This window comes from Hyphomonas sp. (assembly GCF_016125515.1).
GTDB lineage: Bacteria > Pseudomonadota > Alphaproteobacteria > Caulobacterales > Hyphomonadaceae > Hyphomonas.
In genome coordinates this window covers 55,764-112,702 of the sequence record NZ_WGLO01000006.1, presented here as the reverse complement: position 1 = coordinate 112,702, position 56,939 = coordinate 55,764, and the positions used below count along the sequence as shown (strand labels likewise).

The window sequence follows — 56,939 nt, the reverse complement described above, 5'->3', positions numbered from 1 at the left end:
CCGCAGTGATCTTCGGCGCGTTGCTGGCGCTGATCGCGCTGGCCTATTTCTTCTCATCAGCTAACCGTGTTGCGCTGTTCTGGGCAGCCTTCATCCTGACCCGCCCGCTTGGCGCGGTGGTGGGCGATTTCCTCGACAAACCTATGTCGCATGGCGGCCTCGAGCTGAGCCGCGTCTGGGCAACAGTCGTGCTTGGTTCCGCCATCGCCGGGTTGATCCTACTGCTCCGCCAAAGCGCTGAACCAGCCAAGACCCGGCTGGATGCTTAAGAAGAGTACGTCCGCCGTTTGTCCTCAGCGACGACACTCATGACGGCCGCCCTGTAGATTTGGTTTCACTACAATATTCCGACTCTTTTCGGCGACCAGTAAGAATGGGCCAGGTCGGCTCCGATCGTGTCTACCGCTGACTGGCAGGAGCCATCCAATCCTGCCGTTCCAATACCCGACATCCGCCAGGCCGAACTTCGCCGAAAGCTGCCAATCAGACGCCGATCATCAACCTCCTGGACAGGCTTTAGGTTAGACACCCGGGAAGGAGGCGGTCGGGACCCGCTCTGAATAAACTCTCAACAACACAAAAGGTTTGCGGCGCCGGGTCGTATGGTCAAAGGAGGTAAGATGCCTGACTTGTCATCTCCCACACCCATAGCTTCTGCCTTATCGTCACTGGTGTTCTTAGCCACCGTAGCAGCGATCTATGCAACTGTTTCCCTTTTGCGCGGAAACTCCAAACATAAGACGAAAAAGCCCGGCATGTTTGATGCTGCGATTGCGTCACTTCGCAAACTGGATGCAGGGCTCGTATATGGCTTTTCCTGGATAACGGGTACGCGCTACCGATGGCGTTACCAGCGACTTCCGATCCTGCTCGTCTTTTTTCTCTCCGTCACGGCCGCGGCCGTCTATCTGCCGTGGCCATTCAGCATGGTTGCTGTTGGGTTCGGCGTGTTTTCGATCTTCATTGTGTTCCGCCACTGGTCCCGGGACGAGGACGAGGCAATTGAAAATGTCCCTTTTGAACGCAAGGACATCCGCCTCAACGGAACGCTTGGCGCTGAAGTCCTGATCGCCTCCGGCTTCTTGTTCGTATTTGCACCGATCGCTTTTGCCCAGCTCCAGAACCATGGGCTGGGTTTCACTCTCAACGATGATGCCAAGCCCTTTGCGTTCCTACTCTACACCCTGATCGAGACCGTTAAAGCCGGGTCGCTCGTTGATTACTATGATCTCTATGCCGGAGGCATCGGGTTCGAAAAAATCGGTGCTCCGACAGATCCATCCAGATGGGCGAAGGTGGCCATCATCCTTTATCGCGTCTCGCTAAATCTTTTGCTACTGGCCGCGATCAAGCGCCTGATTGATGTGGCCAAGCGACGGGCAGAAGGCGCGGACCTGCGCGCCGTTGCAGAGGCGCTTCGCGCAACCGACTCCGAGAAGCAGGAGGCGGCAATCGGCACCCTTCGGGATTTTGCCTTGCGCGGGCGCGGCAACGCACGTGATCTTCTGGAAAAGGTCGCGGAGCCCCGTCAGTCTGAAGGTTGGCCGATACACGCAGACACACGATACCAGGCAGCGTCAGCCCTGCTTGACTATGGCACCCAGCGAGGTGGCGCGAGTGCTCTGTATTCGGCTGCTGACGGCTACCGCGCCTTGATGCGCGACGGATATGATCGCGAAGCTGACGCCAAGAAGTGGCGTGCGGCTGCGCACAATCTTGGCAACACACTGGTCCAGCTTGGCCAGCAAATTGGAGACCCGGAGCGCCTGCGTGAAGCGAAGGAGATCTATTCCGGAATCCTGGCTTCTGATGATGAGGCGTTCTCCCCAGCCTCCCGTCTCAACACACAGATCGTGCAGGCGAATGTCCTCGCCGATCTCGCAATGATGACAGGTGAGCGCGCAGACCTAGAAGAAGCCGTCGCCTCCTATCGCGCAGCAATTTCCGCTGCGGATCCGGAAGCCGACAAGCATGCGCTCTCACTGCTCCAGAGCAATCTCGGCGCCACGCTTGCCGACATTGCTGAAATAGACGGGGATACAGCCATTATCGAGGAAGCGATCGCGGCTTATAGGGTCGCGCTTGCAGATCTCTCTCCCAAGACCGCCCCGGAGGCCTGGTCGATGGCCCAGAACAATCTCGGCAATGCGCTCGCCGATCTTGGCAAATGGACCGGAGAATCGCCGCCGCTCGTTGAGGCGCTCCTTGCGCATGAGCAATCGCTCAATATCCGGACAAAGGCCTCGATGCCCCTGCTCTGGGCCATGTCGCAGAACAATCTCGCCAATGCCTTGAGCCGCCTGGCGAGACTGGAAAATGATACCAGCCGTCTTCAGGAGGCGATTGCCAACTATAAGGAAGCCCAAACAGTCTACCAACGGGAAGATTTTCCGACGGACTGGGCCTGGACAGAGTCCCTGCTTGCCTCGGCATTGATTGACCTGGCCAATATGTCGGGCGAAGCGAAGCATTTCGAAGCGGCCCTGGTATGTTGCGATGGCGCTGCAAGCAACCACAAAGCCGCGGGCATGCCAAACCGGTTGGCCTGGGTCAAAGGGCTCAAGGGAAATGCTTTTGTGGGCCTTAAGAGGTTCGAAGAAGCGGCCTCGTGCTATCGGGAAGCGCTTTCCTGGCAGACATTTGAAAATGCGGGAGACGATTGGGTTCTCTCGATCAACAACCTGGCAGCCTGCCTGAATGAGACAGGAAATGTGGCTGATGCGCATTCCGTACTTGCGGAAGCACTCGACCAGCTTCCGGATGATCCCCGACTGCTTGCGACGCAAGCTGCGATTGGGCTGGACGCCATCACCCGGGTGCAAAGTCTCGGAGATGAAACGCTAGAGGGCGCCCCTGTTGCTGTGCACGCGAACCAGCGCCATTTCAGGGTATCCGTTCAGCGCATGTGCGGCGAGTTTGTTATTGGCCGTGTCAGCAAGGCTTTCTACGCTTATTGGAAGGACCGGGACGATTTTGCCGACCAGGTCGGCATGATCGATGACCCCGATAATTTCGATGCCGAGTCCCCGTCACCATACGAAGATGGCGGAGATTGCGAAGGCTGGTATGCGATTGACGACGTCGCGCATGTGAACAACGCGATCTTCAATGGCAACCGCATCTATGTCGATGAAGTCGTTCCGGATGCAGACGACTCTGCCGGCTTCCGGCAGAAGCCAGATGGGTATTCTGAAGAATTCGACATCGATGATATCCTGCCTGGCATGCCCGAGGGTTTTTGCCAAATTACCCGGGAGTATGTCGTCGAGACGGATGTCGATAATCCCGAGACACCAGTCTTTGTCGGAAAGAGCATCGAAAAGGGCGCGCAGACGGATGTCATCGTATCGACAGAGGGAAATTTTGACCCCGCTATGCTTAGTTTTGAAATTTGGAACATCGACGGAGATCCAGTCATCGCTTCGATCAGCTATGCTGGGAAAGATCTGGAAATCATTGCGGACAGTTCAACAGGGAAGGCTTTTTACGCATATCTGGGCAGTCTCGAGTGAGAAAGCACGATCATGTGGAATGGCTGTGGTGACCGGCTGCCAAGGGCCAGGTCGGTTCCGATGATCGTTTTCGGTGTCAGGCAGGGGCGCCCCAGTCCTGTCATTCGGCTGTTTCACCGCCACCAGCCCGAACTTCGCCGGAATCAGCCATCGACCCAAATTTTCTGAATGACGGATTGTATACACTTTTGGGATTTTCGGTGCGTCTCGATCGACCCAGCATATTCAACGGCTAGACAGTATCGGCGTGTTGCGGCCAAGCTGTAGTGCGCTGGTAAACCGGATGGTGCTTGTTTGTTGCGAGTGAACGGACTTCCAAAAATGCCCGCAGCGCGGGATCTTGCCGCATATCTTGCGGTGAGCGGACTGATCTCTTTGGCCACCGCATGCACAATTCTGCGCCCGGCGGCGCACTATGACGTGGTGATCGAAGGCGGGCGGGTGATCGATCCTGAAACCGGGCTCGATGCCGTTCGCAATGTCGGCATCAGAGGCGACATGATTGTCCGGATCGCCGAGCGCCCACTGAAGGGCGCGACGGTCATCGACGCACATGGCTTAGTCGTTGCGCCCGGTTTCATCGACATCCATTCGCATGCTCTGACCACGCCGTCGATGCGCCAGCAGGCCTTGGACGGGGTGACCACCACATTGGAGCTGGAGCTTGGCAGCTTGCCGGTCGGCGAGGCTTATAGCTTGTTGGACCGCGAGGGCCGGCCCATCAATTACGGCTTCTCCGTTTCCTGGTCGCTCGCCCGCATGCAGGTCATGGACGGCCTTTCCATCGATGGCAGCACCGCGACCTATCAGAAGAATGTCGCAAAGCCCGGTTGGCGAGAGGCCGCCAGCCGCGAGCAGACGTCACAGATCCTCGCGCTTGTAGAGCAAGGCCTGGATCAAGGCGGCCTCGGTATCGGCGTGATGCTCGGCTATGCGCCGGCGACATCGCCGGAGGAATATGTTGCTGTCAATCAGCTCGCGGCGGCGCGCGGCGTCCCGACATTTACGCACGTCCGCTATGCGAACTTCGCGGCGCCCGGCAGCATTTTCGACGGGCTGGAAGAGTTCATCGACGTCGCGCGCCAGACCAACGCGCGCATGCACTTCTGCCACATCAATTCTTCCTCATGGCGCAATATCGAAAAGGTCAGGTCCCTGTTCGAAGCGGCCCAGGCCGAAGGCTTGAAAATTTCGACAGAAGCCTATCCCTATGGCGCGGGGTCTACAACGATAGGTGCGGCAAGGTACGCGCCGGAGACGTTGGATCGTGCCGGCATTCGCGCCGAAGACATCTACATGACCGACACAGGCGAATGGGTTCAGGATGTGGATGAACTGGCTGCCATTCGCGCCGAGCGGCCGTCCTCGATCGCGATCTTCCACTTCCTCAACGAGGCTGATGGCGCAGACCAGGCGCTATTGAAACATGCCTTGCTCACTCGGGACGCAGCGATTGCGTCCGATGGCATGCCGTATTCGGTGGATGGACAAGTGCTTGAAGGGAATATCTGGCCAATTCCGGAAAATGCAGACGCACATCCGCGAGTGGCCGGCACATTTGCCCGCGTCCTCGGAACCTGGGTGCGCGAACGGGGCGCCATGACATTGAATGAAGCAATCCGCCGGTCCACGCTGGTGCCTGCGCAAATCATGGAACCAGCTTCCCCGTCCTTCGCACGCAAAGGGCGTCTCCAGGAAGGCATGGATGCGGATATCGTCGTGTTCGACTTCGACAGGATTGCCGATCAGTCGACCTATGAAGCACCCTACCGCGGGTCTGAAGGTGTCCGCTACTTGCTGGTTACCGGCACGCCGTTGATATGGGATGGACAACTGGATCTATCGGTGCTGCCCGGCCGCCCTATCAGGCGACAGCCCGTTGATTAGAGCTCGTTCGGCGAGGCCCGTCAGTCGCTCGGACGATGCTGCAGCTGGAGCGATCGGGATCCTCCCCAATTTGCGCCCCGCCGCGTCTCTCGGATGAATAGGGGGTGATTGAGATGAAACCCGTCGGGAGCACCCTTTCCAAAGCAGTCGGAACTTTCGCCGGATTTGCGCCGAGATGATGACGATCCGGACCCGCCCGCCCTACTCCGCCTGCGGAATGATGCCGTTGGTGTTGGCGGTGCGGGAGCGGCCGGAGGCGCTGGCGAAGGCCTGGGACATGCCGCGATAGAAGGCGATTCGGTCTTCGGCGGCGGGATCCAGGACAAGAGCGGTGGCGGCGCCGAACAGAGGCTCAGGTTTCTGGCCCTCGTGGGCGATCTCCATGATGTCCGACCACAGATCAGCCGGCAGGCCCCCGCCTGTCACCTTGTGCATCGGACTGTCATCATCATTGCCGACCCAGACACCGCCGACATAGGCCGAGGTGAACCCGATGAACCAGGCATCGCGCCAGTCCTGGCTGGTGCCGGTCTTGCCCGCGACCGTCCAGTTCTTGATACGGGCGCGCCCGCCGGTGCCGATCGGTGCGTTCACAACGCGGGTGAGCATGGCGTTCATGTCAGCAGCATAGTCTTCCGCATACACACGTTCGCCTTGCGTACCCGGATGCTCGAACAGGACATTGCCGCGCGTGTCGGTCACCTTGCTGACGAGGAAGGGATCCATACGGCGCCCGCCGGATTCGAACACGCCATAGGCGCCGGTGATTTCCCAGAGCGTGACTTCCTGGCTGCCGAGCGCCACCGAGGGGTATGGCTCCATCTTGCTGGTGATGCCGAAGCGCTTGGCAAGATCGATGACGCGGGCGGGGTTGGACTCGTTGCCGAGCTCGGCGGCGATGGTGTTGGTCGACCGCGTCAGCGCTTCGCTGAGTGTCATCGGGCCGATGAATTCGCCATTGTAGTTCGTCGGCTGCCATTTGCCGATGCTGATCGGGCGGTCGTTGAACACGTCGTACGGCGAGTATCCGTCCTCGAGCGCGAGCGCGTAGACGAAGGGCTTGAAGCTGGAGCCGGGCTGGCGCTTCGCCTGGGTGACGTGGTTGAAGGGCGATGTCTTGAAATCCGTGCCGCCGACAAGGGCGGCGACGTGGCCATCCTTGCCGAGGATCAGCGCGCCGACCTGTGTGGCCTTGGAGGCGGCGCCATCTTTCTTCATCCGGTCGGTGATCTGCTTCTGCACGCGGGCCTGAAGCTTCGGATCAATCGTCAGCGTGACGACCGCATCGCCCGGCAGGCGCGGCAGCAGCGAGGCGAGGCGTTCATTCGCGACATCAAGGACGTAACCAAGCTCGGCATCATAGACCGGCGGCTTGATGATGTTGATCGGCGCTTCCTTGGCTTCCGCCTCTTCCGCCTTGGTGATGTAGCGCTCGGCGCGCATCTCGCGCAGCACGTATTGCTGGCGTTCCTGCGCACCGGCGAGGTTTTCGCGCAGGTTGAGCTTGGACGGCGCCTTGGGCAGCGCCGCAAGCAAGGCGGCCTCGGCGATGGTCATCTGTTCCGGCGGCTTGCCGAAATAATAACGCGACGCCGCATCGATGCCGTAGAGGCCCGAGCCGAAATAGACGCGGTTGAGGTAGAGCGAGAGGATCTCGTCCTTGGTCATGCGCTTTTCAAGCTGGCGGGCGAGCGTGATCTCCTGCGCCTTGCGCTGCATGGTCTGCCGGCTGTCGAGGATCAGGTTCTTGACCACCTGCTGGGTAATCGTGGAGGCGCCGGAGACGGTCTCGCCGGCGGTGGCATTGGAGATCGCCGCGCGGGCGATTGCGGTCTCGTCGGCGCCGTCATGTTCGTAGAAGCGCTTGTCCTCCGCGGCGAGGAAGGCCTGCGGAATGTGGCGCGGCAGCGTTTTCACATCGATGGCCCGGCCATAGCGGGGCCCCCGGACGGCCAGCGTGTTGCCGTCCTGGTCCACATATTCGATGGCCGGTTCGCGGTTCAGGTTCCACATTTCGGCGATATCGCCGGGAAGTTTGGGCATGCCGACATGCAGGCTGTGCCATTTCCAGGCTGCCCAGAGACCGCCTGCGAGCATCAGGACCAGGACCGTGACCAGGCCGTAACGCACCACAGGCCCCTGACGTTTCAGGAAATTCGGCGCGGGGATGCGGATGACGCGAGGCATTCTGGGGGGCGTGGGAAACTGGGTCATGAGCTGCGGGGTGTTCTCGGGGTATCTGGCTGAACCCACCGTGAAAGCGCCAGCCTAACTGGAAGAAGATTACGGCAGGGTGAAGGCGCCAGATTAAGCAAGTATCCCTAGCGGCGCCCTGATTGATATGTGCTAGGCTTCGGGATCTGATCAATCGGGAGGATGTTCGCATGCGCCATCTCATTTTCGCCATCGCGGCTGCAGGACTGGTGTCTGCGGCAGGCTGCACCAAAGCCGAAGACAAGCCGGTCGCTGTGGCGGTCGAGCCGGCGGCGCCGGCCGAACCCGCGCCGGATGCGGGGCCCGAACGGCTGGTGATCGACGCGGAAGCGCTCGGCATTCCGACCGACGCCGAGTCGATTGCCGACGGGCGTGAGATTGCCATGCACCAGTGCTCGAACTGCCACGGGCTGGACGCGGAGGACAACAAGCGCGCCGATGCCCCGCCGCTGCGGTATGTGCTGTCGATCTACGAGCCGGAATCTCTGGCGGAGAATTTCCGCGCCGGGATCCATGTCGGCCATGCCGATATGCCGGATTTCGTGTTTGGAGACCTCGGGATGGACGTGTTGCTGAGCTATCTGGTGTCGATCCAGGAAGTGCCGCCGGCGCAGCAATAGTCAGGCCATTCCTGGCCGCCAGGCGTCGCGCAGGTGGCTGGGCAGGTATCCCGGGGCAATGGCGATGATGTCATAGCGCCAGCCGCATTCATGGAAACGCGGACGCTGGGCCATCCAGGTTTCGGCGGCGCGCGAGATGCGGCGCCAGGCGGCGGGTGTGACCGCGCCGAGGGCCTCGTCGAGCGTGGCGCGCTCCTTCACCTCGATGAACGCGATGACGTCGCCCTTGCGGGCGATCAGGTCGATCTCGCCGACCGGCAGGCGCACCCGGCGCGACAGGATGGTGTACCCCTTCGCCCGCAGCCACCAGGCCGCAAGCGCTTCGGCCCGCCGGCCGCGCGCTTCGGCGGCCTCACGCCGGCCCATCGCCGGACTTGATCTGGAGCGCGCGCTGGTAGACGTCGCGCTTCGGCAGGCCGAGGGCGCCGGCCACGGCGGCGGCGGCGTCCTTGGTGGGCATTTCGGCCAGGGCCACGCGCAGGGCGGAGTCGAGATCGGCGGCGGTGGCGACGGCCTCAGTGGGCGGGCCGACCAGCAGGACAATCTCACCGCGCGGCGGGCCGGCGGTTTCGTAATGGGCGGCAAGATCGGCCAGGCTGCCGCGCCGGGTTTCCTCGAACAGCTTGGTAAGTTCGCGGGCGACGGCGCAGTCGCGCGGACCAAGCACGGCGGCAAGGTCGGCCAGGGTTTCGGCGAGGCGCGGACCGCTTTCATAGAAGACGAGCGTGGCGGGCACCTGTTTGAGGGTTTCGATTTCGGTGCGCCGGGCACCGGACCTCGGCGGCAGGAAGCCGGCAAAGAGGAACCGGTCGCTCGGCAGACCGCTGGCGACGAGCCCGGCAAGCAGGGCCGAGGCGCCTGGAACGGGATAGACCTTGATCCCCTGCTCCAGCGCTTCATGCACCAGTTTCCAGCCGGGGTCGGAGACCAGCGGCGTGCCGGCGTCCGAGATCAGCGCGATACGGGCGCCCTCTTCAAGGCGCTTGAGGAGGCCCGGCCTGCGTTCCGCCCCATTGTGGTCATGGTAAGGGCTGAGGCGGGCCTTAAGGCCGTAGGCTGACAGCAGTTTCGAGGCGACCCGCGTGTCTTCAGCCAGCACTTCCTCAACCCCGGACAGGATGTCGAGCGCGCGCAGCGTGATGTCGCGCAGGTTACCAATCGGTGTGGAGACAATATAAAGTCCCGGCGCTACAGCCACGGGCGGTTGCCCGGCCCGCGCCGGCCCCATAGACTCGTGCGAGGCGGGAATCGCGCCGGCGCCAGAAGGATCGGAAGATGACATTGCGGGTACCATTGCTCAGGAACTTCAAAGCGCCAAGCCTTGCGCTGGCCGCGCTACTTCTGGCAACCGCCTGCGCCTCGGCGCCGACCCGGCCGCCGGTGTCCATAGGCACCGGGCAGCCCCGCGTCGACCCCGTGACGGGCGAAGTGCTGACCGGCGCGCCGCCCGAAGAGATCGAGACGGCGACCACCGGCACCTTCCGCAGCGATGGCGGCCTGACGCCAAACTTCATGCTGGGCATGGACGTCAAACGCGCGGCGGTGCTGCTGCCCTTCAGCCACCCGAATGCGCAGGTGCGCGCCGAGGCCGAGAGCATGCTGGCCGGCGTCGAACTGGCCGTGTTCGAGAATGGCGGCACGAACTTCCTGATCATGCCAATGGATACCGGCGCCGGCGCCTCCACCGCTGAAGCGCGCGCTGACGAGGCGCTGAAAGAAGGCGCCGACATCATTCTCGGCCCCCTCTTCGGCACCAGCGTTGGCCCCGTGAAGGAAGCCGCGCGCCGCAAGTCCATTCCCGTGGTGGCCTTTTCCAACGACCGGACCGTCGCCGGCGGCGGCGCCTATCTCGCCTCCGTGATGCCCGAAGAGGAAGTCGTCCGCGTGATGGGCTATGCGGCCACGCGGGGCACACGGACCTTCGTCTTCCTGGGACCTGATTCGGCCTATGGCCGCCAGGTCGAGGCGGCGATGCGGGCCGAGGCGCTTAAGAATGGCTGGACGGTATTGGGCGCAGGTTTCTACGATCCGAGCAGCAGCGCCAGCTCTGAAGTGGCGCGCATCGCCGGGCTGATCAAGACCGAGCGCAGCCAGGTGGGCCTGCTGATTGCCGAGCGCGGCACGAAACTGCTGTCGATTGCCCCGCTGCTGGTCGTGAACGGCGTGGACCCGGGCCGCACCCGCTTCCTCGGCACGAGCCTGATGGATGATGCCAGCATCTGGCGCGAACCCGCCCTCGCCGGAGCCCTCTACGCGTCGGTTGACCCCGATTATCTCAGCAGTTTCAAGGCCACTTATGACCGGATTTACGGGCGCAAGCCGACCGACCTGGCCGCCGCGGCCTATGATGCAACCGCGCTGGCCATCACGCTGGCGGGCGAAGACAACATCAAGCATGGCGGGGTGACCGACCCAGACGGCTTCATGGGGGTGAACGGCCTGTTCCGTTTCCGCCTCGACGGAACCTCCGAACGGGGCCTCGCGGTCAAGGAAATCCGCAATTCCGGAGCTGTGGTCGTGGAAGAAGGGATTACCAGATTCCCGCCTGGTGGTAGCTGATTCGATTGTTCGCGCCTGACGGTTAGCCCTTGCGGTGACTACTGACACGCCCCAAATCACCGGCCTCAGGGTACTCGATTCCGGTTTGGCGGCGACTGTATGAGCAAGCGCGACTATTATGATGTCCTCGGCGTAGAGCGCGGGGCAGACGAAAAGACGCTGAAATCGGCGTACCGCAAGCTGGCGATGAAGTTCCACCCGGACCAGAATCCGGGCGATGCGGCGGCCGAGGAGAAGTTCAAGGAAGTCGGCGAAGCCTATTCGATCCTGTCGGATGCGCAGAAACGTGCAGCTTATGACCGGTACGGCCATGCCGCCTTCGAGAATGGCGGCAACGGGGCCGGTGGCGGCTCGCCCTTCGGTGCGGGCGTCAATCCCGAAGACATCTTCCAGGACCTGTTTAGCCAGGTGTTCGGCGGCGGCGCGGGCTTTGCCGGCAACCGCAAACGCGGCGGGCCGCAACGCGGCGCAGACCTGCGCTATGATCTCGAGATCACGCTGGCCGAGGCCTATACCGGCAAGGACGAAACCATCCATGTGCCGCAGGCGGTAGCGTGCAAGCCGTGCGAAGGCACCGGCGCAGCCCCCGGCACCAAGCCTGAAACCTGCGAGACCTGCGGCGGCCATGGCCGCGTGCGCGCGCAGCAGGGCTTCTTCACGATGGAGCGCACCTGCCACATCTGCCAGGGTCGCGGCACCGTGATCCGCAAGCCGTGCAAGACGTGCGGCGGCGCCGGACAGGTGAAAGAAGAACGCAAGATCTCCGTCAAGATTCCGTCCGGGGTGGAAAGCGGCATGCGCATCCGCCTGACCGGCGAAGGTGAAGCGGGCTCGGCCGGTGGGCCGAAAGGCGACCTTTATATCTTTGTCGAAGTGGTCGAGCACGACATCTTCGAACGCGACGGACCGAACCTCTATTGCCGCGCGCCGGTGCCGATGGCGACCGCCGCGCTGGGCGGGGAAATCGAGATCCCGACAATCGATGGCGGACGCGCGCGCGTGGCCATTCCGGAAGGCGCGCAGACCGGCCGCAAACTGCGCCTGCGCGGCAAGGGCATGCCCAGCGTGCGCCAGGGCGGCCAGACCGGTGACCTCTATGTCGAGATGTTCGTCGAGACGCCGCAGAACCTGACGAGCCGCCAGAAGGAACTTCTCCGTCAGTTCACGGAATGCTCCGGCGCCGATTGCCACCCGGAAAGCGAAGGCTTCCTCGGCCGCATCAAGCGCTTCTGGGGCGGCCACGAAGGCGAAGAAAAACGCCCGAGCTGAGGCCCGGCCGGCCGGTTGCTGCGCGAAGATGCATGCCACACATGCTGCCATGAGCCCAAATCGGCTTTGACAACGTTGCAATAGTTCCGCTTCTGGTCCGCCATGAGCCAACGATCCCGCAAAGCATCGCCCCTCAGCCTTGACTGGGCCCAGACCTTTCTCCGGCAGGAGGCCGCACGGATCGACGCCGATCCGCTGACCAATTCGGTCTTCTCCCTGGCCCAGACCCTTTTCCGGAAGCTCGAAGCGGACGAAATCAGCGTCGAAAACCTGTCGGCGCTGGCGGAAGACGTGCATCTGATGCTGCTGGACGAGCGGGCGGATGCGTTTCGCCGCCAGCATTCCGGAGCAGATTCCGCGGCAGCCTGGGCGCCGGTAGCGGCGCGGTTGGCCGCCCTCGCCGATAACGGTTTTGACGCGTTCCGCGAAGAAGTGGAGAGGCCCACGGGCGGCATCGTGTTCACGGCGCACCCGACCTTTGCCCTCTCGCGCGACCTGAGGCTGGCGATGGCCGCCTATATCACAAGGCCCACGGCCACGGCGCGCAATGCGCTGGGCAAGCTGGTGCATTCGGACGGGCGGACCTGGAACCAGGCAATCACGCTGGACAGCGAACATGCCGAGGCGCAGGACGCCCTGAAACATGCGGCCGACGCCCAAGCCGCTTATGGCGGCCAGGTCTTGTCGCTGGCCCGCAAGGCCTTTCCGGACCGGTGGCGCGAGCTGCGCCCTTTCCTGCCGACGCTGGCGAGCTGGGTGGGCTATGACCTCGACGGGCGCACCGACATCCCCTGGTTCCGCTCGATCCATCTCCGGCTGAGCGAGAAGTCGGCGCAGTTGACGCGTTACGCGGAGGCGCTGGAGGACATCCTCAACGGCGTGAAGGCCCCAGCCCCGCTGACAGCGATGGTGCGGCGGCTGAAGCGGGCCGCGAAGGCCGCCGAGGCCCACGCGCAGCGCTTTGCCGCCGACCTGACCGACGCCAACCTTCTGGTGGAGGCCGCCAACCGGTTGACCGGAGAAACCGGACCCGAGCGGCTGACGGATGTGCGTGAACTGACGGACGTGATCGACGCGGCGGCCGGCGCCCTGCCCGATGACGTCGCCGCGCGCCTGCTGGTGCTGCGCGCGCAGATGGCAGCGCAGCAACTGGGTACCGGGCGCATCCACCTGCGGGTCAACGCGGCGCAGGTGCGCACAGTGATCGCCCGCGATCTGGGCCTGGAGACGGAAGACCGGGAACTCGGCCGGGTGGCATTGTCGGAACTGGCGCAGAAGGCGCGCAAGTCGAAGCCGCTATCAGTGAACTTCGCGGACCTCTTCCGCGAACAGTCGACCGCGCGGCGCCAGTTCATGATGTGCGCGCAGATCCTTAAACATATCGATGCCGGATCGGTGATCCGTTTCCTGATTGCCGAAAGCGAAAACCCCGCGACCGTGATGGGCGCGCTCTACCTCGCGCGGCAATACGGCGTGGACGGACAATTGGACATCTCGCCCCTGTTCGAGACGCCAGAAGCGCTGGAGACAGGTGGACGGTTTGTCGAACGCCTTCTGGAGGAGCCGGAGTTCCTCGCTTATGTGAAACGGCGTGGATACTTGTCGATCCAGCTGGGTTTTTCAGATTCCGGGCGTTTCATCGGTCAGGTCGCAGCGAGCATGGCGATCGAGCGGATCCACAACCTGATCGTGCGCGCCATCGCGGCGAAAAAAGCCGGCATTTCGCTTTTGATCTTCAACACACACGGCGAGTCCATGGGACGCGGCGCCTGGCCAGGTACGTTCGAGCAGCGCTTCGATCACCTGTTGAGCCCGTGGACCCGCGCGGGCGCCAGGGCGCGGGGTGTCGATCTCCTGCATGAAGTGAGCTTCCAGGGCGGTGACGGCTTCCTGCATTTTGCCTCACCGGAACTGGCAGAGACAAGTTATGCCGCCTGGTGCCTCAGCCGGATAACGCCGCCACCGACCGAGCTGGCCGATCCATTCTATACGCGTACAGATCTTGTGTGGGATTTCTACCGCGCACTTCGCGGCTGGCATGAGCGGCTGTTTGCCAACCGCGACTATGGCCGCCTGCTTGGCTCCTTTGCCAGCGGGCTGGTCGTGCGGGCAGGATCACGCCAGAAAAAGCGCAGCGGCGGTCCGACCGGGCCAGCGGCGCTGCGGGCGATCTCCCACAATGCGACGCTGCATCAGCTGGGCATTCCGGTGAACACCGCCGCTGGCATCGGTTCGGCCCTGCAGCGCGAGAGCGAGCGCCTTGCCGCCCTGATCAACCAGAGCCCGCGGATGCATAGCCTGATCCTGCTGGCAAGCGAAGCGCGCAAGCGTACCAGTCTGCCGACGCTACGGGCCTATGGGAACCTCTTCGATCCGAGCGTATGGATCGCCCACGCGCGGATGGCTCCGGCCGACAGGGCCAGCGCCTATCGCGCCGCCTATTATGTGCTGCGTACGGACGAAACCGCAACCTCGATCCACCGGATCGCCAACCTGATCTCGATCGACCTTGGCCGGTTCGACCGCCTGCTCGCACAAGTGAAGGGCGCCGTGTCGGTGGAGCAGCGCCGCGAAAGCCGGCTCGACATGCACGTGCTGCATGCGGTCCGCCAGGCCCTGATCATGAAGGCGATTGCGCTGGCCGGCCGGATCCCGCGGATTTCGGAACGCCACGATGCGAGCCAGCGCGACATCATAGCCATGGTGACGCAGCTGCGCCTGTCCGAGGCTACGGACCTGCTGGGACGCATCTTCCCGCGCGCTGATATGGACGACGAGCCCCTGGCCGGGTTGACCGAAACCGGGTCGGGCCAGACATCCGGCTATGGCTATGACCGGATCCACCGGGACATCATCGGCCCGCTGGACGAGATCGACCGCTGCCTGCACGGCATCAGCCTCGCCCTGTCGCAAGCCTACGGTGCGTTCGGCTAGGGCGGATTCAGCGTTTGAGCCGTGTCGCGTCCGCCGACAGGTCAAGGCCGACGGCGCTATTGTCGTCCGGAATACTCAAAATCAACTCGTGCTTGCGCCGGTCGAACTGCAGCCTGAACTTCGAAAGGAAGTCGAGCCCCAGAACCATGACCGGCTCGTCAGTCAACCCCAGGCGTTCAAGCAGGACAGGATCAGACACCATAAGGTCTGGATTCTTCACATAGAAGTCCGCGAGATGGATCTTCCGCGCACGGCCGACCCACGCGGACTCGCTGTCGCCAGTGGCGCCAAAGATACGGTGCGTGAGTTCTTCATTGCGCCGCATCGACGACTGGCGCGCGAAAGTGGTGTTCACGTAGGACAGGCTTGATCCGGTATCGATCAGCGCCCGGCCCGGTTTTCCATTGATCCGGATACCGATGAAAATGAGGCCGCCCTCGTCTGAGTATTTCACGGCGCCGGCATAGTGGGTACGTTTCACATCCGGCTTGCCATCATAGGCGGAGATCGTTCGCGCCTCGAAGTCGAACTCAAGCACATCGCCCGGAAAGGCGGACGCCGGCAGGACATTGTTCGCGGCGCCGGGGACTTCGATGTTGTCATTGTACGCAGCATCGACCGCATGCATGCGCAGGTTACCGGCCGAGATCGTGTCGAGGCGCACGACAGGATAATCCTGATCGCCATTGACGCCGAGGATATTGACAGTGCGGCTGGCCGCATCCGGCTCACGCACGCCGCTGCGCAACGCTGCCGTACTATCAACCATGGCGAAGGTTGCCGCCGTATCGATGACGCCGGTCGTCGACGCCCGGCCATTGATTTCGAGTTGGACGATCATGTGGTCAAACCGGTTCAGTTCGAAGGGGATCACCGCGCGCTCGTCGGATGCAGATGCGCTAAGCGCTGGCCCGGCCATCAGGACCGCCACAATTACGTCAAAAGCCCGGCTTCGCGCCATGAGCGTTTCTCCCTGCAGCCACCTTGTCACAAAGACGCGCGGAAAGACAGTTGAACCGGGCGCAGACCTCTCCCAACGTCACGGCTTTCGCTTACGCTTACGTTCGCGTAAAGCGATGCCATCGAAGGCCCGAAAGCACAGGGCATGACACAAGGGAGTTTCAACATGGCTGAAGCCTATATCATCGACGCTGTCCGCACGCCGCGCGGCATCGGCAAGGTTGGCAAGGGCGCGCTCGCCCACATGCACCCGCAGCACCTCGCGGCCACGGTGCTGAGCGCCCTGGCGGAGCGCAACAAGCTCGATACCGCCACGGTCGACGACATCATTTGGGGCACATCCAGCCAGCGCGGCGCGCAAGGCGCCGACATGGGCCGCATGGCCGCGCTCGACGCCGGCTATGACATCAAGGCTTCGGGCGTCACGCTCGACCGTTTCTGCGGTTCGGGCATCACCTCGGTGGCACTTGCTGCGGCCCAGGTCATGTCGGGCATGGAAGACTGCGTGATCGCCGGCGGCTGCGAAATGATGAGCTACACGGCGGCCACAGCTGATCCGAAATCTCCGCCGACGATGGATGTGGGCAACCTGCGCCTGCGCGAGAAGCACCCGCAATCGCAGCAGGGCGTCTGCGCCGATGCCATCGCAACGCTGGAGGGCATCGACCGCGAAGCCGTCGACCGTCTCGCCGTCGTCAGCCAGCAGCGCGCGGCTCGCGCCATCGCCGAGGGCCGTTTCAACAAGTCGCTCGTTCCGGTTTACAACGTGGACGGAACGCTGGCCCTCGACCACGAGGAATTCCCGCGTCCGCAAACGACGATGGAAAGCCTCGCGGGCCTGAAAACCGTGTTCAACATGTACATGGACATTCCGGTCGACGATCAGGGCAACACCTACGGCAACCTGGTCACGCGGAAATATCCGCAGCTCGAAGGCAAGATCAGCCACGTGCACCACGCCGGTAACTCGTCGGGCGTTGTGGACGGCGCGGCCGCCCTGCTGCTCGCTTCGAAAGACTACGCGGACAAGCATGGCCTCAAGCCGCGCGCCCGGATCGTGGCCACAGCGAACATGGGCGACTGCCCGACGCTGATGCTCAACGCACCGGTCGCCGCAGCGAAGAAGGTGCTCGAGAAGGCCGGCCTGAAAACCACCGACATCGACGTGTATGAAATCAACGAAGCCTTCTCGGTTGTCGCCGAGAAGTTCATCCGCGACCTCGATCTCGACCGCGAGAAGGTGAACATCAATGGCGGCGCGATGGCCCTCGGCCATCCGATCGGCGCCACCGGTTCGATCCTGATCGGCACCGCGCTGGACGAACTCGAGCGTTCGGGCGGCCGCTACGGCCTTGTCACCATGTGCGCCGCAGGCGGCATGGCCCCGGCCATCATCATCGAGCGCCTCGACGCGTAATCGCCTTGAAGGGTGAATGGAACAGGCCCCGCCGGCGCAATCCGGCGGGGTTTTTTTCAGTCCGCTGGCTGACCGGCGGGCACCCGTGCTAGCCAGAGGAAAAGGAGAAGTTTGATGAATCAATTCTGCCTGCTGGCGCTGAGCGCCCTGATGATTGCTGCTTGCGCGAGCGCACCGGCGCCCGATGCGGCGTCCGGCCGTTTCAGCGACCCCGCGACCATCGACGCCGACTTTCCGCCCGGCATCGCCGAAGTGTCGTTCGACAGCCATGGCGACCGGCTGAACGGCCATATCTATCTGGCAGGCGGCGCGGACCCGCATCCGACGGTGATCCTGCTGCACGGCTTTCCCGGCAATGAAAAGAACCTCGACCTGGCGCAGGCCCTGCGCCGCGACGGGTTCAACGTCCTCTTCTTCCACTATCGCGGCGCGTGGGGCAGCGAGGGCGTCTATTCCTTCACGCATGTGATCGAGGATGTCGGCGCGGCGGCAGAGTTCCTGCGCGCGAAGGCCGCGGACTACCGCGTTGATCCGGCCAGGCTGATCACCATTGGCCATTCGATGGGCGGGTTTGCCGCGCTGCAGGGCGCGGCGCGCGATCCGGCGATTGCCTGCACCGCCGGGATCGCTCCGGCGAACCTGGGCGGGCGGGCATTTGCGTTCGATGCGAACCCCGAATTCGAGGCCGGCTTCCGGGCCTATTCGGACAGCCTGCAGATGCTGGCCGGCTATGATGGCGAGACCGGCGTGGCCGAGATCCGCAACAATGCCGAAGCTTTTGAGCTGCAGAACCTGACGCCGGGACTGGCGGGCAAGAAAGTCCTGATCGTCGGCGGCGACAAAGATGCGTCGGTGTCGCTGGAGGATGTGGTCAAGCCGCTGATTGCCGCCTACGAGGCCGCCCCGGAGATCGAGACGACCGGTGTGGTGCTGTCCGGCGACCATTCCTTCTCCTGGTCGCGCGAAGCCCTGATCGACACGGTCGCCGACTGGGCGGCAGGCTGCAGGTAGGCTTGCTGCCCGCAAGGCACCGGGCGAGCGCCTGAGCCCGGGCCTTTTCAGAACGGCCCGGGACGCGTATCGGTGCCGCCGATGATGGATCAGGTTGTATTTGACACGCTCTTGCTCGCTTTCGACAGCGGCGCCGTACGCATGCCCCAAACGGGCGCAATCCTCGTGCTGAATGCCGAGCCAGGCCCCTGGCTGGCTGAGCTGCCGAAGGACCGTGTCGTGTGCCGCACCACGCAGAAGCCTGCGCACGAGGCCTTGAGGACTGCTGGCTATACCGTTCTGGACGTGGACTCGGTGGAATTGCCGGTCGCGGCCCTGACAATTGTCGTGCCGCCGCGCCAGCGCGACCAGGCGCGCGCGCTGTTTGCCCGCGCCGTCCTGGCCGCACCGGAAGGCACGTATGTGATCGCCAGCCTGCCCAACACGCTGGGCGGCAAGACCGGCGAAAAGATGCTGGGCGAGATTTCGGGCGAAACCGGCAGCCTGTCGAAACACAAATGCCGCGCCTTCTGGACGCGCAAGGTGGCCGCCGCGATCGACACGAACCTTGCCGAGGACTGGATCGCCGAAGACGCCGTGCGCGAGATCGAACCGGGCCTGTTCAGCCGGCCGGGCCTGTTCAGCTGGGACCGGGTGGATCCGGGCAGCGAACTGCTGGCCGATTCCGTGCCCGAGCAGACCAAAGGCGTCGGCGCAGACCTCGGCGCCGGCTACGGCTTCCTCTCGCGCGAACTGCTGACCCATTGCCCGGGCATCGAGCGCATCGACCTCTACGAAGCCGAGTATCGCGCGATGGTCTGTATCGAGGCGACACTGGCGCCGTTCGCGGGCCGGTTCACGGCGCATTGGGCCGATGTGCTGAAGGACCTTCCGGAAAAAGCTTATGATTTCGTGGTGATGAACCCGCCCTTCCATACGGGGCGTGCGGACAATTCGGCGCTGGGACGCGGCTTCATCCGTGCGGCGGCGCAGGCGCTGAAGCCGGGCGGCACGCTGTGGCTGGTCGCTAACCGGCACCTTCCCTACGAGGCCGAACTCAGCGCCTGTTTCAAGACGCACGAAATGCTCGAGGATGAAGCGGGCTACAAGATCATCCGCGCGGAACGGCCGAAGCGGGCGAAATGAACGACACACGCAAGCTCGCGAAATTTCTCGCCGGGCTGGGTTACGGCTCGCGCAAGGAAATGGCGATCGCCATCCGTGACGGCCGGGTGACCGGCGAAGGCGATGATCTGCGGATCGATGGCGAGCCGCTTGATCCGCCGGCCGGTATGATCCTGATGCTGAACAAACCGGCCGGCTTCACCTGCTCCCACGCCGACCAGGGCCGGCTGGTCTATGAGCTGATGCCCGGCCGCTTCCAGAAGCGGGATCCCAAGCTCTCCACGATCGGCCGCCTCGATGCGGACACGACCGGGCTTCTTCTTTTCACGGATGACGGTACGCTGCTGCACCGGCTGATCTCGCCGAGATCCAGCATCGAGAAGACGTATGAGGCGCGCCTTGCGCGGCCGCTGGAGGGACATGAAGCGGCGCTGTTCGCGTCCGGCACTCTGGTGCTGCGCGGCGAGGACAAGCCCTGCCTGCCCGCCCGCCTGGAGGTGACCGGCGAACGCACGGCCAGCCTCACGCTGACCGAGGGACGCTACCATCAGGTGCGCCGCATGTTCGCCGCCGCCGGCAATCATGTCGAAGCGCTGCACCGTAGCCGTTTCGGCCCACTTCGCCTTGGCGCCCTGCCCGAAGGCCAGTGGCGGCTGCTCGATCCGGCTGAATCTTTGGCGCTTCGTCGGTGACACTTGGCGCAATTTCACCGGATCCGGCCAAGCTCCGTTTACCATTTTCTGGCACACTCCAACCTCAACACCGGACCGCACCCGCCGCGCCCGGCCAAACACGGATCCGCAAGCTGACCATGCAGGCGCGCAGAAAAAAACTGGCGATCCTTCATGACAAGGGCACGCCCCGCGGCGACCGGTTGCACATGGTCGTGCAGATCGCAGACCATCTGCGCGAGATGGGCGTTGAGGTGATCGACCTCCACGGCACGGGGTATTTCGAACCGGCCGATGCGGTGTTCGTGCACGTCGACCGTTCTGTCGTGTCGCCGAAGCTGCAGCGCTTCGCCCGCCGGTTTCCGGTCCAGATCAACGCGCATGCCGGCGACATCCGCAAGCGTACCTTTGTCGACGGATTGCTCGAACCCGGCGACTCCTATCCTGCCCCCGTGATCTTGAAGTCCGACCTGAACTATGGCGGCGCGCCGGAGCTGGTGAACCGGTCGCTCCTGAAACGGATGACCGACCGCCTGACGCGCCTGGCAACGCGCCCGCCGCCGCGCCTGATCACGCAAAAATCCGACTATCGCATTTTCCCGACGCTCGCCGACGTGCCGCCGGGCTATTTCACGCCGGACAATATCGTCCAGAAACTGATGCTCGAAAAAGCCGGCGAGAAGAACATGCTCCGCGAATACATATTCCTCGGACGCCTGCACTACGAGAACATCGAGCAGTCTCGCAGCGAGATCATTACCGAAGACGAGCACGTGTCCTGCCTGCCCTTCGAGCCACATCCGCGACTTGTAAACATGCGCCGCCGCCTGAATCTGGACTATGGCAAGATCGACTATGTGATGATCGACGGCGAACCGTTCATTTTCGATGCGAACAAGACGCTGGGATTGGGCGCTTACGGCGAGACCGAGTATTTCGGCGAGGACTTCCGGGCGATGCTGAAAGCCTTTGCCGAAGAGATAGTCCTGATGCTGAACAATTCTCAGACGTGCGGGAACGCACCTACGGGTTCGCCAGCCGGCGGTTCAAAATCGAAAGCACGTTCGTCTCGATTCCCTCACGCCGCCCGGTCAGCTGCCACAGCGTGACGTGTGCGGCCGTATAGGTCAGCGCGCCGAGGATCGCGAGCAGGCCTGCTCTCAGAATCATGTCCATGAGTTCGCTGCCTCCGCCCGCCAGGAGCGTTTCGCGCGCCGATACAACCACCCCGCTCATCACCAGCGCTGAAAGGGTCGTTCGTCCGACCGCAGCAATCTGCGCCCCGCGCGTCAGGCCGGTCACCTTTGCCGCGGCATGGATGCTGAGCAGATACCAGCCGAGCGCGGTGAACGCACACGCCCAGAGCGCGCCGATCATGCCATAGTTGATGAGCCCCGCCGCCAGCACCGGAACGTGCACCGCGGCCGAAACCAACTTGTACTTGAACAACAAACGCGGATGGCCGAGCGCATTTGCGAGCGAATTGCTGAGCCCGGCGAGCAGGTAAAGCGCCGTGATCGGCGCTGCGAAGGTCAGCACCAGCGCCGCTTCCGGCCATTTCGGTCCGAGCGTGATGGAGATGATCTCCGGCGCCAGAAGTCCCATGCCCACGCACACCGGCAATATGATCGCAAAGCCTGAATGGATGCTTTTCAGATAGACGTCGCGCACGCGCGCGGCGTCGTCCTGGATCGAGCTGAAAGCGGCAAACAGGGTCCGCTCCATCGGCGCATAGAGCAGCGTCTCCAGCCGTTCGCCGAACTGCGAGCCGACCGAGAAGGCGCCGAGGCGCGCATTGCCGACGAAACGGCCAAGGAGAAAATTGGTGCTGGCATCTCGCACGCTGTCGGCCACATTGCCCAGCCCGACCCAGACCGAGAAGCCGAAGAACTTCCGGAACGATTTGAGTCCGAAGGCCGGAAGCTGCGGGCGCAGCACATAGGAGGCCGCCGTATTGGCCAGGCCCGATGCGATCAGTCCGATCGGCAGCGCCCAGTAGCTGTGCGTGGCAAGGCCGATCCACACGATAACCGTGATCGACGTGATCTTTGTCAGCACATCCAGCAAGGCTTCGCGGCGGAAATCCATGTCGCGGATGTATTGTTCGAACCAGGAATTGCGCAGGCCCAGCACCAGGGGATAAAGCGCGAGCACGGCAACGAGACCGAACAGGCGCGGATCGCCCATCACCAGCGAAGCCGGCCAGGCAACGATCACCATCAGCGCCGCAACGATGGCGCCGCGCAGGAAATTGATGGTCCAGGCCGTGTCGAAATCATCCTTGCCGGCATTCTTCATCTGCACCAGCGCCGCGCCGACCGGCAGCTCGACCACCGAGCCGGCAATCGCGAACACGCTCATCGCAATCGCCATCAGGCCGAAATCCTCGGGCATCAGCAGGCGCGCGGCAATCAGCGTACTGAGCAGGCCCAGCCCGTTGCTGATGAAGCGCCCGGCCAGCAGCCAGGTCGTGCCCTTGAGGATCTGCGACTTCAGCATCCGCGCCTCTAACCTGCCAGCATCCGGTCTGCGATAGTGGCAGCATACTGCTCGACATGCGCATGCCGAAGGATCCAGGCGCGGTTGGCGCGGCCCATCTCTTCACAAGCTTTCGCGTCACGCCACAGCGCTTCAATGGTTTCGGCCAGTCGCGCCGGGTCGGCAGCCGGAACCTTGATGAGGGAATCCAGGCCCGTATAGTCCGACAGGCCGGACGACTCGGTGACGATCACCGCCTTGCCCATGGCCATGCCTTCGAGCAGGCCGTTCACACCGGCCGCATAGGGCACCGCATTCAGCGGCACCACGACCAGCCGCGCCCCGGCATAACGCGTGCGCAAGTCGCCATAGGAAAGCCGTGTACGGTTGATTTCAAAATTGGCTGGCAGGTCGCCGTCCGTGGTGCCGGCTTGCGGGAAATAGCCCGAAGCCTGCACCCGGACCGGGCAGCGCACCCGGGCGGCGGCGGCAGAGAGCGTGTCATAGTCCCGGTTCTCCAGACCGCAGGCAAAGACATAGCCATCGCCTTCCGGAGCGCCGGCCAGGGCCGGATCGAAATAGGCCGCATCCACCGAGTCGTAGAGAAACTCGACCTTGCCGGCCGGCAAGCCGGCTTTCTGCACGAGCGCGTCGCGCTGCAGCGTGGAGACGGTGAAATAGGTTCCCACACGGGCCGTTCCGATCAGCCGGGCGGCCGTGCGCCATTTCAGGCTGTGACTGGCATGGATGACCGCCGACACGCGGCCTTTCCAGCCGGTCAGGTTGAGCATCGGCAGGAGGCGAAAGGCGATGTCTTCGCCGGTCAGGAACATGGCGTCCGCCCGGGCGCGCGCTTCAAAGGCGGCCAATGCCGCGCCGGTGGCCTTGTTGGATCCGGCCAGCCGCTTCGCGAGGGCGCCCTTCACGTCAGCGGGCGAGATGTAATCGGCCGACAAACTCGCCCGGATCAGTTCGAAATCGGCGCGCGGCTCGGGCGCCTTTGCGGCCGCAGCGTCCCGAACCGGAACAGCATTGCGCATCACGACGAGGTTACGACCGGACATCACAGATACTCCAGGGCCTGAAATCGGGCTTATACGCCCGGAATGGACGGGTTTGCCCGGCCCCGCTGCATGAATTCCCTCAAAAGCCTGCAATTTGGTGACCAGTTCGCCAACAGCACGAATTAACCAGACTCCGTGCGCCCCTAGCGCCGCCCCGGGCTGCGCGCTATCTCCCCGTCATGGCCCAGCCCCCCCTGATTTCCCTCACTGATGTCCGCCTCACGCTGGGCAGCAGCCCGCTGTTCGAAGGCGTGACGCTGTCGCTGTCCAAGGGCGAGCGCGCGGCGCTGGTGGGGCGAAATGGCGCCGGCAAGTCGACGCTGATGAAAATCATCTCCGAAGTGATCGAGCCCGACTCCGGCGAAGTCTGGCGCCAGCCCGGTATCACCTATGCCACGGTCGCGCAGGAGCCAGATGTCTCCGGCTTCGAAACAGTGCTCGACTATGTCGCCGACGGGCTGGATGGCGCCTATGTGGCCGAGGCCGAGATCATGGCCTTCGACATCGATCCGAAAGCCGATCCGAAAACCCTGTCCGGCGGGCAGAAGCGCCGCGCCGCGCTGGCGAAGGCCTTCGCGCAGGAGCCGACCATCCTGCTGCTGGATGAGCCGACGAACCATCTGGATGTGCCGATGATCGAGGCGCTTGAGACGCGCCTCAAGGCATTCAACGGCGTCGTGCTGGTGGTCAGCCACGACCGGCGCTTCCTGGAGACGGTGTCCACCAACACGCTGTGGCTGCGCCAGGGCAAGGTGCTGAAAAGCCCCGAAGGCTACGTGAAGTTCGACGAATGGGCCGAGCAGGTCGAACTGGAAGACGAACGCCAGATGCGCCGGATGACGACGCAGTTGAAGGACGAGCAGCACTGGCTGGCGCGCGGCGTTACCGGACGGCGCAAACGTAACCAGGGCCGCCTTGCCCGGCTGAAGGACATGCGCGTGCAGCACGCCGCCATGCGCAGCGCCCTCAATGACCGCAAGGCGACCGCCGAGTTCAGCGCGGATGCGGGCGGCGCGATGAGCAAGAAGGTCATCGAGGTCAAAGGCCTGTCGAAGACCTTCCAGACCGCAGATGGCCCGCTCGTGATCGCAAAAGACCTAGACCTGCGCATCCTGCGCGGCGACCGGATCGGCATCATCGGCCCCAACGGTGCCGGCAAGACCACACTCGTGCGGCTGCTGCTGGGCGAGATCGCGCCGGATGCCGGCACGGTGACCCACTCGAAAACGCTGCAGGTGACCTATCAGGACCAGACGCGTGACCACCTGAAGGCCACCGATACGATCTGGGAAGCGCTCGCCCCGATGGGCGGCGACTCGATCAACGTGCAAGGCCATCAGCGCCACGTCGCAGCCTATGCGAAGGATTTCCTGTTCAGCCCCGAACAGCTGCGCCAGCCGGTTGGCGCGCTGTCGGGCGGCGAGCGCAACCGCCTCGCCCTGGCCCTCGGCCTCGCCCAGACCTCGAACCTCCTGGTGATGGACGAACCGACCAACGATCTCGACATGCAGACGCTGGACCTGCTGGAAGACATGCTGCTGGCCTATGAGGGCACGCTGATCCTGGTCAGCCACGACCGCGCCTTCCTGGACTCCACGGTCACCAGCTGCCTGTGTCCGCTCGGCGGCGGCGAGTGGATCCAGACCGCTGGCGGCTGGAGCGATGCGCAGCAACAGCTCGCCGGCGTGCGCCGCAAGGCGGCCCAGCGCGCCGCCTCCGCGAAGGCTTCGCCGGCGCCCGCTGCCAAACCAAAGCCCCAGACCAAGCTCTCCTTCAAGGACGAACACCGCCAGAAAGAGATCGACGGGCTGATCCCCAAGCTGCAGGCCGAAATCGCCCAGCTGGAAGCCGATCTTGCAGATTCCGATCTCTACGCCCGCGACGCGGCGGCCTTCAACACCAAATCCAACCGCGCCGCCGCCGCCCGCACCCGGCTGGAAGAGATCGAGCTGGAATGGCTGGAAATCGAGGAAAAACGCGAGCGCATGACCAGCTGACACCCGCTCCGGCAAGGCAAACGCTTCGTTAACGCCCCCCGGCTATCGTCCCGCCTGATAGATTGCCTGCAGGAGTGTTCCATGCGTCTCGCCATGCTGTTCGCCGCCACCGCGTGTATCGGCCTCGTTGCCGGAGCTGACGGCGTGGCCCGCAAGGCGGTGTCGTCGCCCGAAATCGACCGGCTGACGGCAACCGAGACCTCCATGACGGGCGGCCCTGCCACACCCGGCTTCGAAGCCGGCATCTACCGCCACGGCGCCGCCTACCGCGTCGATACCGGCACCACCGCGCTCGATTGCCAGGTGGCTTGCGGCGAGGATGGCCTCTGCCAGGCTTGGTCCTTCGTCGAAGCCTATGGCAGCGCCGGTGCGCGCTGCGAACTCAAGCAGGGCGGCGGCAAGCGCGAAGAAAACCTGCTCGCAACCTCCGGCATCTCGCCGCGTCTCGACGCGGGTTTCTGGGGCGAGACGACGGTTGAAGTCGATGCGCCCGCCGAAGACCTCGCCGGCGAAAGCGCCGAACCGCCTCCGGCCAACTAGACCGACCGTTCTTTCGTAGCCGTGAACCGGATCCCCGGGTTCTTTTCCTGCGCGTAGCCCACGTCCCAGGCATTCTTCGCCAGATAGACCGGCGCGCCATCGAGATCGCTGCCTGAGGCGGACTTGTTCTTCTCCAGGAAGGCTTCCAGCTTGTCAGGATCGTCGCTGCTGAGCCAGCGCGCCACGTTGTAAGGCGCCGGCTCGAACATCACTTCGAGGCCATATTCGGCCGTCATCCGCTCGATCATCACCTCGAACTGCAGCTGGCCGACGGCGCCGACGATCATGTCCGACCCGATCTGCGGCGTGAACAGCTGCGTCACGCCTTCCTCGGCGAGGCTCTCGAGCGCCTTGCGCAGGTGCTTCGCCTTCATCGGGTCCTTCACCCGCGCGCGGCGCAGGAGTTCGGGCGCGAAGTTCGGAATGCCGGCGAACTGGATGTCGCCGCTTTCAGACAGGGAGTCGCCGACGCGCAGTTGGCCGTGGTTGGGCACACCGATCACGTCACCCGCATAGGCCGTCTCGGCGATCTCCCGGTCCTGCGCCATGAACATCAGCGGATTGTGGATATTCAACTGTTTGCCGCTGCTGGTCTTCAGGCGCATGCCACGCTGGAACTCGCCCGAGCAGAGCCGCAGGAACGCGACGCGGTCGCGGTGATTGGGGTCCATGTTTGCCTGGATCTTGAACACAAATCCGCTCACGGACGGGTCCTCGGCATGCACCTTGATCGTCTCGCCCTTGCGCGTGGCCATCTGGTCGCGCGGCTGGGGCGCATAGGTATGCAGCGTACGGAGCAGTTCAGCCACCCCGAAATAACGCAGAGCCGACCCGAACACGATCGGTGTCATGTTGCCCTCGATGAAGGCCGTGCGGTCGAAGGCCGGCAGCAGGCTGCGGGCCATCTCGATGCCTTCGGTCAGCTCTTCGTAGACGTAGGGATCGAGGTTCGCCTTCAGGGTCGCGTCATCGCCCGCAATCTCGGTCGCCGGACCGATCCGGGCGGGCTCGCCCACGCGGCGCTCGAACTGCAGGAACTGGCTGCGCTCCAGATCCAGCATGCCTGCAAAGCGCTGGCCGCTCGCGGCGGGCCAGAACAGCGGCGCGGTATCAAGCTGCAGCTTGTCCTGCACCTCGTCCAGCAGCGAAAGCGGCTCCTGCGCTTCACGGTCCATCTTGTTGATGAACGTGACGATCGGGATGTCGCGCATCCGGCACACCTCGAAAAGTTTCAGCGTCTGCGGCTCGATCCCCTTGGCGGCGTCAAGCACCATGACCGCGCAGTCGGCAGCCGTCAGCGTGCGGTAGGTATCTTCGGAGAAGTCTTCGTGGCCCGGCGTGTCGAGCAGGTTGAACATGTAACCGTCAAACTCGAACGACATCACCGAGGCCGAAACCGAGATGCCCCGGTCGCGCTCGATCTTCATCCAGTCCGAACGCGTCCGCCGCGTCTGGCCGCGCGCCGCAACCTCACCGGCCGCACGGATGGCGCCGCCCGCCAGCAGCAGGTTCTCCGTCAGGGTCGTCTTGCCCGCGTCCGGGTGCGAGATGATGGCAAAGGTGCGCCGCCGGGCGGCTTCAGTCACATGCGACATGGGTATGGGTTCTCTCTCTGGCGGAGGCCCTATCCGATTTCACGAACGGAATGAAGGGGCGGGCTGTCTCCGCCCAAGAAATCAGGGGCGAGCCCCAAACTGAAACGCCTCGCCGGCGGGCGGCGGCAAGTCAAGAGCATCCCAACCCGGCAAATTTGCCCTCAGAACGCGCGCGGCCAGACATCGGCGTCTTGCGGCTTTCCAGCAATCCGCGCCAATGCTCGAGGCCGCGCTTCAAAGGCCCATTCGCAATCGCCGAGGCTTGTTGCGCCGGCCGCGAAGCGCGCACCCTGGGCGACACACGCCCCGGGGCACAAATCCTATTGCCGCTGCGAACCCGATCAGAACATAAGCGCATCCATCGCAATGAGTGCGGCCTGGGTCCGATTTTGGACACCGAGCTTTCTGAAGATCATCTTCAAATGCAATTTAACAGTCGGGGTTTGGATTCCGAGTTCGCGGGCAATCTCCTTGTCTGACCGACCTGTGCAGATCTGCCTGAGCACTTGATGCTCGCGGTTGGTCAAGGCTCTCGCAAGTGGGCGCTGATCGGCATCCTTCGATCCCAAAAGTGCTTGCGGTGTAAAGAACGCTCCACCTGTGATCATGTACCGAATGGCACTTGCAAATGACGCTGCAGGCATCGTCTTTGAGAGGAAACCTGCAGCCTTCAGGCTGGAAACCTCTTCAATAACGTGCCGGACTACGAATCCTGAGATCAATGCGACACGCACACCTTCAGAAAGCGCCAGTTTCAAACCCTCCAGACCGTTCATTCCGGGCATGCGGTAATCAAGCAGGACAAGATCGAACGGGCCATCACGTCGCCACGTGCTCGCCGCCTCATCAAAGTCCGAAACCGCAACGACATCCATCGAAGCTTCCTGACGCAGGTAAACGGCGAGCGTATCTCGCAGCAGCTCATGATCGTCTGCAAACAGGATTCTGCACTTACTCTGATTGGTCATAACACGCTTTGCCCAGTATACTTGATGCCAATGTGATGAGGCGATCAGGGGCAATTCGTTTGCCGACAATCAGCTCAAAGAGTTTATCCGACCCAACCGATGTCCTACTTCGCCAATCGGGATACCCGGTCATGAGAATGATCGGAAGATCCCTTCGCAAGTTCTTGGCGCGACGTGCTAGTTCGGCACCCGTCATCGTTGGCATGTCAAAGTCCGTAATGAGAAGGTCCCACGCTTCAGGAGCTTCTTGCAGGGCTTCAAGTGCCACCTCTGGATCGGATACAGCCGCAACTTCCGCGCCTGCCTTCTCAAAAAACACTGTAAGAACGTCCAGGACATCCTCATTGTCGTCGACTAATAGAACCGACCAGTTTTCGAGTTGAGCCACAACCGGAAGCATATCGGCATCTGCGATGCTACTCGATCGCGCAATCGAAGTCATTGGCCACATGATCTTGATAGTGGTTCCAGAGCCCGGTGACGACACAACGAATATGGCTCCTGAATTTGCGTCCACGATGCTGGATACGATCGCGAGTCCCAATCCGCTTCCTCCATCGCCCTTGGTTGTAAAATAGGGTTGGAAGACCTGATCGCAAAGACCGGCGTCCATCCCCATGCCATTGTCGGAAACTTCCAGGACAGCATAGTCAATCCCGCCAACGAGAGATCCGACGACTGGCTTACCCGACATGTCACCTGGAAGTGCCGTCCTTGCGGAGAGGGATATTTCTGGGCGTTCCAAACCATCTGGAAGTGCATCGCGTGCGTTCACACCGAGATTCAAAAGGATTTGCAGCACATCGGTCGGATCCGCTTCCAGTTCGAGGTCCGGATCTGGCAAATTCAGGATGAGGCGAGTGCCTGACCGCAGACCAGCGCGCAGCAAATCGGCGGCTTCGGCGATACGCTCTGAGAGGCTCAACAGCTGGCGGTCGGGGACCCGCGCGCCCTGGGCGAGCAATCGATGGACAAGCTCTGAAGCTCTTTGCGTCGCAAGCAAAATACGGCGGGCATGTTCATTCGAGCCGCCTTCCGACGCCCGCTCAATCAAAGTCGCAGAGCCGGAAATCGACGCGATCAAATTGTTGAAATCATGGGCCAAACCAGCCGCAACTTGACTGAGCGCCTCGCGGCGCTGCGCCAACTGCAAGGCTTCTTGAAGGTGCGTTCGCTCGCTTTCAGCAAAGAGCCTTTCAGCAATATCACGCGTAATGCAAACAATGCCACCATCACTCTTCAATGTCAGAGAAACCTCTTGCTCGATCGTGCTACCGTCGAACCGAAGTCCAGCGATCTCACCTTTCCAAGCGCCCCGGCTTTGCAGCACAGGGAAGGCATGATTCTGAAGGAATGCGAGCTTTTCGGCCGAATAAAGGACACTCCAATGCTGGCCGATGATCAAATGCTCAGAAGAAATTCCGAACATCTCCTGATGGGCAGAGTTCATGTACACAAAGAGGCCGTCGGCATCTGTAACGGCGATGCCATCGCGGGAGGCATCTGTGGCCGCCGCGAGATCAGCGCGTGCCTGGCGTTCCGACCGCTCTAGCTGATCCAGCCTTACCTTGCGTTCCGTAATATCAGTCTGAACAGCCATATAGCCCGAAAGTTCGCCCGACGTGTCCCAAGTGGGGTGGATATCCATATCCACCCAATAGGGCTGACCTGAGCGGTCATAATTCAGGATTTCGCATTGAATTGCGCTACGGCGGCTAAACGCAGTCCGCATCGCTTCAACTGTACGAGGATCGCTTAAATCACCTTGCAATACCTCACCCGGACGGCGCCCGACCACCTCGTCGAGCGCGTAACCTGAACGCTTTTCAAAAGCCTCGTTCACCCAAACGATTTCTCGGTTCGCATTGGTGATGATCACCAGATTCGACGTGCGCCGCACAATGCTGCCGAGACGTTCAATCTCCTCAATCTGCTTATGTTCACGCGTGACGTCCCGGATCACCGCAAGATAGCCACATTTACCCTCGTTGCGCTCCATGGGCCGGCGCGAAATCGAAACGTTGAACCAGTGCCCTTGCCGTTTGAGGCGCAAGAAGAACACAACGTCTGATGTCTGCCCGCTCGCTTCCACATGATGCAGCACCGCATTTATTTTAGCCGCCGCGCTTCGGGGAAGCACATCCTCTGCCCGGGAACCGATATAGGATCCGGGATTGTCAACCAAGGCTGACATCCGGTCGGAATAGAAGCTCGTCATACGACGGTCCTGATCGAGTTCAACAACCAGATCCGGCAGCGCGTCTAACGTCGTGCGCAATTTACAGGACTGGCGGTAGAGCTCCACTTGACTGTCCGCGATGGCCGCTTCGACAGCCTTTCGTACCAACAGGCTGCCGACGACGCTGGCCAAGGAGCGCAGCAGATTGATCTCGCCCGTTAAAAATTCACGCTCACCTGAAGACGATGTGAAGGTTGCGATTCCAAATATGCTGCTCTCCCGCAGGATCGGGACGCCGAGCACCCTGCCGCAAGGCCCTCGCTGGGTTGGGCGCGCTGCGGCGTCCGATTCCTCCGAAGCAAACCCGTCCGAAATGTAACAAGGCTGGCCTTCTTTGAGCAACGGATAGTGGTCGAACAACCGAGCGGCGCTTTTGAATTCAGCCTCGCCAAAAAGATGATCAGCGCCATCGCCGTGCCAAAGATAGGCACATTCGAAGTCACCATCTGCGTTAAGCTTCAGCAAGCAGACGCGCTGCAATCGAAGTAAGTTGCCCATTCTATCGAGCGATCTTTGGACAGCCTCATCAATTTCTTCGCTCTTCACACTCAGCAGATCGGCAAGGATCTGAACGATGAGATCCTGCGCCTCTGCAAGTCTGTGAAAGGCGCTGTTGATTGCCTCAAATCCGGGGTCGAGATTTCTAGCGACAACGAACTCGGACTGCGCTCGTCCGCCCGACAACGCCCCAGCCAATGCTATGTTCTGCAGTCGCAATCGCGTGTGCTGAATCGTCTGAGAGAATGCAGCCGCTGCGCGCTTGAAGAGCTGCACCTCAAGTGGGCCAGCAGCGCCCTTGTTATGCGACACGCAAGCGAGAACCGTAAATGCCTCAGCGGACTGGCCAATCGTCGTAGAAACCCAGCTGCGAAAACACATGATCTTCGAAGGCCAGTCAACGCGCGTCGGGACAAGACTGACATCGGCAATCACGCGCAGCTTCGAGAACGGCTCGGCGCCCGAATACCACGATACTCCGACAAGCTCAGGATGCGTGGCGTAACCAATCCGCGCCGTTCCCGACACGCGATCAACCGAGAGGACTATTGACGCATCCGCCTCAAGCGCGTCCCGGATCGCGGCGAGCGTCACACCGATCGCTTCATCGGGATCCAGGTCTGAGTGCTCATGCCGCAAAATGGCGAGAAGCAACTCATTTTCCTTCTTTGATCTCGCTTCTCTCGATCTGGAGAACTCGACCTCGAATAATGCAGATCTCAAAACCTCAGATTCCGACATCATCCGACAACCGCCGGATTGCCGAAGATTGTGCAAGATATCATCAGATTTGCATGCTGGGACTGGCCGCCCAAAACCTGCCCTTGTTCACCGAATGAAAACATAACCAAAAACGGAATAGGCCCCAAAGTGTCAGCGATGCTGCGCCGCACGGTTTCCATTTCCTCCTCCACTGCAAGCATGCAGCCGCCGCAGAAAACGATCAGAGCGCACGAGCATTGTGCGCCCTTGGACTGCAGGTCAGCCCGGGCCAGGCACGCTAGTCGGCCAGCGCGCGCGACAATGCTTTGTTTCGTCCCTTGCATCAAAAAGACTTCATCGCCCTCCTGGACATCCGCGAACAAATCTAACGAGCCATCCGCATGGACAGCAGCGGGATGCAACAGCAAATGGAACGGCACGGAGGCCAGATCTCCGGACACCTTGCCGAGCGGGATCAGCGTCGAGTCTGGCAATAATCCTTTTGGATCATCCCCATTGGTTAAATGCGGAGCCGGGCGATCGGACCAATCAAAATATACATCGCCGGCGGGCCGATGATCGATCTCGTAAAGACGCCTCTTGTCAGATTTTGTTACGCGACCAGAACGGCCAGCCGAAGCGTAGCCGCATTGAAACACACTAGACACAGCCCCTGTGATGAACATTGCCGTGACCGCCAGCCCCTCACAAAACTGCGCTTCTCTCGTAAACTGGCACCACTGCCCCGAAATGTCATTGTCAGCGCTTGACCCACCTACGATCAACGCCCGATCGCCCACGACCTCCTTGATAGCCTCGACCGCCAACTCCTCCTGGCCCGGCGCCGCAGTCAGCCAGACCAGGTCTGGCACCTCTCCCGGCCGACCTGCCTGTTCAAGTGCAGACAACAAGGCTTGCCTGGCCGCGAGCTTCGGATTGTCGCCACAGGCTCTGGCACTCGATCCGTAGGCCCCGTCAGGGTCCCAAACAGCTAAGGCGCTTAGTGCAAACCCACCAGACAATTCTACACGCTCTTCATTCATGGAACCGCGGCAGCTCGTTCCCCCGTGGATCTGCGCATCCGGAAGTCGGCTCGAAACAAGCTGTCGAATGGCGCCAATATTGTGGGTGCAGCTGGCAAATACAAACAAGAGATCGGGCTCGTCAGAACGGTCGGCAAGAAGATCGCCCAGGATCGACTCGCAAGCTTCCGCAGTGTCGCTCTCGCTGGATATCGCGGATTTGAACTTCAAAACTTGCCTCATGCCTCCAGGGCCTACCAGACGACCTGACTAGCACATCCGTTTGGGTGATGAACCTACTCAAAAGAATAGACCAGATCCTGATTGCCGACCACATCAGCGCAACTGCGCAAGCTCAATCGTCTACCCTTACTCCAATTGGACTAGTTTCAGCACCGCGCTAAATGAACAAAGATATGCCAAAAAGCTGAGTCGATTAAGGGTCCGCATGACGTCCGCTCAACGCCTACGTATCATGCTTGCCGACGACCAGAAGCTGTTTGCAGAATCCGTCGTCGCCCTACTTTCGCAAAACTGGCCCAATGCGCTCATCGAAACTGCGACGGACTACAGCGCCCTTTTCCGGGACCTCAAGGCACATGCGCCCTTCGATTTCATTATCGTTGACCTCAGAATGTCTGAGGATGACGCAGAGCCTTACTTACAAAAAGCACGCTGCATGGCGCCAGGCGCCGTTTTGATTTTGATCTCCGGCAGCCCTGATGCCTTCGAGATCGGCAAGGCTCTGTCGACAGGGGTAGATGCATTCGTGCACAAAAATCAGGGAGCTGACGACCTAGTTGATACAATTCGGCGCTTCCTGGGCGAACGCATCATGGAGCGTGCAACTGTAAAAGAGCCAATCTCTAAAGAGATTGTGGGCATCGCGTTAAGTCGCCGCGAGCGGCAAACACTGAACCTCATTGCAGCTGGTCTGGAGACAAAAGAGATAGCTCAAGCACTCAAAATCGCTCCTACAACTGTCAAAATCTACATCAAATCTTTGCTCAAAAAGACAGGGTGCTCCAATCGAACCGCGCTCGCCGTGCTGGCGATTAATTCCGGCTTTGTCAATCGATCCGACGCGTAGATCAGAAATCTGGAAACCAATGCGCGCCCTTCTGATTCAAAACCTCGAACGCCGCCTTCCTCAACTTTTGAGCGTCGCCCAGTTTCTTGTCGGACAAGAACGAGGCAGCGAAGAAATACTGGAAGATTGGCTCTCAAAAGTGCTCGAACGAACGTCCGCCGCCGACTTCGTTTCTTTGAGCGAAGCACACCTTTTTGCAAGCTGTTGCGCTTTCTTCCTGATGTCGGAAATTTCACTCGAGATCAGCGATATGGATCAACGACTTGAAATTGCGATCGCCGAAGTCGCAGCAATTACGCGCGAACGCGAGACGTACATCCGGCAAATTTTGTTGCCCGCGGCACAATCACTCAAAGAATGAGGCGTCAGAATTCGCCTTGCATCGATTTCACAAAAAGTGAGACGGTAAATGCAAGCGGAAACCCCGTCGCCTGCATTCCGATCGCCGACACAATCAATACGATAAGAAGCTTTGCGAACTTCGCGTTCAGCGCAATTAAAACCACCAACACCGCAGAAACGAGCTGAGAGGCACGTGTGCCGCTCGAGACCTGCCGGCAACTTGTTACAAACGGCCACATCTGCGCAATCCCTGTCCATCAACAATGGCGATCGAGTCGGACAAGTATTGCGTCTACCGCCCCTCCTTCATACCTCACCATAAGGAGTAGGCATTGCGCCGAGCCCACCGAACTGCCTTGATCATGGCTGCGGAGAAATCGTACGCGGCCGAAGCGGACAATCCAAAATCGGCATACACCGCATTTCCAAGAGAAGAGCCCATGCACCAGGGATTCGAACTGCACACGTCAATGCGTACACGGAGATCATGCATATTCTTTGGATTACTCACTTTGGCCGAATACCCACGACGTTGAAAGCCGGCGATGTAAGAAGTGAAAGCTGATATCAGTCGGAGGGGAACAGTATGCCAAAGTCCTTGCCGTCCGCTAAGGTCGAGTCCGAGTACCGCCAACATGCGCGGCGCCGAATGCTGAAATCGGGCCGGATTATTTTCAACAATAGCCGATCAAGTCTCGACGTTCAAATTACGGACCTTTCGGCGTCGGGCGCGAGACTAAAAATGAGCATACCGATGCCTTGTCCCGCTCTATTTAACCTGGAGTTTCTGCACCCGGCTGTCGGGTCTCCAGCCATTCGGCGGTGCGCGCTGCGCTGGCAGCGCGGAGAGACCTGCGGAGTCGTTTTTATCTGACGAGCGGAAGCAGGATATCTGTGCCTAGCGCGACTCGCGCTAAAAAAGATCAAGTAAGCAGATCAGCACTGCTGCTTAACCGGCACACAACCAGCCGCAGTATGAACGCCACAGGACACGTTTGTCAGATGGCGCATGCCGCCGATTGATTTCGCTCCCGCCAAACGACCGAATTAGATGAATAACCAATACGCCGCGCGCTGCCGATGGAGACTTTTGCCTACTATTGGCGTCGGCGTCTAAGCCGCCATCTTTTCATGCCGCCTTCGCGCTGCACACGCCTTAGTGATGCGGATCATATGCGGGAACCGATTACAAAATTTCTTCAGCCTGATTGCTCAGAAGGCCAACCAGCTTATGTCGCCTCGAGCCTGGTCATTCCGGCCGGAACCATTACGCTCAAACATATCCCTTGATCAGGAACTTCGGGCTCGACTATTCCGTATGCGGATTTAGTCAAGCCCAAAGTTCACCAAAGCGGGGGCAAGGGGACGCACGCCGCTTTGTTAACCAACTTTATGCGCTCGGCCTTCAGGCGTCGACCTATCCAAAAGAGTAGAGTGCCCCCAGGATCGAGGACGCCGATTCCTGCCGCCTATGACAAGCTCGCCGATACGAATTCAAGACGCCCGTTTGCAGACCGAATCGAAGGCCCACAGGCGCGCCGCCCCAAAGCGCCCGCCCCTCAACCAACGGCGATGGCAACAACGCTCACAATTGGATGAGCATATTTCGAGGGAAGCAATCGTAGCGCGGCTCAAATCGCTCCGGCCACGACCAAGGCTAACCACATGATACCGTCGCCAATTGCAGGTATCGTTACCCCAAGGACAATCGAAGTCACTGCCCCGCTCACAATCACAGAAATCAATCCTATGAGCCGATATGGATCTACTCTCACCGTGCGCGCGTCCGCCTGCATTTCCATGAACACCTCTTTTTGCCTCTTAGAGTTAGAATTGCATTCGCTTTGCCGGCAGATGCCGATCTGACACTGATGCGCCCTATCCACCTCCCAAGTAAAAACAGCAGCATCCCGGCATCGAACGCGCAACCATCCCCAAGGGACTAACCCATTCGGATAGGTTGATGTTGCGAGAGTTTGAAAGAATACTATTTCATGGAGAAATCATTCGATGCGAACACGGATGATCTGTCCAATCTTTGACATTACCATTCCTGGAGGCCGGTCTTTTCTCTAAAGATCGGCCTCGTTTTTGTTTGGAAGCCATCAAAGGTCCGGCGCGCCTCGACATAGGACTTCTAGAAAAACAACGGTCACTATAGCTGTCAAACCTCGCCGGTACGGGGCGATCGCCAGCGCGCGTTGCTGAACCCGCAGGCGCGCTCACCTTGACGCTCGGCGACCACGCCATGCGCTCCAAACTCGGGCGGACACTTCGCCCTGAGCGCCAATGGGGTGCACCCTACCCCGATTCCGGCGCGCGGCGCGTTTCATCGGCTTTTGTGCCAGAATCCCGAGCACGGGAATCTGATCGCGCGAGGCAGACAAGTTCTATCTGGATCAAGGAAAATGCGGCTTTGCCGAATTACTTATCCATTTGGATATATAGCCTATTCTTTTGCGCCGAGCACGAGGTGAGCGGTCCAATTGGCTTGGCATAGCGGTTGCTCTACCAAACCTGCGCAGATGGGGTGGGGACGCTCGCTGCATGAAGGGTCCGGTGTCAGGGGACGGCACCGGATCCTTCTAAACAAGACCTTCAACGTCGCCCCTCGCCGCGCCGGGATCGGTCAATCTTTTTGCGGTGCCGCCGCTGCCTATCCGCACACGCCGAGCAGGCCAATGCGTCCAATCTTCCACGCGTTGCTCTGATTTCAAAAACGCATCGAAGGCACGTTTTAGGACGAAAGCGGGTGTGCGCGCACACTCGACCTTGTCATTGCGGATCGCACCGGTACCGGCGACCAGATCATTTTTCTGTTTCACGGCGGACACCCATCTGCCGTTATTTGGACAGAGCGAGACGATCTGGGAGACCCGGCGTTTAAGAATAGATTGGTCGAGCAAACCGTGCCTCTGCCGGGCTGCTGGCGATGATTCTCCCGCCCTGGTTTTTTCCTGCGTTTAATGACCGAAGCGGCATGGCGCGGCCATTGAGGATAGCCCTGTCAGTCTGTTTCAATGCTTAGTCGCATTTTACACTGATGTGTGAGTGTCCATCATTGGGATGGCGCCTGTTGTCGACGTGTCGGCGCTTTTAATCCAATGCCATGCCGGGGACCCGGAGCGTGGCATGGGAGCTTCCAGCGTGCTGACTTGCGGCCAACAGACTGGATCGAGGTTGCCTGTCGTGTTGCCGGGCTCTGCGGCATTTCCTGGCAGTTCAGTTGGAACTGCCATAGGCAGAAGCAGATTGGCGGCCAGCATGGCCTGATGTTCAAACGCCTGGCGGTCTACGATAACCTTGCGTTGGATACAGATTTTTAACGCGTGAGCCTGCTCGGCACAGTGGCCACGATGACGGTGAAGCATTTTCAGACAAAAAGCGGGACCAGCATTGGGACGCGGCTTGCGCGACCATGGCGTTGCACGTGTCACCGCGGTGAAGGTCCTTTGACGCCGATCCGCTCAGGAAAGCCTTGCTCGCCGTCAAGCGGCGCGCTGCCAGATCTGGCGGATATCGGGCTTGGCGCCCTCTGCAAGGCGGGCACGCACCGCTTCGAGGATCGACTCCGGCAAGATGGTCAGGCGCGGCTCGGCCACGCGGCCTTCATGCACCGGGAAGAGGGCCGCATTGGCGCCCGTCTTGGCGATGATCAGGGCGGCAAGATCCGCCACCATCGCCTCATCCGGCTGGATACTCTCGTCGAGGCAGGCCTGCAGCTTTTCGCGGGCGAATTCGATCGCGTCGCGGGCCCGCATCGCATGGGCATCCTCGAACCCGAGCAAGGGGCCGCGTTTCAGGAGGCGCAGTTCGGGCGCCTCGATCTCGGTCACGTACTCGTTCAATAGGAACAGCATCGCTGTCTCGCCCCTGTTCATCCCAGCGAATCACAACGTGCTTTCCTGCAGTTAACGGCGCGTTACCGAGGCGCCGGTTCTTCCACCGGCTCGGTCAGAAAATGGCGGCCCTGGCGATCCTCGATCTCGACAATCCACAGGTCGCTGTCACGCCCCCGGGCCCGGGCCAGGTAGGCATCGACGCTCGTCTCGTCCGGGCCGACGCCCTGGGCCGCAAGATTGAGGAACATCCGGTCGCCCTCAAGGGTCATCGACGGGAGGTAGGCGGCCGCCGTGCCGTCCAGGCGCGCGACCTTGATCAGCACGTCTCCGCGGCTGTCATCGCCATGCTGGACGACAAAAGCACTTGATCCGGCGACTTGCGCGCGCCGGATCAAGGCTTCTATCCACAGGCGTGTGGGCAATCGATCCATGCATAAGACTCCCGCGTTCAGGCGTCCGTTGCAAGCCGCTTGCGACAGGTCAGCCTTCCGAGGCGCCCATCATGCAGCTCATGCCGGCCGACATCAGCGCGCCCATCACGGCGCCCTGCTTCTCGGCGGGCAGCTCTTCCATCATCTTGTTGCCAGCCTCTTCGCCGGCCGCCATGGCGGTGGCGACAGCTTTGAACGTGTCCTTGTCGAGGTTTTTCTCGAGGCTGTCGGCGATGCACGTGCAGTTGGCGTCAGACTCGCCGCTGTCGGTGCAGGCTTTCACCATGGCCACTTTCGGGCTGCCGCCACAGGCTGTCAGCGCAAGCGCAGCAATGGCGGCAAATACAAACTTCTTCATCAGGCATTCCCCTCACAAATGAACGCGGACGGTCGCATGGTTTTTGCGGCAGGGAAACCGAATTTTTCCGCGCTCCGTCCGGGCCTTCAGGCGCTTTATTGGGCGGCGTCTTCCAGCGGGGCAATGTCAGCTTCGGCGGCGCAGGGGAGTGTCACCTCGACCCGCGTGCCCTTGCCGGGCTTCGAGGTGATCTTCAGGCTGCCGCCGTGCAGTTCGGCAAACCGGCGCACCACCGACAGGCCGAGTCCGGTGCCAGGCTTCGCCCCTGTGCCTTGCGCAAAGGGTTCGGTCAGCGTCGCCAGATCGGCCCCGGCAATGCCCGCGCCGCGATCGGTCACGCTCAGATGCGCCGCGCCGCCCTCGATGCGCGTTTCCAGTTTCACGGTCTTGCCGCTGTCTGAATACTTCACCGCATTGGAAACAAGGTTTTGCCAGATCTGTCGCACCGCTCGCGCATCGGCTTCGGCCCAGACTTCGCCGGCCGCTTTCATCTTCAGGGTAATGCCGCTGCGCTCGGCCTGACCCGTCAGCTGGCGGATGACCGACTCGCCGGAGGCTGTCAGGTCCACCGGTTCCGGCTCCAGGCGCGGCTGGCCCGCTTCGGCGCGCGCCAGGTCAAGGATGTCATCGACCAGCAACAGGAGGTCGGTGCCGCTTTCGTGGATAATCGAGGGATAATCCGCATACGGCTTCGGCATCGGCCCCATCAGCTCGGCCTGCATGATCTCGGCATAGCCAAGGATCGCGTTCAGCGGCGTCTTCAGGTCATGGCCCAGCGACGCGAAGAAGGCCGTGCGCGATTTCAGCTTGTTCTCCAGCTCGGCGATCAGCTCCGACGGTGCGGTGGGCGTCTCATCCGGCGCGTCCACGAACAGGAGGTGGCAGCCCTTGGCATGGCGTTCGGCCAGAACGCGCACCCGCTGGCCGGAAACGAGTTCGCCGGTCACCAGCCTGCGGCCGGTTTTGCCCGGTGGTGGCAGTTCGAATTCGTGGTCCGTGAACAGGCTCTTCAGCGCCGAACCGGGGCGCATGGTCACCAGGCCGAACGTGTCGCCCTGCACGCGGCGCAGACGGCCCTCCGGCGTGACATCCACCCAGCTGATGCCGGTCATGTTGATGGGCTGCGGGTCGGGCTCGGTCGCGGCCGGCTCGGCGGCTTCGGTGGGCACAGGGCGGGCGGCCTCGGCGCCCCGCTCGGTTACGAGGTGCCAGATCTTCAGAGCGGCCAGTACCAGCCCCGCAAAGGCGAACGGCGGCGCCAGTTCAGCCGCGCCCGGCGGCGGCGCCGGGATCCAGCCCAGCGGGCGGGCGATGAACACGCCAAACAGGGCCAGCGTCGAAAACGCGCCCGCTTCGGTGGCCATGCGCGGCGCGCCGGCCAGCAGCGCCGACAGCGGCGAGATCACAAGCAGGAGGATCAGCGGCGAGGTGCCCCCGCCGGTCAGGACAATCGCCACCAGCGCGCAGACGAGCCAGGAAATAACCGCCATGCCCCGCCAGATCGTGTCGCCCGCGCCCGCCACCGCATAGCCCGTCAGGCCCGGCACCAGCGTCAGGATCGCGGCCACAAGGAGGCTCAGCATCGGCGCGCCGGCGATCCCGCCGGATACAGCCGCCGTCAGCCCCAGCGCCATCCAGGCTAGGTGAACAAAGTGTAATCGCTTCTGCGCCGCTTTGGGGGCCAACTCTTAACACCCCATAGAGAAATCTTAGGCATTCTTGCCGGATCAGGTGCCCGGTCTGCTGTATTTGTAATGCGCAAATATCACAAGGCATGGTTCCCCATACCGGGAAGTTCGGGCAACAGTAATCGCGTGTCGCGTGAGGGAGTTTAGAATGAAGACCTCTGGGGTGATTGCCGCTTTGATCTGCGGTTTCGGGGTTTCTGGCATGGCAGCGGCTCAAGCCACTGATACCATTTCGGAAAACGCCGCTGTTTACATGACTTACCAGTCGGATGCGGACGAAGTGGCAGCGACGCCGTTCAAGTCTGCAGGCGATATCGACTCGGCGCTCAACACACTCGGGTCCTACAATGCCGACCAGCTGACCCGCGGCTGGATGGCGTATTCGGCCCTCGTCGCCTCGCGCGACCCTGAATTCAGCGCCACCGTGCGCGACATCGAAGCCTTCTACGGCCGCGAGCCGGTGATGAAGAGTTTCGCCGCCGGCAACAATTATGCCCGCTCGCTCAAGGGCGGCGACAATGCCGTCGGCGGCGCCATCGCGGTGACGGATGGCGACCTGCCGAAAATCTATTCCAACGCCGCTGTCATCAAGGAACAGGGCTACTCACTGCAGGGCTATGGCTGGGCCAAGTCCCGCATCCGCGACGGTGGCAAGCGCGCCGAGGCGGTGAAACTCCTGCAGGGCAAAGCCAAACCGGCGGACAGCCTGATCGTGAACGCCCTGACTGAACAGGCCCCGCTGTCCGACGGCGCCAAGGCCGGCATCATCAATGCCGCCGCCAATGCCGAAGACGTCGCCGGCGCCGTACGCCTGCCGGCCTTCCTGACCACCGGCTTCACCGGCAACCGCCAGAAAGTGAAATACGGCAAGGAAGCCGTTGCCAACCAGATCGCCTCGCTCGCCGCCATGCGGGTGATCGGCGCCAACTCGGTCGACCAGGCCCGCCTTGCCAAGGTGATGATGGAACCGGGCGTGCAAAGCTGCCTGAAGATGCAGAACCTGCAGCTGCAGGGCTGTGTCGCCGGTGTCGGCCAAGAATTCGAACTTCCGCACTGCATCAGCCAGCACACGCTGTCTGAAGTCGCTGACTGTCTGGGCTCAGTCTACAAATAGTCCACACACTTCTAGACTCTCTCGACTTTCAACCCCGGCAGCCACAGGCTTGCCGGGGTTTTCTTTTGGGGTTTCGCGCCGCATATGGATGCGGAGATGAGCATCGAATCCAAAGCGGCCGACATACGTGAAGAATTCTCCTGGCTGGAGGATTGGGAGGCGCGGTATGCGCACCTGATTGACCTCGGCAAGGCAAACCCCAAGCTGGCCGACAGCGAGCGCACCGAAGAGACCCGCGTGCGCGGCTGCGCCTCGCAGGTGTGGATGGTAACCGATCTGAAAGACGGCAAGCTTATCGTGCGGGCCGAATCCGATGCGATGATCGTGTCCGGCCTGATCGCCCTGCTGATGCGGCTGTACTCCGGGGAAAGCCCGGCCGAGATCCTCGCCTTCGATGCACCCGCCCTGCTGGACGAGATCGGCGTGAGCGGCGCCCTGACGGCGCAGCGCTCCAACGGTCTCGCCTCGATGCTGGCCCGTATCCAGGCCGACGCCCGCGCCGCCCAGCCGGTTTAGGCCCACGCGGCCGGCCCGGCCCTGAGACGCGCCGGCAGGACCCCGGCGCGCACCGCCGCCCCGTCCGCGACCAGCTGCGCCGCCAGTTCCGGCGTGACGAGGCCGACCCGCAGGCGCCGGGAAGTCTGCGTGCAATACATACAACCCGTCGCCAGAGCTGGCGTAACCAAACAGTGATCGAAAGCCAGGCTGCGCCGGTTGCGGGCAGGCGACCGCCGGATTTTTGTTGCGCAGGTCCGGGTCAGCCGAGGCGGACAGTCTCGCCGAATTCCGGGACGATACAGTCCCAGCCGAGTTCTTCCTGTATCCTCTGGCGGAGCGTATCCGAGGCGTCGGGCTCGCCGTGCACCACGAAGGTCTTGCGCGGCGCAGCGCTGAAACCCGACAGCCAGCGCATGATCTCGTCGGCATCGGCATGCGCCGACAGCATCGAGAGATTGGCGACTTCGGCCCGGACCTGATGCCAGGCGCCGTGGATCTTGATCTTGTCGACGCCCGCCACCATCCGCGCGCCGCGTGTGCCGCCGGCCTGGAAACCGGCAAAGAGGATCGTGTTGCGCGGATCGGGCGCGTAGCGTTTCAGGTAGTTGAGCACCCGGCCGCCGGTTGCCATCCCGCTTGCCGAGATGACGATCTTCGACTGGTTGTCGGCAACGATGCGCTCCGACTCCGAACTTTCCGACACGTACTGCGCCACCGCGCAGACCTCCCGGGCCTCGTCCTGTGACAGGAGGCTTCCGCTATCCTGGCGACAGAACAGGTTCGTGGCGTTGATGGCCATGGGGCTGTCGAGATAGATCGGGATTTCCGGAATCCGGCCGGCTTTGCGCAGCCGGTGCAGATGGAACAGCAGGCTTTGCGCGCGCCCGACCGCGAAGCTCGGGATGATCACGCTGCCGCCCCGCTGGACGGTTGCCCGGATGACGCGCTCAAGGACGGCTTCGGGATCCTCATCCGGGTGCACCGCATTGCCATAGGTGGATTCGACCACGAGATAGTCCGTATCCGGCATATGCGCGGGTGGCCGCATGACGGGTGAGTTGTACCGACCAAGATCTCCGGAAAAGGTGAGGCTTTGCCCGCCGGTTTCGAGGCGCACAATCGACGCGCCAAGAATGTGCCCGGCCTCATGGAAGCTGAGCCGGACATCCGGGGCGATCTCTTGACCGGTGGTGAAGGCGCGCGTCTCGAATAGCCGCAATGCCCGGAGGGAGTCGCGCTCCGTGAACAGAGGTTTGGCCGGCTGGTGGCGTGCATAGCCGCCGCGATTGGCATGCTCGGCGTCAAACTCCTGGATGCGGCCGGCATCTGGCAGCAGGATTTCGCAAAGATCGCGCGTCAGGCCGGTGCACAGGACCGGTCCCTTGAACCCGTCATTGACCAGCACGGGCAGGTAGCCGCTGTGATCGAGATGCGCGTGGGTGAGGATGACCGCGTCGAGGCTGGCGGGATCAAACGGCGGACGGTTCCAGTTGCGCAGGCGAAGCTGCTTGTAACCCTGGAACAGGCCGCAATCGACGAGGAGCCGGGCATGGCCTGTCTCGACCAGGAACCGGGAGCCCGTGACGGTTCCGGTGGCACCGAAGAATCCGACTGAAAACACGCGGCCAATGTCCTCCCTTGTTCCGCCGCCCGGCATGCGGCCCGTGGGGCACCCTAACCAAAAAGCGCGCCGGCCAGGGTACGCAATTCCACTTAGCCCAGACTCGGCCGCCCGTCCTGCCCAATCGCCAGGATGGCCGGCCGGGAGCATGGCACGCTTAGGCGGCGCGTGATGCCCCAGCCCTGTGAAGGGCCGGGGCGCGCAAAAAGCGAAGGTCAGCGTGTCAGGCTGAGGCGGACGAAGACGCCGCGCCCTGCGCCGGGGATACGGCTGCCAACGGGTACATCGCCGAACCCGTTGCGGTTATCTCCGGCAAGATGGTCGCGGTAGACCTGATCGAGCAGGTTCTCGACCCCGGCGCCAAGGCGCACGCCGTCGCGGATCTCCCAGTCGCCATAGGCGCTGAGCACGACATAGCCCTCGCTGGTTCGTTCGCTGTTGGTGCGCGAGACATCATCCTGCGCGGCGACGGCGCGCGTTTCCAGCGTGGCGGACCAGGCATCCGCCTCCCAGGTCAGGCCGAGGGTCAGGTTGGGCGGCGTGACGCGGTAGAGATTGTCATCGATGTCGCGGCGTTCGCCGCGCACATAGTTGAGCACCCCGTCGAGGCGCAGCGGGCCGGCGAAGTCGTAGCCCGCATCCAGATCGAACCCGAAGAGCCGGGCGTCAACATTGTCCCAACGAAGCGGCGTGGCATCGCCGCTCATCGCCGCAACCATCTCGACCGGCGTGTCGGCGACGCCGATGGTGGCGTCATAGGGCACACCCTGGATGTAATCATCGACTTGGCGGACGAATACGGTGGGGCGCAGATAGAAGTCCGCCTGCGCATAGTCGAACCCCGCCTCGGCGATCCATGCGGTTTCCGGATCGAGGCCAAGATCGCCGACATAGATGTTGCCATCTGCAAGTCCGCCGCTGGCGTTGATCGGCAGCCAGCCATAGCGCTGGATATAGCCGGGCATCTGCTGCTTGCGCGCCAGCGTGAGCCGCCAGGAGAGGCCGCCCGATTCCGGCGTCCAGAACCGTGCAACGGCGTCGGCCGTCGTCTCCGCGCCGGACCGGTCCGACGCATTGAACGCGGCCGCAAGATTGCGCGGCCCCATCGGCACCGCTGAACCGCTCACCGCCTCGCCGGCCTCGTAGGTGTTGCGGTCCACCCGAAGGCCAAGCTGGGACTCGAACGGGCCGACCGGCCCGGCCCATTCTGTAAAGCCGCCGAGCCGGCCCAGCCACACCTGCGGGAACGGCGTGACCAGGAAGGCAGTATTGGTGGGGTTGGTGATGGTGACGGTATGTTCGACCCATTCGCCATCGGCGCCGAGTTCGAACGCGCCGCCGAGCGCCGGGAATGCGGCAGACAGCGCGCCGCCCCGCGTGGTGGCATAGGCGTAGGACGCGCGCTGCGATGCGGGCAGCGGCGCCGGGCGCTGGGAGAAATTGTCCATCAGGTGAGCAACGTCCGTATAATGAACACTAGCCTCGAGGCGGAGTTGACCGAACGCGCGGGCATAGCCGGCGCGCGCGAAATCCGTATCGAAATACTGGATGTCCATCGGGAATGGCGGGTTGCCGGACGGGCCGGTATTCTGGCGGCGCAGGTCAAGCGTGAACTCGCCGAGCCCTGTCAGCGCGCCGGCCGACAGTCCGTAGACGCCGCGTTCGAAGCCGCTGCCGCCGATCACGCCGTCGCCATAGTCCGTGTCATCGCCTTCTTCCCAGGCCCCGAGCAGGTTCAGCCGCCAGTCCTACGTGGCGGCGCCGATCACGCCGCCGGTGGACAGGCTGTCATTCACGCTGCGCGCGCCGAACGTGAGGTCGTAGCCGAAGGCAAGACCGTCGCCGGCGGCATAGTCGATGCGCTTGAATACGGCATCGGCGCCGCCCGCCAGGCCCGGCCCGGCCGAGACGGGGCTGACGCCGCGGTCGATCAGGATGGCGGCAACCAGCGGTGCGGGCGCATAGTGGAACACAGGGTCCATCAGGTTCGGCCCACCGGAAGCAAAGCGCTGGCCATCGACGCGCAGGTTCAGGCGCTCGCCGAACAGGCCGCGATACTGCATCTGGCCGGACAGTTCGCCGTTGCCGACGCGCGCGCCGCCGGGCGTGCGGGCGGTGAGGTAGGTGACGTCGCCGCCCTGCAGCGGGGCGGCCTCAGGCGTGACGCGGCGCTCGGTGGGCGTGTCGATGCGCGGCGCGGTGACGATGATGACATCCTGCAGGGCCGGATCGGCCTCCTGGGCGATGGCGGGGGCCGCAAGCACGGCCAAGCTGACCCCGGTAAGGAGCGGCAGCACAAGGTTCGATTTCATGGGTTTGTCTCACATACTTGAAAACAGGACGCACACGGAGCGTGTCCCGGACTTGTCGGCGCAGGGCCGGACGAGGGTTCAGGTCATGTCAGATGTGGACGGGTGGCCCGCGCGAGCCGATCGGCGGGCCCTGCACGCGCCGCACCAGAGGTGGCTGGTAGACCCCTTCGGGAACGCGGACGAAAACGTGGCGGGGCGAAGTCAGAACCGGCGGCGCTGGCAGCGGCGCGGCATGGACGAGCGTGCAGAGCGGGCAATGCCCGTCGAACAACGGCTGGGACGGCGTCTCGTCGCCGAGGGCTTTGGCGAGGCGCTCCGCCGCAGCGCGGGAGGCTTCGGTCACATGGCCCGACGGCGCACAGAGATAGCGCGAGACATCGACCTGGCCGGACTGCGCAGCCGCCATCGTGCCCGGCAGCAACAACTGCAGGGCCAGAGCCAGCACCGCCAGGCAGCGGGCCAACGGATGGCAGAGCGAACGCTTCATCACAGCGGGCTTAGCGCAATGAAGGAGGATGGGTATCGTGCACGTTGCCGCTGCGCCGCAAAGTCGCGGGCTATGCCAGCGCGGGCCGGTCCTGTAAGCCTCGGCAGACGTGTACGGAGAAACCGAGAATGAAACGCATGATCGCTGCCGGCCTGCTGGCGCTTGCCGCTTGTGCCCAGATGCCCACGCCGGAGCCGGTGGCGGATGCTGCGCCGGCCTGCACGGTCTCTGCGGCGGATCAGGCCTGGATCGACCGCGCACTCGCCGCCTGGCAGCTCAGCCCGCATGAGATGACCGGTATCGGTGACGTCGCCGGGTTCGAGGCCGTGTTCTTCGACGCCGTATGCACGCTGACGAGCGCTGATGCGTTTTCGTCCCGGCGGGAGTCAGACGCGGTCTGGCGGGCGCAGCCCCATGACGGAATGGTCGCCCTGCCGGACGGCGATACGATGCCGGCAGGCATCACCTCATTCACATCGGGCACCGGCGAACACACATTCTTCGTGATGTCGACGCCCAGCGTGTGGCGCGGCGGCGGCGTCGAGGGCGGGCCGCTGGGATTGGAGACCCTGATGGTGGCCGTGCTGTTGCACGAGGGGTCGCACGTGGCGCAGGCGCGGACCTATGGCGAACGGATCGGCGCGCTGGCGGAGCGCGAGAACCTGTCCGACGAATTCAGCGATGACACGATGCAGGCCGTGTTCGAGAACGACCCGGACTTTGCTGCCTCCATTGCGCGCGAGACCGAGCTGTTCTTCGCCGCTACCGCTGCGCCGGGCCCGGACGCGGCCCGGGCCCTGGCCGAACAGGCGCGCCAGATGATGAAGGCGCGCGCGGCGAAATACTTTACCGGCGACGATGCCTACTGGACTGAAGCGGAAGACCTGTGGCTGACGTTGGAAGGCAGCGGCCAATGGGCCGGCTATGCCTGGCTGGTGGACCCGGGCGGCGCGGCGGTGGGCGAAGACGTGGCGATGCCGGGCTTTGGTCAGCGCAGCCGCTGGTGGTCACAGAAAGAAGGGCTCGCCCTCGTGCTCGCGCTCGACAAGCTGAGCCCCGGCGGATGGAAAGCGCATGTCTATGGCGACGGAACGCTGACGCTGCTGGACCTGCTGGACGCCGTGCTGGCCGCGGGCTGACCCGGCGCGTCAGGCGGCGAAGCGGGGCACCGGCGCGCGAGGCGGCTGACCTTCGAGGCCAGTGGGCAGCAAGGCACGGCGGTGGGCGATCAGCTCGTCATGACACATGACCTGGGTAAGATGGCCATAATCGTCCGCCAACGGAAGACGCAGCCAGGCGTGCAGCCGCCCACCGGTTTCCATGACGCCGCCGACCGGCTCGCCGCGTTCGACGGCAGACAGGAGACCAAGGGCATAGCCCTCGCCGTATGCGCCTGCGATTTCGGCAACCTGGCGGCCACGCACATCCTGCCCGAAAATATCGCGAAGGCGCGATCCCGCGATGCGGAAACGGCCCTCGCCGGTTTCGTTGATTTCGACGATCGACAGGCAGGCCAGCGTGGAACGCACCGTGCCCGGATCGATTGCGTCGCGCGGAACGAGGCCGTCCGGCGTCCGGCATTCATACCAGTGGGTGATCAACAGGCGCTGGGCCTCGGTCACACCTGAGAAAGTCGGCTTGTGGAACATCATGTTCGCCACCCCCGTGGTGATTCGCAAGAATCACCTATTACGCGAGTGGACTCGCGGATCAAGAGTCTTTGAAGCTTTTTGTTAATATTGGTTTACAGAACATTTCGTTCCGTATCCGGAACGAAGCGGTTTCACTTGACCTATTCTTCCCGGCCGGAGCGGCCCAGGCCCATTTTCTTTGCGAGCTTTGACCGCTTCTCTGAATAGCCGGGCGCCACCATCGGATAATCAGCCGGAAGCCCCCATTTCTGGCGGTATTCCTCCGGCGACAGACCGTATTTCGAGCGCAGGTGGCGTTTCAGGGACTTGAACTTCAGCCCGTCTTCCAGGCAGATGATGTAGTCTTTGAATATAGAGCGTTTTACAGGCACGGCCGGCGTGGGCGGCTCGGCCGGGGTGTCGACGCCGCGCGACAGATCCATCAAGGCCGCATGGACATTGCGGATCAGGTCCGGAAGCTCGGACGTATCCAGCGTATTGTTGCGCACATAGGCCGAGACGATCCCGGTCGCAAACGCCACATTCATATCGCCATCAGCGGGCATAGCGCGCTCAAGCATCCTGTCTTGCCTCCCCAGCAAGGGCAGACCACGGACGATCAGGACCGCGAGCGGTCACGCCGGCCGTGGCTGGCCACGCAAACCGGTTTTGGGTCCCAATATGGCTTAATTTTGGCACCCTGTTGTCACAGGATTTTTCAGCTCGTCAGATAGGACAGCAGCAGCACGACGGCGAGAATCACGGTGGTCCAGACCGCCATTCCCCCCGCCACACCGTTGCGGGCAAGCACGCCGCGCGGGCTGAACGTGTCAACCAGACGGTCATAGGCCCGCTCGGACAGGCTGCGAAACAGCGAGGTCAACGCCGGGCCGAGCTTGGCCCAGACCGTATCGATCCATCGCGCCGCTCCATAGCCGGCTTTCCGGTAAAGCCAGTCCGTATCCAGAATGACGCCGGGCTTTTCGGGCGGGTACAGGCCGAGGCGCTGCAGCAGCACGAAGGCGAACACGGCGAGCGCCAGCAGCTGCAGCTGCGCCAGGATGTGGCCAATCGTGAACGGCTGGTAGCTGGCCGCTTCGATCGGATATGGCAGCAGGCTGTAGAGCCATTCATAGCCGAAGCCCGGAATGAAGGCCGGCAGGCCGATGGCGATACAGAGGAAGGACGCCATGCCCATCGCAAGGAGCATGTTGAACGGCGCTTCCTTGACGCGCTTGCCGCTGTCATGGCCGAAGAAGGCGAAGTACGGGATCTTGATACCCGAGTGTTCGAGCACGCCTGCCGAGGCAAACATCAGCATCAGCCAGACCACGACCATGCCGGTGGACGCGACCGCCGAAAGGATCATCGACTTGGTGACGAAGGCCGAGAAGAGCGGCATCGCCGAGATCGAAATGGCACCCACGAGACAGAACAGTGTGGTCCAGGGCATCGAGCGGTAGAGACCTCCGAGCTCGTTCGCCTTGGTCGTGCCGGTCCGGTAGAGGACCGCGCCCATCGACATGAACAACAGGCCCTTGAACAGGATATCGGCAAAGGCGTGCGCGACGGCGCCGTTGAGCGCAAGCGGTGTCCCAACGCCGATGGCGCAGATCATGAAGCCGACCTGGTTGTTGGTCGAATAGGCCAGAACCTTGCGCAGGTCGTTCTCGATGACGGCAAAGAAGACCGGGAAGCAGGTCATCACCGCGCCGATCCAGATCAGCTCGTGCTGGCCCGGAAACACGCGCGCGAACGCGTAGACGGCGAGCTTGGTGGTAAAGGCCGACAGCACGACTGCGCCGGTTACGGTGGCCTTCGGATAGGAATCCTGCAGCCAGTTGTGCAGGAACGGAAATGCCGCCTTGATTCCGAAGGCGATGAAGATGATCAGCGCGCCTGGCTGGTTCAGGTCAGTGAAGGCCTTCAGCGAGAGGTCGCCCTGATAGTGCCAGACATAGGCGATGCCATCGAGCAGGAGGACGCCCGACAGGATCTGGATGCCGAGATAGCGCATCGAGGCAAAGTAGGAGGCGCGCGTGCCCGCCTGCAGCACCATGAACACCGACGTGATGGCGGTGATCTCCCAGAAGATGAACAGGGTCATCAGGTCGCCGGCAAAGGTCGCCGCGATGGCCGAGCCGGCATAGGCCAGCGCCATGCCATCCTGGGTCTTGTTGTCCGTGTGCAGCGCATAGATGGCGTTCAGCAGCGCGGCGATCAGGAAGGCGAGGCCGAACAGAAAGTTCAGGCTGTCGACGCGGTAGAAGGACATCTTGATGCCCAGCGTCTCGTAGGTCATGTGGTCGACGCCGTGCTGGGCGGTGGCGAGCATCAGGATGCCGACGATCGGCGCAATGATGCTGATCGCCTGGCGCACAACGCGCACCTTGACGAACAGGGCAATCACGCCGGCGACGATCAGGAGCCAGCCCGGGTTCAGGGAAGCGAGGAATGCGGGCATCAGTGGCCTCCCTCCTGCTTGCCGCGGGAAGCCAGAGGCGCGCCGTCGAGGTCGGGATCAATGTCGGCGGGTGGGCCGCCGGCTTCCCCGTAATAATCTTCATCGCGACGAAGCAGGCGGCCGAGCGGCCAGCCCATCAGCACGACGAACGAGAAGGAAAGAAAGCCCCAGAGGCCAAAGAAGCCAATGGAGCTCGCGAAATGGATCTCTTCATGGCGGTGGATCACGAGATCCGCCAGCACGAGGACCAGTGACAGGACCGCCATCACCCAGAACAGCGTGGCACCGATGCCCTTGGCTTCGGTCCAGCCGAACAGGACCTTCGACATCGGGTGGATGCCCTCGTCATTGGTGCGGCTCATCGCGTTGACCGTTTCCGCCGCCTTCTTGACGAAGCGTCCGGAGGAATCGCGGACCGTTGGTGTTTCATCGGTCATGGCAGGTCCACCCCGTGGAAGTATTCGATGGTCGCAAAGGCCGGTTCGAGGAAGTCGCTGACCGGATCGATCATGAAGAACAGGACGAAGCAGAGCGCCGCCGTGAACAATGGTGCGGCAACCGTCAGGGCCGGTGCGCCGCCCGGACGCTTGAATTCCTTCAGCGGCTTGGTGCCCGGCGGCGGCATCAGCCCCAGGATCGGGATCGGCAGCAGGTAGGCAATGTTGATGAGCGATGACAGGATGAGGATGATCACCACCCAGTCATGCTGGTCGTCGATGGCGCCCTGCATCAGCTCGTATTTCGGCCAGTCACCGGCGAGCGGCGGAATGCCGATGATCGACAGCGAGGCAATGAAGAAGGCGATGAAGACCAGCGGCATCTTACGCCCGAGGCCCTTCATGTCCGAGATGTTGGTGAGGCCGGTGGCGACATAGATCGCGCCGGCGCACATGAAGAGCGTCATCTTGCCGACCGCGTGCGCAGCGATCTGCAACGAGCCGCCCACGACACCGGCATGGTCGGCCAGCATGGCGCCGAGCGTGACATAGGCCAGCTGGGCGATGGTGGAGTATGCGAGACGGGCCTTGAGATTGTCCTTGGTCATCGCGATCAGCGAGGCCAGCACAATCGTGAAGCAGGCAGCGCCGATCAGGAATTCACGCGAGGGCGTGGCGTGCAGCAGCTCGTCGCCGAAGATGTAAACCGAGATCTTCATCACCGCGAAAACGCCGGCCTTCACGACGGCCACCGCGTGCAGCAAGGCCGAGACAGGCGTCGGCGCGACCATCGCGTTGGGAAGCCAGAAGTGGAACGGCATCAGCGCGGCCTTACCGACGCCGAACACGAACAGCAACAGCAGCGCGCTGGAGACCAGCGGCGACAGGTTGGCATTGGCCAGCAGGCCGCCATCGACGAAGTCGAGGTTCTGGCCAGCGAGCATCCATGTCCACATGATGGCGGTCAGCAGCAGGCCGATCGACGTGCCGAGCAGGGTCAGCAGGTAGATACGTGCACCGCGCTGGGCCGCAGCGTCGCCCTTGTGGGCCACGAGCGGATACGTCGACAGCGTCAGCACTTCGTAGAACACAAACAGCGTGAACAGGTTGCCCGACATCGCCACGCCCATCGCGCCGCACAGGGCCAGGGCAAAGCAGATGTAGAAGCGCGTCTGGTTGCGCTCGCGGTTTCCGCGCATGTAGCCGATGGAATAGAACGAGTTGACGATCCACAGGCCGCTGGCGACCACGGCGAACAAGGCGCCGAGCGGCTCCAGCTTGAACGCGAAGGCGAGGCCTGGGATGGCTTCGCCGATATAGAGTTCCGGGCGCGCACCGCCGGCGACCAGCAGCGTGAGCTGAACGACGACCGCGAACAGCGCGAACGCGCCGATCAGCGTGACGCCTTCGCGCAGGTTCGGGAACTTGCCGGCAGCCGCGATGCCGGCGGCAATGATCACCGGCAGGCAGATGGCGGCGGCAATCAACATTTCAGGCGTCATTGGAACGCCTCCAGACCAAGGGCGGCGACCGCCCCGTCACGGGCAAGGCCCGCCGGGAAGCTGGCATCGATGCCGAAATAGAGGTTGGCGAGCGCGAGCGTCCACAGTGGCACCAGCAGCAGAAGCGGCGCCTCCTTGCGCAGCTTGCTGGGATTGGCGGGCGGCTGGAAGAACACGGCTTGCAGCACCCGGCCGACATAGAAGACAGCAAGGAAGCTGGAGAACACAACCAGCAACACGGCCCACCACCAGCCCTGCTCGAACAGGGCGTAGCCGAGCTGCAGCTTCGAGATGAAACCGGCCGTCAACGGCACACCGATCAGCGACAGGCCGGCAATGGCGAACGCGGTCATCGTGAACGGCGCGGAGCGGCCGAGGCCGGCGAAGTCGCGCAGCGTCGTGCCCTGCACGTTGAGACAGATACCCGCGACCGCCATGAACAGCGCACCCTTCATCAGAGCGTGGTTGAACAGGTGCAGCAGGCCTGCCGAGACACCGGCGGCCGTGCCGAGCGAGATACCGAGGATCATGTATCCGACCTGCGCAACCGATGAGTAAGCTAGCATGCGGCGGATGTCAGTCTGGAAGACCGCCTGGAAGCTGCAAATCACCATCGCGGCCATGCCGAGCGGCGCAAGCACCCAGGTGAACAGCGCCTGTTCGAACGCGAACTCAGGCTGGAAGATCGTGAACATCCAGCGGATCAGCGCGTAGAGCGCAACCTTGGTGGCGGTGGCGGCAAGGAACATCGTCACGAAAGACGGCGAATACGCGTAAGCGTTGGGCAACCACTGGTGCAGCGGCCACATGGCAGCCTTCAGGCCCAGGCCCACAATAATGAACGCGAAGCCGACCTGCACGGAGCGGTTGGCGCCGAGCGCCGGCAGCTGGGCGGCGATGTCGGCCATGTTGAGCGTGCCGGTGGCCGCATAGAGAAACCCGACCCCCACGACATAAAAGCTAGCCCCAAGCGTGCCCATGATCAGGTAGTCGAACGCCGCCGGCAGGGCGCGGCGGTCACGGCCCGCGCCCATGGCGACGAGGACATAGGTCGACAGAGAACTGATCTCGAGGAAGACGAACAGGTTGAACGCGTCGCCCGTGGTCGCAACGCCGCACAGGCCCGCAAAGCACAGCAGGAAAGCGCACAGGAACAGGCCGGCCTTTTCCTTGCTAATCTCTGCAACGATGGTCGGCCAGGAGAAGATCGACGCGAGGAAACCCATCAGCGTGACAATCAGCAGGATCATCGCGTTGAGGGAATCGACGCGGAACTCGATGCCGATGGGCGGCGCCCAGTTGCCGATATGATAGCTGATGACGCCGCCCGTGGTGGACTGGACGATGGCCAGCGTGAGCAGCGCGAAATACAGCGAGGCGGCGGTGGTCGCGATGGAAACCAGCCAGGCCAGACGCCCGCTGGGACTCATCGCCAGGACCGGTGCCACGACCAGCGGCACGATCGGGATCAGCACGGTCGAGTGCCGGACCGCCCAGTCGGGCGCCGTGACGAGCAAGGTTTCGAGAATCATGCCGTGGCCTCTTTGAGGTCGCTCTCGAGCTTCGCTTCCTGGGCCAGCGCGGTCTCGATATCGATGGCGCGGACATCGTCCGCCTCGATCGAACCGTAGGCTTCACGGATACGGACGATCAGCGCGAGGCCGACCGAAAGCGTTGCAACGCCGACGACGATGGCAGTCAGCATCAGGACGTGCGGCAGCGGATTGGAATAGACATGAACGACATCGGCCACGCGCTCACCGCCGCCGGCGACGAGGTGGCCATCGACGGCCGCGCCTGCGGCGCCGTGATCAACCGCATGCTTCGGCATGTCGGCGGGCAGCAGCACCGGCGCGGTGCCGCCGGTGATCTTGCCGAGCGTCACATAGAACAGACAGATCGTCGTCTGGAAGAGCGACAGGCCGACAAGGCGCTTGATCAGGTTTTCCGCCGAGAAGGCGATGTAGAGGCTGATCATCATCAGCGCGATGATCGCCCAGTAGCCGGCATGTTCGAGAATGAAGGTCCACATGGTCTACCAGTCCTCGTCGCGGATTTCGGCGACGCGCCCGGCGAGCGCATAGAAGATGGTCGTCATCGCGCCCGACACGGCGCACAGGACGCCGATTTCAATGATGATGATGCCTGCATGCTGGCCGTGGTGCTCGCCCGGCGGTTCGCCGAACAGTGCCTGGTATTCAAGATAGTCGCCGCCGCTGAGCAAGGCCCAGAAGCCGACGCCCGCATAGATCATCACACCGACCGCCGCGAGCGACCGGGTGAACCAGGGTGGCACGGCGCGCATGGTGGCGGTGAGACCGAAGACCAGCGCGTAAAGGATCAGCGCCACTGCGATAATCACGCCCGCCTGGAACGCGCCGCCGGGGCCAACTTCGCCGTGAAACTGGACATAGAATGCGTAGATGACGATCAGCGGGATCAGGCACTTGGCGATCACCCGCAGGATCATGTGATGATCGCCCTTCATGCTGCGCCTCCATCCGTGTTGGAGGCTGCAGGCCGGGGCGCGGCCTTGGGCTGTTTGCGCAGCGTTTCGGCCAGCGAGCGCTCTCCGAAACCGAGCAGCAGCGCCACGGCGAGACCGGCGGTGAACACCACGGCGGTTTCGCCCAGCGTATCGAAGCCGCGATAGCTGGCAAGGACCGAGGTGACCACGTTGGGCACGCCCGTGTCGAACCAGTTGATCTGCAGGTAGGTGAGACCGACACCGGCATTCGCCGGCGAGGTCGCGTCACCGAGCGCCGGCAGGTCAATCGACCCGTAAATCAGCATAACGCCGGTCACGAGGCAGACGATGAACGGGCCGATGCGCTTCAGCGGCTTCTCCGGCTTGGCGGTGCGCGCGGTCAGCAGCATTGCGCCAAGCAGCACGGCGGTCGACATGCCCGCGCCGACGGCTGCTTCGGTGAAACCCACATCGACCGCATCGACAAGAATATACCAGGCCGCCGAGACGAGCGAGTAGACGCCCGACAGCATTACGATGGCAAACAGGCTGCGCAGGCGCGCAATCGCCAGCGCCACCACGAACAGGATGGCAAGGAACAGGATGTTGATGAGCGCGGTGCCGGTGCCGCCGATCATGACTTCGGTCAATGGTCGCCCTCCTCGTGATCCTGATGGCCCGCCTGCCCGACCGGTCCGATTTTGGGCTGCAGGCCAGCGGTGTGGGCCGCATTGGCGAGCGCATGCGAACCGGTGGCGCTGGTCAGCACCAGGAAGCCGAGCATGCAGAACAGCTTCACCAGCACCAGCCAGCTTGGTGCCATCAGCGCCATACCGGCCAGCACGAGAAACGCGCCCGATGTGTCGGTGATGCTGGCCGCGTGAAGGCGTGTATAGAAATCCGGGAAGCGCATGACGCCGATCGTGCCGATCACACAGAGGATGGCTCCGAACAGGCACACGGCGCCGCCGAGCGGAAAGCGCACGGTCTCCCAGGTGTTGCCGGCGAGCAGGACGAAATCAGCCATTGCGATCACCTCCGCGCGCAGGCGCATCGGTCTTGCGCACCAGCGGCACCTGGAAAGAGCGGTACCGGAAGAATTTCAGGATCGCGATCGTCGAGACGAAATTGATCAACGTGTAGAGGATCGCGATGTCGAGGAAGTCCGGACGTCCCATCACATAGCCGAGCAGGCCGAGGACGAGCACGGTCTTGGTGCCGAACGAGTTCACCGCGAGCACGCGGTCGTACATCGTCGGGCCGATCAGTGCACGGATCAACAGCATGCACATGCCGACCAGGAGGGCGATGAGCGCAGCAAACGTCATGACGCTTTCTCCGAAGGATCTGCCGCGCGCGCGCAGCGCCGGTCCATCTCTTCAAACGCTTCGGGA

The 56,939-nt window shown here is 62.6% G+C and carries 52 protein-coding genes (2 of these 52 cut by a window edge); 20 read left to right on the top strand and 32 right to left on the bottom strand.

Going from position 1 to position 56,939, the window contains the following annotated elements:
* The 3 genes from GC148_RS05865 to GC148_RS05855 form a co-directional block, all read left to right on the top strand.
* A protein-coding gene (locus GC148_RS05865) for a hypothetical protein (RefSeq protein ID WP_291069535.1) crosses the window boundary here: on the top strand, positions 1-269 show its 3' end. Its footprint begins 538 nt before the window's first position; the window shows 269 of its 807 coding nt (coding positions 539-807); its start codon lies beyond the left edge, outside the window; the stop codon is at positions 267-269.
* Between the two features lie 351 nt (positions 270-620).
* Positions 621-3,512: a tetratricopeptide repeat protein gene (locus tag GC148_RS05860; RefSeq protein WP_291069534.1), complete on the top strand. Its 2,892-nt coding sequence runs from the start codon at positions 621-623 to the stop codon at positions 3,510-3,512.
* Between the two features lie 357 nt (positions 3,513-3,869).
* Positions 3,870-5,399, top strand: coding sequence for an amidohydrolase family protein (locus GC148_RS05855; protein ID WP_291069533.1), 1,530 nt, complete (start codon positions 3,870-3,872; stop codon positions 5,397-5,399).
* A 201-nt stretch (positions 5,400-5,600) separates the two neighbouring features.
* Here the strand turns inward: GC148_RS05855 and GC148_RS05850 are convergent, their stop codons facing one another.
* Entirely contained in the window at positions 5,601-7,586 is a 1,986-nt protein-coding gene (locus GC148_RS05850) for a PBP1A family penicillin-binding protein (RefSeq protein WP_291069532.1), read from the bottom strand.
* 197 nt (positions 7,587-7,783) lie between these two features.
* On the opposite strand from GC148_RS05850, the gene GC148_RS05845 reads away from it, so the two are divergent.
* Positions 7,784-8,233 (top strand): c-type cytochrome, encoded by a 450-nt coding sequence (locus tag GC148_RS05845; RefSeq protein ID WP_291069531.1) that lies wholly within the window; start codon positions 7,784-7,786, stop codon positions 8,231-8,233.
* Here GC148_RS05845 and GC148_RS05840 read toward each other — a convergent pair whose 3' ends face one another.
* A complete protein-coding gene (locus GC148_RS05840; protein ID WP_291069530.1) occupies positions 8,234-8,599 on the bottom strand; it encodes a YraN family protein in 366 nt (121 codons plus the stop codon).
* Positions 8,586-9,461 carry a 16S rRNA (cytidine(1402)-2'-O)-methyltransferase gene (gene rsmI / locus GC148_RS05835; protein WP_366063236.1) on the bottom strand — a complete coding sequence of 292 codons (876 nt, stop codon included), beginning with the start codon at positions 9,459-9,461 and terminating at the stop codon, positions 8,586-8,588. Before rsmI ends, GC148_RS05840 begins: the two co-directional genes overlap by 14 nt.
* 47 nt (positions 9,462-9,508) lie before the next feature.
* Between rsmI and GC148_RS05830 the strand changes: the two genes are divergently transcribed.
* The 3 genes from GC148_RS05830 (at position 9,509) to GC148_RS05820 (ending at position 14,995) form a co-directional block, all read left to right on the top strand.
* Positions 9,509-10,792, top strand: a complete 1,284-nt coding sequence (locus tag GC148_RS05830; protein ID WP_291069526.1) for a penicillin-binding protein activator — start codon at positions 9,509-9,511, stop codon at positions 10,790-10,792.
* A 99-nt stretch (positions 10,793-10,891) separates the two neighbouring features.
* Positions 10,892-12,061, top strand: coding sequence for a molecular chaperone DnaJ (dnaJ, locus tag GC148_RS05825; protein WP_291069524.1), 1,170 nt, complete (start codon positions 10,892-10,894; stop codon positions 12,059-12,061).
* Positions 12,062-12,163: 102 nt separating this feature from the next.
* Positions 12,164-14,995, top strand: coding sequence for a phosphoenolpyruvate carboxylase (locus GC148_RS05820; RefSeq protein ID WP_291069523.1), 2,832 nt, complete (start codon positions 12,164-12,166; stop codon positions 14,993-14,995).
* Positions 14,996-15,002: 7 nt separating this feature from the next.
* Here GC148_RS05820 and GC148_RS05815 read toward each other — a convergent pair whose 3' ends face one another.
* Complete coding sequence (locus tag GC148_RS05815; RefSeq protein ID WP_291069522.1) at positions 15,003-15,956, bottom strand: aspartyl protease family protein; 954 nt, start codon at positions 15,954-15,956, stop codon at positions 15,003-15,005.
* A gap of 165 nt (positions 15,957-16,121) precedes the next feature.
* Here GC148_RS05815 and GC148_RS05810 point away from each other — a divergent pair, with 165 nt between their 5' ends.
* The 5 genes from GC148_RS05810 to GC148_RS05790 all read left to right on the top strand — a co-directional run bounded on the left by GC148_RS05810 (position 16,122) and on the right by GC148_RS05790 (position 21,267).
* A complete protein-coding gene (locus GC148_RS05810) occupies positions 16,122-17,372 on the top strand; it encodes an acetyl-CoA C-acetyltransferase (RefSeq protein ID WP_291069520.1) in 1,251 nt (416 codons plus the stop codon).
* 114 nt (positions 17,373-17,486) lie between these two features.
* Positions 17,487-18,383, top strand: a complete 897-nt coding sequence (locus GC148_RS05805; RefSeq protein ID WP_291069518.1) for an alpha/beta fold hydrolase — start codon at positions 17,487-17,489, stop codon at positions 18,381-18,383.
* A gap of 81 nt (positions 18,384-18,464) precedes the next feature.
* Positions 18,465-19,508 (top strand): methyltransferase, encoded by a 1,044-nt coding sequence (locus tag GC148_RS05800; RefSeq protein WP_291069516.1) that lies wholly within the window; start codon positions 18,465-18,467, stop codon positions 19,506-19,508.
* Positions 19,505-20,179 carry a pseudouridine synthase gene (locus GC148_RS05795; RefSeq protein WP_291069514.1) on the top strand — a complete coding sequence of 225 codons (675 nt, stop codon included), beginning with the start codon at positions 19,505-19,507 and terminating at the stop codon, positions 20,177-20,179. The genes GC148_RS05800 and GC148_RS05795 overlap by 4 nt, the downstream gene beginning before the upstream one ends.
* Before the next feature lie 119 nt (positions 20,180-20,298).
* Positions 20,299-21,267, top strand: a complete 969-nt coding sequence (locus GC148_RS05790) for a hypothetical protein (RefSeq protein ID WP_291069513.1) — start codon at positions 20,299-20,301, stop codon at positions 21,265-21,267.
* Here the strand turns inward: GC148_RS05790 and GC148_RS05785 are convergent.
* Together GC148_RS05785 and GC148_RS05780 are read right to left on the bottom strand one after the other, a co-directional pair.
* A complete protein-coding gene (locus GC148_RS05785; protein WP_291069511.1) occupies positions 21,182-22,657 on the bottom strand; it encodes a lipopolysaccharide biosynthesis protein in 1,476 nt (491 codons plus the stop codon). The two genes, GC148_RS05790 and GC148_RS05785, sit on opposite strands and share 86 nt — an antisense overlap.
* Positions 22,658-22,665: 8 nt before the next feature.
* A complete protein-coding gene (locus GC148_RS05780; protein ID WP_291069510.1) occupies positions 22,666-23,700 on the bottom strand; it encodes a glycosyltransferase in 1,035 nt (344 codons plus the stop codon).
* Between the two features lie 179 nt (positions 23,701-23,879).
* On the opposite strand from GC148_RS05780, the gene GC148_RS05775 reads away from it, so the two are divergent.
* Both GC148_RS05775 and GC148_RS05770 read left to right on the top strand, forming a co-directional pair.
* Positions 23,880-25,697: an ABC-F family ATP-binding cassette domain-containing protein gene (locus GC148_RS05775; RefSeq protein WP_291069509.1), complete on the top strand. Its 1,818-nt coding sequence runs from the start codon at positions 23,880-23,882 to the stop codon at positions 25,695-25,697.
* Positions 25,698-25,778: 81 nt separating this feature from the next.
* Entirely contained in the window at positions 25,779-26,237 is a 459-nt protein-coding gene (locus GC148_RS05770) for a PAN domain-containing protein (protein WP_291069507.1), read from the top strand.
* Here GC148_RS05770 and GC148_RS05765 read toward each other — a convergent pair.
* The 4 genes from GC148_RS05765 to GC148_RS05750 form a co-directional block, all read right to left on the bottom strand.
* Complete coding sequence (locus GC148_RS05765; RefSeq protein WP_291069505.1) at positions 26,234-27,832, bottom strand: peptide chain release factor 3; 1,599 nt, start codon at positions 27,830-27,832, stop codon at positions 26,234-26,236. The genes GC148_RS05770 and GC148_RS05765 overlap by 4 nt on opposite strands.
* 341 nt (positions 27,833-28,173) lie before the next feature.
* Positions 28,174-28,800 carry a response regulator transcription factor gene (locus GC148_RS05760; protein ID WP_291069503.1) on the bottom strand — a complete coding sequence of 209 codons (627 nt, stop codon included), beginning with the start codon at positions 28,798-28,800 and terminating at the stop codon, positions 28,174-28,176.
* Positions 28,784-32,281 carry a PAS domain S-box protein gene (locus GC148_RS05755; RefSeq protein WP_291069502.1) on the bottom strand — a complete coding sequence of 1,166 codons (3,498 nt, stop codon included), beginning with the start codon at positions 32,279-32,281 and terminating at the stop codon, positions 28,784-28,786. The genes GC148_RS05760 and GC148_RS05755 overlap by 17 nt, the downstream gene beginning before the upstream one ends.
* Positions 32,278-33,492, bottom strand: a complete 1,215-nt coding sequence (locus tag GC148_RS05750) for an FIST N-terminal domain-containing protein (RefSeq protein WP_291069501.1) — start codon at positions 33,490-33,492, stop codon at positions 32,278-32,280. Before GC148_RS05750 ends, GC148_RS05755 begins: the two co-directional genes overlap by 4 nt.
* A gap of 244 nt (positions 33,493-33,736) precedes the next feature.
* On the opposite strand from GC148_RS05750, the gene GC148_RS05745 reads away from it, so the two are divergent.
* Positions 33,737-34,351 (top strand): response regulator transcription factor, encoded by a 615-nt coding sequence (locus GC148_RS05745; RefSeq protein WP_291069499.1) that lies wholly within the window; start codon positions 33,737-33,739, stop codon positions 34,349-34,351.
* A 19-nt stretch (positions 34,352-34,370) separates the two neighbouring features.
* On the top strand, positions 34,371-34,712 hold the full coding sequence (locus GC148_RS05740) for a hypothetical protein (protein ID WP_291069498.1): 342 nt from the start codon (positions 34,371-34,373) through the stop codon (positions 34,710-34,712).
* 4 nt (positions 34,713-34,716) lie between these two features.
* Here the strand turns inward: GC148_RS05740 and GC148_RS05735 are convergent, their stop codons facing one another.
* Positions 34,717-34,932 (bottom strand): hypothetical protein, encoded by a 216-nt coding sequence (locus GC148_RS05735; RefSeq protein ID WP_291069496.1) that lies wholly within the window; start codon positions 34,930-34,932, stop codon positions 34,717-34,719.
* Positions 34,933-35,279: 347 nt separating this feature from the next.
* Here GC148_RS05735 and GC148_RS15915 point away from each other — a divergent pair, with 347 nt between their 5' ends.
* Positions 35,280-35,567, top strand: coding sequence for a PilZ domain-containing protein (locus GC148_RS15915; RefSeq protein WP_366063224.1), 288 nt, complete (start codon positions 35,280-35,282; stop codon positions 35,565-35,567).
* A gap of 1,711 nt (positions 35,568-37,278) precedes the next feature.
* Here the strand turns inward: GC148_RS15915 and GC148_RS05730 are convergent.
* The 5 genes from GC148_RS05730 to GC148_RS05710 form a co-directional block, all read right to left on the bottom strand.
* Positions 37,279-37,518 (bottom strand): hypothetical protein, encoded by a 240-nt coding sequence (locus GC148_RS05730; RefSeq protein WP_291069495.1) that lies wholly within the window; start codon positions 37,516-37,518, stop codon positions 37,279-37,281.
* Positions 37,519-38,181: 663 nt separating this feature from the next.
* The gene (locus tag GC148_RS05725) at positions 38,182-38,553 is read right to left on the bottom strand and encodes a hypothetical protein (RefSeq protein WP_291069494.1); all 372 of its coding nucleotides are present in this window, start codon (positions 38,551-38,553) and stop codon (positions 38,182-38,184) included.
* Positions 38,554-38,615: 62 nt separating this feature from the next.
* Entirely contained in the window at positions 38,616-38,966 is a 351-nt protein-coding gene (locus GC148_RS05720) for a DUF1491 family protein (protein WP_291069493.1), read from the bottom strand.
* 49 nt (positions 38,967-39,015) lie between these two features.
* Positions 39,016-39,324, bottom strand: coding sequence for a hypothetical protein (locus tag GC148_RS05715; protein ID WP_291069492.1), 309 nt, complete (start codon positions 39,322-39,324; stop codon positions 39,016-39,018).
* A gap of 95 nt (positions 39,325-39,419) precedes the next feature.
* On the bottom strand, positions 39,420-40,958 hold the full coding sequence (locus tag GC148_RS05710; RefSeq protein WP_291069490.1) for a HAMP domain-containing sensor histidine kinase: 1,539 nt from the start codon (positions 40,956-40,958) through the stop codon (positions 39,420-39,422).
* A gap of 202 nt (positions 40,959-41,160) precedes the next feature.
* On the opposite strand from GC148_RS05710, the gene GC148_RS05705 reads away from it, so the two are divergent.
* Together GC148_RS05705 and GC148_RS05700 are read left to right on the top strand one after the other, a co-directional pair.
* A complete protein-coding gene (locus GC148_RS05705; RefSeq protein ID WP_291069488.1) occupies positions 41,161-42,126 on the top strand; it encodes a hypothetical protein in 966 nt (321 codons plus the stop codon).
* Positions 42,127-42,222: 96 nt separating this feature from the next.
* Positions 42,223-42,642 (top strand): SufE family protein, encoded by a 420-nt coding sequence (locus GC148_RS05700; protein ID WP_291069486.1) that lies wholly within the window; start codon positions 42,223-42,225, stop codon positions 42,640-42,642.
* A gap of 241 nt (positions 42,643-42,883) precedes the next feature.
* Here GC148_RS05700 and GC148_RS05695 read toward each other — a convergent pair whose 3' ends face one another.
* The 4 genes from GC148_RS05695 to GC148_RS05680 all read right to left on the bottom strand — a co-directional run bounded on the left by GC148_RS05695 (position 42,884) and on the right by GC148_RS05680 (position 47,044).
* Complete coding sequence (locus GC148_RS05695) at positions 42,884-44,245, bottom strand: MBL fold metallo-hydrolase (protein WP_291069484.1); 1,362 nt, start codon at positions 44,243-44,245, stop codon at positions 42,884-42,886.
* A 215-nt stretch (positions 44,246-44,460) separates the two neighbouring features.
* Positions 44,461-45,930: a TonB-dependent receptor gene (locus GC148_RS05690; RefSeq protein WP_291069483.1), complete on the bottom strand. Its 1,470-nt coding sequence runs from the start codon at positions 45,928-45,930 to the stop codon at positions 44,461-44,463.
* Positions 45,931-45,993: 63 nt separating this feature from the next.
* Positions 45,994-46,557 (bottom strand): hypothetical protein, encoded by a 564-nt coding sequence (locus tag GC148_RS05685; RefSeq protein ID WP_291069482.1) that lies wholly within the window; start codon positions 46,555-46,557, stop codon positions 45,994-45,996.
* 88 nt (positions 46,558-46,645) lie between these two features.
* Positions 46,646-47,044, bottom strand: a complete 399-nt coding sequence (locus GC148_RS05680) for a DUF2946 family protein (protein WP_291069480.1) — start codon at positions 47,042-47,044, stop codon at positions 46,646-46,648.
* Positions 47,045-47,172: 128 nt separating this feature from the next.
* Between GC148_RS05680 and GC148_RS05675 the strand changes: the two genes are divergently transcribed.
* A complete protein-coding gene (locus tag GC148_RS05675; protein WP_291069478.1) occupies positions 47,173-48,183 on the top strand; it encodes a hypothetical protein in 1,011 nt (336 codons plus the stop codon).
* A 9-nt stretch (positions 48,184-48,192) separates the two neighbouring features.
* Here GC148_RS05675 and GC148_RS05670 read toward each other — a convergent pair whose 3' ends face one another.
* The 12 genes from GC148_RS05670 to GC148_RS05615 form a co-directional block, all read right to left on the bottom strand.
* A complete protein-coding gene (locus GC148_RS05670) occupies positions 48,193-48,696 on the bottom strand; it encodes a PAS domain-containing protein (RefSeq protein ID WP_291069476.1) in 504 nt (167 codons plus the stop codon).
* Positions 48,697-48,836: 140 nt separating this feature from the next.
* Entirely contained in the window at positions 48,837-49,256 is a 420-nt protein-coding gene (locus tag GC148_RS05665) for a MucR family transcriptional regulator (protein WP_291069475.1), read from the bottom strand.
* Positions 49,257-49,393: 137 nt separating this feature from the next.
* Complete coding sequence (locus GC148_RS05660) at positions 49,394-51,139, bottom strand: Na(+)/H(+) antiporter subunit D (protein ID WP_291069473.1); 1,746 nt, start codon at positions 51,137-51,139, stop codon at positions 49,394-49,396.
* Positions 51,139-51,576: a hypothetical protein gene (locus GC148_RS05655; RefSeq protein ID WP_291069471.1), complete on the bottom strand. Its 438-nt coding sequence runs from the start codon at positions 51,574-51,576 to the stop codon at positions 51,139-51,141. The genes GC148_RS05660 and GC148_RS05655 overlap by 1 nt, the downstream gene beginning before the upstream one ends.
* Positions 51,573-53,078: a proton-conducting transporter membrane subunit gene (locus GC148_RS05650; RefSeq protein ID WP_291069470.1), complete on the bottom strand. Its 1,506-nt coding sequence runs from the start codon at positions 53,076-53,078 to the stop codon at positions 51,573-51,575. Before GC148_RS05650 ends, GC148_RS05655 begins: the two co-directional genes overlap by 4 nt.
* Positions 53,075-54,610 (bottom strand): monovalent cation/H+ antiporter subunit D family protein, encoded by a 1,536-nt coding sequence (locus tag GC148_RS05645; protein WP_291069469.1) that lies wholly within the window; start codon positions 54,608-54,610, stop codon positions 53,075-53,077. Before GC148_RS05645 ends, GC148_RS05650 begins: the two co-directional genes overlap by 4 nt.
* Entirely contained in the window at positions 54,607-55,110 is a 504-nt protein-coding gene (locus GC148_RS05640; RefSeq protein ID WP_291069468.1) for a cation:proton antiporter subunit C, read from the bottom strand. The genes GC148_RS05645 and GC148_RS05640 overlap by 4 nt, the downstream gene beginning before the upstream one ends.
* A gap of 3 nt (positions 55,111-55,113) precedes the next feature.
* Positions 55,114-55,566, bottom strand: a complete 453-nt coding sequence (locus GC148_RS05635; RefSeq protein WP_291069466.1) for a Na(+)/H(+) antiporter subunit B — start codon at positions 55,564-55,566, stop codon at positions 55,114-55,116.
* The gene (locus GC148_RS05630; RefSeq protein WP_291069465.1) at positions 55,563-56,195 is read right to left on the bottom strand and encodes a DUF4040 domain-containing protein; all 633 of its coding nucleotides are present in this window, start codon (positions 56,193-56,195) and stop codon (positions 55,563-55,565) included. The genes GC148_RS05635 and GC148_RS05630 overlap by 4 nt, the downstream gene beginning before the upstream one ends.
* Positions 56,192-56,572, bottom strand: coding sequence for a monovalent cation/H(+) antiporter subunit G (mnhG, locus tag GC148_RS05625; protein ID WP_291069464.1), 381 nt, complete (start codon positions 56,570-56,572; stop codon positions 56,192-56,194). The genes GC148_RS05630 and mnhG overlap by 4 nt, the downstream gene beginning before the upstream one ends.
* Positions 56,565-56,873: a monovalent cation/H+ antiporter complex subunit F gene (locus tag GC148_RS05620; protein ID WP_291069463.1), complete on the bottom strand. Its 309-nt coding sequence runs from the start codon at positions 56,871-56,873 to the stop codon at positions 56,565-56,567. The genes mnhG and GC148_RS05620 overlap by 8 nt, the downstream gene beginning before the upstream one ends.
* On the bottom strand, positions 56,870-56,939 hold the final stretch of the coding sequence (locus GC148_RS05615; RefSeq protein WP_291069461.1) for a Na+/H+ antiporter subunit E. The gene runs 419 nt beyond the window's last position; 70 of the gene's 489 nt are visible here — the last part of the coding sequence; its start codon lies beyond the right edge, outside the window — the gene reads right to left on this strand; its stop codon occupies positions 56,870-56,872. Before GC148_RS05615 ends, GC148_RS05620 begins: the two co-directional genes overlap by 4 nt.

What these genes read in the sequence shown, in the direction of transcription:
- GC148_RS05820 (WP_291069523.1), top strand. Translation starts at nt 12,164, where the DNA reads ATGAGCCAACGATCCCGCAAAGCATCGCCCCTCAGCCTTGACTGGGCC.
- mnhG (WP_291069464.1), bottom strand. Translation starts at nt 56,572, where the DNA reads ATGGCTGATTTCGTCCTGCTCGCCGGCAACACCTGGGAGACCGTGCGC.
- GC148_RS05620 (WP_291069463.1), bottom strand. Translation starts at nt 56,873, where the DNA reads ATGACGTTTGCTGCGCTCATCGCCCTCCTGGTCGGCATGTGCATGCTG.
- GC148_RS05795 (WP_291069514.1), top strand. Translation starts at nt 19,505, where the DNA reads ATGAACGACACACGCAAGCTCGCGAAATTTCTCGCCGGGCTGGGTTAC.
- GC148_RS05850 (WP_291069532.1), bottom strand. Translation starts at nt 7,586, where the DNA reads ATGCCTCGCGTCATCCGCATCCCCGCGCCGAATTTCCTGAAACGTCAG.
- GC148_RS05745 (WP_291069499.1), top strand. Translation starts at nt 33,737, where the DNA reads ATGCTTGCCGACGACCAGAAGCTGTTTGCAGAATCCGTCGTCGCCCTA.
- GC148_RS05860 (WP_291069534.1), top strand. Translation starts at nt 621, where the DNA reads ATGCCTGACTTGTCATCTCCCACACCCATAGCTTCTGCCTTATCGTCA.
- GC148_RS05775 (WP_291069509.1), top strand. Translation starts at nt 23,880, where the DNA reads ATGGCCCAGCCCCCCCTGATTTCCCTCACTGATGTCCGCCTCACGCTG.
- GC148_RS05780 (WP_291069510.1), bottom strand. Translation starts at nt 23,700, where the DNA reads ATGTCCGGTCGTAACCTCGTCGTGATGCGCAATGCTGTTCCGGTTCGG.
- GC148_RS05785 (WP_291069511.1), bottom strand. Translation starts at nt 22,657, where the DNA reads ATGCTGAAGTCGCAGATCCTCAAGGGCACGACCTGGCTGCTGGCCGGG.
- GC148_RS05815 (WP_291069522.1), bottom strand. Translation starts at nt 15,956, where the DNA reads ATGGCGCGAAGCCGGGCTTTTGACGTAATTGTGGCGGTCCTGATGGCC.
- GC148_RS05720 (WP_291069493.1), bottom strand. Translation starts at nt 38,966, where the DNA reads ATGGATCGATTGCCCACACGCCTGTGGATAGAAGCCTTGATCCGGCGC.
- GC148_RS05830 (WP_291069526.1), top strand. Translation starts at nt 9,509, where the DNA reads ATGACATTGCGGGTACCATTGCTCAGGAACTTCAAAGCGCCAAGCCTT.
- GC148_RS05755 (WP_291069502.1), bottom strand. Translation starts at nt 32,281, where the DNA reads ATGATGTCGGAATCTGAGGTTTTGAGATCTGCATTATTCGAGGTCGAG.
- GC148_RS05845 (WP_291069531.1), top strand. Translation starts at nt 7,784, where the DNA reads ATGCGCCATCTCATTTTCGCCATCGCGGCTGCAGGACTGGTGTCTGCG.
- GC148_RS05790 (WP_291069513.1), top strand. Translation starts at nt 20,299, where the DNA reads ATGCAGGCGCGCAGAAAAAAACTGGCGATCCTTCATGACAAGGGCACG.
- GC148_RS05665 (WP_291069475.1), bottom strand. Translation starts at nt 49,256, where the DNA reads ATGCTTGAGCGCGCTATGCCCGCTGATGGCGATATGAATGTGGCGTTT.
- GC148_RS05660 (WP_291069473.1), bottom strand. Translation starts at nt 51,139, where the DNA reads ATGCCCGCATTCCTCGCTTCCCTGAACCCGGGCTGGCTCCTGATCGTC.
- GC148_RS05800 (WP_291069516.1), top strand. Translation starts at nt 18,465, where the DNA reads ATGATGGATCAGGTTGTATTTGACACGCTCTTGCTCGCTTTCGACAGC.
- GC148_RS05650 (WP_291069470.1), bottom strand. Translation starts at nt 53,078, where the DNA reads ATGACGCCTGAAATGTTGATTGCCGCCGCCATCTGCCTGCCGGTGATC.
- GC148_RS05685 (WP_291069482.1), bottom strand. Translation starts at nt 46,557, where the DNA reads ATGAAATCGAACCTTGTGCTGCCGCTCCTTACCGGGGTCAGCTTGGCC.
- GC148_RS05805 (WP_291069518.1), top strand. Translation starts at nt 17,487, where the DNA reads ATGAATCAATTCTGCCTGCTGGCGCTGAGCGCCCTGATGATTGCTGCT.
- GC148_RS05810 (WP_291069520.1), top strand. Translation starts at nt 16,122, where the DNA reads ATGGCTGAAGCCTATATCATCGACGCTGTCCGCACGCCGCGCGGCATC.
- GC148_RS05740 (WP_291069498.1), top strand. Translation starts at nt 34,371, where the DNA reads ATGCGCGCCCTTCTGATTCAAAACCTCGAACGCCGCCTTCCTCAACTT.
- GC148_RS05640 (WP_291069468.1), bottom strand. Translation starts at nt 55,110, where the DNA reads ATGTGGACCTTCATTCTCGAACATGCCGGCTACTGGGCGATCATCGCG.
- GC148_RS05705 (WP_291069488.1), top strand. Translation starts at nt 41,161, where the DNA reads ATGAAGACCTCTGGGGTGATTGCCGCTTTGATCTGCGGTTTCGGGGTT.
- GC148_RS05680 (WP_291069480.1), bottom strand. Translation starts at nt 47,044, where the DNA reads ATGAAGCGTTCGCTCTGCCATCCGTTGGCCCGCTGCCTGGCGGTGCTG.
- dnaJ (WP_291069524.1), top strand. Translation starts at nt 10,892, where the DNA reads ATGAGCAAGCGCGACTATTATGATGTCCTCGGCGTAGAGCGCGGGGCA.
- GC148_RS05635 (WP_291069466.1), bottom strand. Translation starts at nt 55,566, where the DNA reads ATGAAGGGCGATCATCACATGATCCTGCGGGTGATCGCCAAGTGCCTG.
- GC148_RS05765 (WP_291069505.1), bottom strand. Translation starts at nt 27,832, where the DNA reads ATGTCGCATGTGACTGAAGCCGCCCGGCGGCGCACCTTTGCCATCATC.
- GC148_RS05645 (WP_291069469.1), bottom strand. Translation starts at nt 54,610, where the DNA reads ATGATTCTCGAAACCTTGCTCGTCACGGCGCCCGACTGGGCGGTCCGG.
- GC148_RS05770 (WP_291069507.1), top strand. Translation starts at nt 25,779, where the DNA reads ATGCGTCTCGCCATGCTGTTCGCCGCCACCGCGTGTATCGGCCTCGTT.
- GC148_RS05715 (WP_291069492.1), bottom strand. Translation starts at nt 39,324, where the DNA reads ATGAAGAAGTTTGTATTTGCCGCCATTGCTGCGCTTGCGCTGACAGCC.
- GC148_RS05655 (WP_291069471.1), bottom strand. Translation starts at nt 51,576, where the DNA reads ATGACCGATGAAACACCAACGGTCCGCGATTCCTCCGGACGCTTCGTC.
- GC148_RS05725 (WP_291069494.1), bottom strand. Translation starts at nt 38,553, where the DNA reads ATGCTGTTCCTATTGAACGAGTACGTGACCGAGATCGAGGCGCCCGAA.
- GC148_RS05700 (WP_291069486.1), top strand. Translation starts at nt 42,223, where the DNA reads ATGAGCATCGAATCCAAAGCGGCCGACATACGTGAAGAATTCTCCTGG.
- GC148_RS05760 (WP_291069503.1), bottom strand. Translation starts at nt 28,800, where the DNA reads ATGACCAATCAGAGTAAGTGCAGAATCCTGTTTGCAGACGATCATGAG.
- GC148_RS05735 (WP_291069496.1), bottom strand. Translation starts at nt 34,932, where the DNA reads ATGTGGCCGTTTGTAACAAGTTGCCGGCAGGTCTCGAGCGGCACACGT.
- GC148_RS05675 (WP_291069478.1), top strand. Translation starts at nt 47,173, where the DNA reads ATGAAACGCATGATCGCTGCCGGCCTGCTGGCGCTTGCCGCTTGTGCC.
- GC148_RS05670 (WP_291069476.1), bottom strand. Translation starts at nt 48,696, where the DNA reads ATGATGTTCCACAAGCCGACTTTCTCAGGTGTGACCGAGGCCCAGCGC.
- rsmI (WP_366063236.1), bottom strand. Translation starts at nt 9,461, where the DNA reads ATGGGGCCGGCGCGGGCCGGGCAACCGCCCGTGGCTGTAGCGCCGGGA.
- GC148_RS15915 (WP_366063224.1), top strand. Translation starts at nt 35,280, where the DNA reads ATGCCAAAGTCCTTGCCGTCCGCTAAGGTCGAGTCCGAGTACCGCCAA.
- GC148_RS05710 (WP_291069490.1), bottom strand. Translation starts at nt 40,958, where the DNA reads ATGGCGCTGGGGCTGACGGCGGCTGTATCCGGCGGGATCGCCGGCGCG.
- GC148_RS05840 (WP_291069530.1), bottom strand. Translation starts at nt 8,599, where the DNA reads ATGGGCCGGCGTGAGGCCGCCGAAGCGCGCGGCCGGCGGGCCGAAGCG.